Below are 55,965 nucleotides of genomic sequence, written 5' to 3' on the forward strand. Positions count from 1 at the left end.
GAGATGTTCTATAACCCTAAACGCCGACACAGCAGTGCTATGCAGCTGTCGCCAGTAGAGTATGAGAAACGCTATTTTCTGAGCTTGGAGAGTGTCTAGCAAACCAGGGGCGATTCACAGCGCTGCTGGATCAGTCTGCTGTCCTGGATGAATCAAGCGATTCATTGGCGAGTTTATTGGCAGAACTGGACGCCAATGAGGACCTGGCAGACAAACTCTTCGATCACACGACATGTGACCTACAGGCACTCACTGATGCACCGAAGCTCCTTTGGGCAAAGGCACTTGAGAGTGATCGTTTGGTGGCCAAAGCAGAGGCCGTATGGAGTTATTACGACAAAGTCATTGCACCAGACGGCCACGTTTCGGGCGATGAAAGCGGAGCGGAATCCGCAACGCTATTCACTGGCTTCATCGCTCGGAACGCATCATCTCTCAAGGGCAAGCTGTGGCAGTCATCGAGCGAAGATTGGACGCTGCAACAGTATCTTCTGAACTCCACCGATATCAGTAATGAAGTGCTCAAGGAATTGCTCGGTGGTGTGGTGCTCCAAGACCTATCAATGATCAAAGCAGCGTTACCTGCGGGGCGCTGGGTCATGCTGGTGGCCTCATCATTCCTTCCATATAGCTCGGAAGTCAGGGGCATCGTATTTAATACTTGCCCACACCTCGAAGGCCAGTACCTGGTTGAGCGGTGGGATCTAGCGAAGACAGAGATCGATATCGGCTCGCTCCAACTCGACTCGATGCTCACGCTGAGCAAAAGCAAAGCGTTGCTACTCACACAGAAAATTCAGATGTGGTCAGGGCTTAGCCTGGAGACGATTGAAAGCAACCCCGAAGCGGTTCCTGAGCTAGGCCGGGTATCGACGCTAGCCAACCAAGCTGGCGAAAGGTTTGCTGATTCGCTGATGCCTGTGCTGCGACATTTGGTTCGCAGCGCGAGCCTCAGCCCGGAGCATCGCTCTGCAATGCTGACACAATGTCTTCCAGGTATGAAATGGCCGGACGTTTCAGCAACTCTGGCTTTGCTCGACGATGAGGGCTTCAAAACCGTGAGCGCGAAGGTCAAAAAGATCAAGGTAAGAAACACTGAGTCAAACCAGAGATTGGTCGGCGCGATGAAAGCTGAGGGCTACTTGGGAACGCTGACGCCAGAGGATGACTTCATCATTGCGACCACCAGACCCTCATCCATGACGAGTGAGGGCGGATGGCTATAGTCGTTTTTGGCGAGCAGTGTGCGAATTCCCAAGTCACGAGTGGCGGTTTGGTGACCCGAATATCGATAGAGTACACATGTACTCCAAGGCCTCAGGATACGTCGCGCCGTGATGGCACACGCCACCCTTAACAAGGGGTTGCGGATGACGCTCAGCGACAAGAGTGTCCGCATTTCGTAGGATTGCAGGTGCTTCGCAGCAATCAAGAAGCCCTGGAGGGCATGTGGGTTGAGGGCTGCAGGGGATTCAGGGGATTCAGGGGATTCAGGGGATTCAGGGTCAAGAGTGTCCGCGATTCGCGACGGCTACAACGGGTTTTTTCGGAAAAGCGACTGGGGGCTAGTGGGGACCGGCGCAAGAGTTCTACCACTCCCACATACGATTTAACATAATATGCATTATCCGAACATTCGTATTTTATCACTGCGCCGTGGGTGGCCAGATTGTGAGCCTGCTCAAGGCCCTCATTCGTCGAAACCGGTAGATCCGTTGATCCAGGTTAAGGTTCGCTCAAACTGCCCAGATTAAAATGCGGGCTCCGCACCCTCACGGGGAATCTGGCATGACCATCATCGTAACCGGCGCTGCAGGATTTATCGGTAGCAATCTCGTTAAGGCGCTGAACCAGCGCAACGAAACCGAGATCATTGCCGTCGACGACCTGACCGATGGCGACAAATTCCGCAACCTGGCCGACAGTGAAATTGCCGACTACCTGGACAAGGACGATTTTCTCGATCGCTTTGCTCGTGGTGAGTTCGGCAAGGTGCATGCCGTGATGCACCAAGGTGCGTGTTCAAGCACCGTCGAAGCTGATGGTCGTTTCATGTTGGATAACAACTACCGGTTCAGCCGTGAATTGCTGGCGTCCACTCAGCGCCAAGGGATCCCGCTGTTGTATGCGTCATCGGCAGCTGTGTATGGCGCAGGACAAGAATTTCGCGAACTACGTGAATGTGAGCGCCCGCTAAACGTCTATGGCTATTCCAAGTACCTGTTCGATCAACAGGTGCGCCGGCAACTGACGACGGCGCGCAGCCAGGTCGTGGGCTTGCGTTATTTCAACGTCTACGGGCCCCATGAGCAGCACAAAGGTACGATGGCGTCAGTGGCCCTGCACTGCTTCAACCAGTACCAAGCCCATGGAAAAGTCAGCCTGTTCGGCAGCTATGGGGACTATCCCAACGGTGGACATCTGCGTGATTTCGTCTCTGTGGATGATGTGGTCAAGGTCAATATGTTCTTCCTTGAACGCCCACAATTGAGCGGCATTTTCAATGTCGGCAGTGGTCGCGCCCAGCCGTTCAACGACGTTGCTTTGGCTGTGATCAACAGGCTGCGTGAACAGCAGGACCAACCGCCCTTGTCCCTCGAGATGGCTTTGCTGGAGGGTGTGCTTGAGTACAGTGAATTTCCTGATCATTTGCGTGGCAAATACCAGTGCTACACCTGTGCCGACCTGGAGCGCTTGCGCGCTGCCGGTTACAAGGCACCTACATTGACAGTCCAGCAAGGCGTGGCCCGCTACTGCGACTGGTTGCAGGGTATCCAAAGCCCGCCGCCTGCTCCATTCAAGCAGACGGCGGCAGCTTGAGATTGCTTGAAAGTGCGCAGAAAGCGTGATTTTATCTCGGTATTGTTCATGATCTGGCTAAATATTGCTGATAACTACACTAAATAGTCATTTAGCGTAGTTATCAAATAAGCGCTCCTCTATTTCAGCATACGCGCAGAACTGGCCGCATCACAGGCCATGTCCAAGTCGCTCCCCGACAGGACTTTTGCGTAATGATCTTTCAATTCCTGCTCCCAGCTGGCCACCTGTTCAAGCAGATGTTCGGCCTCATCCCGTTCCAGTGCAAAATGTGTATGGTGGCTGAGCAGATTGCTTCGACTCACCTGGCTGCCCTCTCGACCAACCGCCATAGCCAAGGCCTTAGCGGGCCCCTCGTCAAGCATGGGCAAGACGTCGTACATCGGTGAAAGCCGCCACTCCCCGCCAACCCATATCACGGCATGATTGCGTGGATGATCATCAGAGTTCCCTACCAAGGCGTTGTAACACATGCGCTTGAACAGCTCCTGCAGGTCGCCCTGCGGCACGCCGCGCCGGCGCATCTCGTCTGCCACGGCGGCATAGCGCCAATCCCTGTGGTGCGGGCCATTCCACTCCGAATCAAGCAATGTCAGCGCGCTGAGCATCGGTAGGCGTCGGGCACCCTCGGCAATCGGAGTACGGTCAAAGCGTTCTACCAGCAAGGTGGAAGGATTTTCGGCATGCAGTGCGGTACGCGCCACATTCATGCCCTTCCCTGCCGCAAATGTCATGCAGGCATACTCGATCGTCGGTAAGTCGTAGTGGTCAAACCGATCACGTGGCTTGGCGAGAATAAGCATCCCGTTGTCTTGAAGGGTGCGTTTCGGCCGTGCGCCACCCAATGCGGAGCGTTGCTGACGTACATTCAGGGCGACGGTCGATTCGCTGTCGATTTGCCCGTCATACACTGCTTCGCAAGCGGCAACGAATTTTGCCAGCCCTTTCAGGCTTGGTACGGAACCCTCGCCGATGCCTTCGGCAGGCGTCGTGGCAGTGCCGGCCATCAGGTTGCCGATGCGGTCGTTGTTGGGTGACTTGAGCAAAAAGTCGATTGTGCCCAAGTCTTGGCCGTAGGCGCGGTGCAGCAGCCTCTCCCCCCAACCGTCGGGCATGGCGTCGTTGATGAAGCCAGGTACCCCGCGGTTTTTGGCAATGCCCGTGTAGGCTTCGGCCCGCAGGGGGTAGTTGATCGGGTCGGGTACCCAGCTGCCACGTGCCACCTGATCTGGGGCATACAGGAACTCGCCCACCTTGCCTTTTAGCGTGAGCCGGCCCAGGGTCATGACCTCGCCCGTTTCCGGGTGCTCCATATAGATGTAGGCGCGAGACATCAGAACTCCTCAGGCTTGGGTTTGGCCAAACGCACCCGCCTGGCCGCGATGCCTTGAAGCACATCGTCGCTCTGGGTAAACAGTGTGACCTGTGAGCTTTTTTCCAGGCCCTCCAGCGATGAGAACACCGTATCGCTGATACCCAACCGCCAAAGCACCAACATGAATGACCGCAGATCGACCAGCTCAGAGCCGCTCTCGATCTTGCGCAGCGTGTGCGCCGAAACGTCAATAGCTGCCTTGATGTCAGCCTGGCGCAGGCCGAGCGCGAGTCGGCGTGCCTTCACCAATAGCCCGATTTTGCTGAGTGTGTCGGCACATGCGACGGGAAAGTAACCCGACATAATGTCCACCATCATTAACATTAATATACTTAATGTTAACCATAGCACATATTAAGTCATGGTTTATTCAGGTTAATGCCTACAGTGGTGGGCCTTGTCAAGGATAAGGCCTATGGCTGCCAGCATTAATGGACTCAAGCCAGCCCACCAAAGCGCTTGTAAAAACTCTCGTTCACATCCGGCAATGGCCCGTCCGCCGTCTCCAGCGCCGCATTCAGCCACTCCTCTGCCTTGGCAAACACCAGCCGGTACAGGTTGCGGCACAACTGTCGCGCGGCCCTTCCCTCCCAGTCACCTGGCAGCAGCTCGTCTGGCAGTTGCGGGTCGCGCAGCAACAGCCGGCGGTACTCGTGAATCAGCAGCGTGCGCGCCAGAAAGCAATCTTGAGCATCGAGCAGTTGCTGCTCTTTCAAGCTTTGCCACAGCGGCCTGAACAGCTGGATGAACTCGCTGTACTGCTGCCCCAGCTCGTCGATACGCCAGCTCTCCCGCACCTGGGCGCGCATGGCCTTGGACGCGAGCACTTCCTGGGTGTGGGTTTCGAAAACGATGCTGTCGTCGCTGGCTTCCAGGTCACGCAGGGTTGCGGCCAGATCAGCGCGGTCTGCCCGTGGGCAGCCAAGCAGGTTCGGCGCCATGACGCCAAACCCCTGCCATTCCAGCTCTTCACGCAAGGCCTTGCGCTTGCCAGCCTCGAGCTGTGACAGCAACACCAGCGTCCAGGCGCCATCCCAGGCCGGTTGGCTCGGGCTGTAGACACGTTTGAAGGCTTTTTCGAAACGGCGGCGGCCAGTGCCCGTCAGGCTGTAGTAACTGCGCCGGCCAACCTTTTCAGCGGTGAGCCAACCCTCTTTGGTGAGTCGAAAGATCGACGTGCGGATCAGTCGTTCGTTGATGCCGATCGGTTCCAGCAGGTTGATCAGGCTACCCAGCCAGACGGTCCCCCCGTGGGGCTCGATGGCATCGCCGTACAAGGTGATGATCAGTGAGCTGGCGCGGATTGGCGTCTGCTCCTGAAAGCGAGTGATCAGGTTGTTCAGTGGGGCAAGATTGCTCATGGGCGAACTGTGCGCGGATAAAGCACCGACTATACCTGTGCGGCGGGCCGCCTGACCATTGCGTGACGCTACCAGGCTCATGCAGTCGCCTGGCCTTTGGGCCGGACACCGGTATCTTCCATGCGCGGGCGCCCTGGTTCGGCTTCGGCCAATGGCGGGCATTCGACCATGCCGTTCATGCAGCGCTGCGCCAGTTGCTGATACTCCGCAGTGCCGCGCTGCTTCCAGGCCAACTCCTGTTCGCTCAAGGGCCGTTTGACCTGGGCCGGCGACCCCATCACCAGGCTTTGCGCTTCACATGCGAAGCCGGCTTTGACGAACGCGGTCGCCGCGACGATGCAGCGTGGTGCGACATGGGCGCCATCCATCACCACTGCGTTCATGCCGATCAAGGCGTCCTCCCCCACTTTGCAGCCGTGCAGCACCGCGCCATGACCGACATGCCCGTTGCGCTCTACTACCGTGTCGCCGCCCGGAAAACCATGCATGACACAGGTGTCCTGCAAGTTGGCGCCCTCCTCCAGCACGATGCGGCCGAAATCGCCCCTGAGCGATGCCAAAGGGCCTATGTAGCAACGTGGGCCGACGATGACGTCGCCAATCAGTACTGCACTGGGGTGCACGTAGGCTGTCGGGTGAACCACAGGCGTCAGGCCGTCCAGTCGATAGCAAGGCATGGAAGCTCCAGAAATGATTTGAAATGGCACTTGATCTTGTATCACAAAATATTTTGTCGTCAATCAGCGTGGTCGTGTATCGCTTTCAACTCATTAGCATTTGCCTCCAAATCCAGCTTCAAGATCAGCGATATCGCCATGATAAGCGCCTAATTAGACATTTTAGGTAGGCGTAAGCTACACGACCATTTGCCGTAAGAGATACGCAAATCTATTTTCGATGTTGCATTCACGTATCACGTAATGCATATACTGGCCTCACCTGGTCGTGACCCAGCTTCACGACCCTGCAAACAATTCCAAGAAATGCCGGCCCCACGATGTGCCGTGCGTGCAGCCAGAGGAACCCGACATGCCGCGATATCTCGATGTGCAGGCGCCGGAAAACGGCGTTCAGCTCATTACCCTGCAACGGCCCGAGGCACTGAACGCCCTGTGCACCGAGTTACTGGCAGAGCTGGCCACTGCGTTGGACGCAGCCGCTCTGGACGACCAGATCGGCGCTGTGGTGCTAACCGGCAGCCGCAAGGCGTTCGCCGCAGGCGCTGACATCCGCGAAATGGCCGAGCGCGACCTGGTCGGCATCCTCAACGACCCTCGAGTAGCCCACTGGCAACGCATCGCCGCCTTTGCCAAGCCGCTGATTGCTGCCGTCAACGGCTACGCCTTGGGTGGCGGTTGCGAACTGGTGATGTGTGCCGACATCGTCATCGCCGGTACCGACGCCCGCTTCGGGCAGCCGGAGATCAACCTCGGCATCATCCCCGGTGCTGGCGGTACCCAGCGCCTGTTGCGGGCCGTAGGCAAGCCGCTGGCCATGCAGATGGTGCTGACGGGCGAAGCCATCACTGCCCGTCACGCCCAGCAAGCCGGCCTGGTCAGCGAAGTTACCCAGCCCGAATTCACCGTAGAACGCGCCATGCAGGTCGCCCGCAGCATCGCTGCCAAGGCGCCGCTGGCAGTGCGCCTGGCAAAAGAAGCGCTACTCAAGGCCGGTGATACCGACCTGGCCAGTGGCCTGCGCTTTGAACGCCATGCATTCACCCTGCTGGCCGGTACTGCCGACCGTGACGAAGGCATTCGGGCCTTTCAGGAAAAGCGCCCGGCGCGCTTCCAAGGCCGCTGATCATCTACCCCTCGACTGACGGAGCGAGTCTGTCATGACTTTCCAGCACATCCTGTTTTCCATCGAGGACGGCGTCGCCCTCCTCTCCTTGAACCGCCCCGAGCAGCTGAACAGCTTCAACACCGCCATGCACCTGGAAGTGCGCGAAGCACTCAAGCAAGTTCGCCAGAGCAGTGATGCACGGGTGCTGTTGCTGACGGCTGAGGGCCGGGGCTTTTGTGCCGGCCAGGACCTGTCCGACCGTAACGTCGCCCCAGGGGCCGAGGTGCCAGACCTGGGCGAATCGATCGACAAGTTCTACAACCCGCTGGTGCGCACCCTGCGCGACCTGCCGCTGCCGGTGATCTGTGCGGTAAACGGTGTGGCCGCCGGCGCCGGTGCCAACATCCCGCTGGCCTGCGACCTGGTGCTGGCCGCCCGCTCGGCAAGTTTTATCCAGGCCTTTTGCAAGATCGGCCTGGTGCCCGACTCAGGCGGTACCTGGCTGCTGCCGCGCCTGGTCGGCCTGGCGCGGGCCAAAGCACTGGCCATGCTGGGCGAGCGCCTTGGTGCCGAACAGGCCCAGCAATGGGGGCTGATCCACCGCGTGGTGGACGATGCCGCACTGCGTGACGAAGCCCTCACCCTCGCCCGCCAGCTCGCCACCCAGCCCACCTACGGCTTGGCGCTGATCAAGCGCAGCCTCAATGCCAGTTTCGACAACGGCTTCGATGAGCAACTGGAGCTTGAGCGCGACCTGCAACGCCTGGCCGGGCGCAGCGAGGACTACCGCGAAGGCGTGAGCGCCTTCATGAACAAGCGCACACCCGCATTCAAGGGGCGCTGAACATGGGCGCACTCGCAAGCAATGTGCAAGTAGCAGTGATCGGTGCCGGTGCCATGGGCGCCGGCATCGCCCAGGTCGCGGCCCAGGCCGGTCACCCGGTTAAGCTTTACGACAACCGCCCGGGGGCTGCCGCCCAGGCAGTGGCCGGTATTGAACGGCAACTCGGCCGGCTCGTGGAAAAAGGCAAGTTGCAGGCTGCCGAGCGCGAAAAGATCAGCCTTCGGCTATACCCGGTCGACACGCTCGAAGCATTGGCTGATGCCGGCCTGGTGATCGAGGCCATCGTCGAGAACCTGCAGGTCAAGCAGGCGCTGTTCAGCCAGCTCGAAGCCCTGTGCGCGGCTGATTGCATCATTGCCAGCAACACTTCTTCGCTGTCCATCACCAGCCTGGCTGCCGGCCTTGCACGCCCGCAGCAAGTGGTTGGCATGCACTTCTTCAACCCGGCACCGCTGATGGCGCTGGTCGAGGTGGTGTCGGGCCTGGCAACCGAACCGGCCGTGGCCGCGTGTATCTACGATACCGCCCAGGCCTGGGGCAAACAGCCAGTGCACACGCGCTCGACACCGGGCTTTATCGTCAACCGTGTGGCGCGGCCTTTCTATGCCGAAAGCCTGCGCCTGCTACAGGAAGGAGCAGCCGATTGCGCCAGCCTTGATGCACTGCTTCGCGATGCGGGTGGGTTCCGCATGGGGGCGTTCGAGTTGACCGACCTGATCGGCCACGACGTCAATTACGCCGTCACGTGCTCGGTGTTCGATGCTTTCTATGGGGACTTCCGCTTCCAGCCGTCACTGGTGCAAAAAGAGCTGGTGGATGCCGGCCGCCTCGGCCGCAAGACTGGGCAAGGCTTCTATAGCTACGCCGAAGGCGCCGAGCGCCCTGTTCCGGCCGAATTGCACAGCTCCAGCAGCGCCGAAGCCTGCATTATCGAGGGGCACCTCGGTGTGTTGCAGCCAGTGGTCGAACGCCTGCGCCAGAACGGCATCGTCGTAACCCAGCGTGCCGGTAGCGGCGTGATCCAGGTCGGTGATGCCACCCTGGCATTGTCCGATGGCCGCCTCGCCAGCCAGCGCGCCCGTGAAGATGGCCTGCGCAACCTGGTGCTGCTCGACCTCGCGCTGGACTATGGCACCGCCTCGCGGATTGCCATCAGCTGGTCGGCCGATACCACCGAAAGCGCCCGCGACCAAGCGGTGGCCCTGCTGCAGCGGGCCGGCCTCAAGGTCACTGCGGTCGCCGACCTGCCCGGCCTGGTGGTGCTGCGCACCGTGGCCATGCTCGCCAACGAGGCCGCCGATGCCGTGTTGCAGGGCGTCGGCAGCGCCGCCGACATCGACCTGGCCATGCGCGCCGGCGTCAATTACCCCTGTGGCCCGCTGGCCTGGGCTGCGGACATCGGTATTGCCCACACCCTGCGCGTGCTCGACAACCTGCAGCGCAGCTATGGCGAGAGCCGCTACCGCCCTTCCCTGCTGTTACGTCGCTGCGAGGCCAAAGGAGGCACCCTGCATGACTGAACTCGAACTGGCACAAGCTTGTGCCGACGCCATGTATGCCCGTGACCCGGCTACCCAGGGCCTGGGCATCAGCCTGCTGGATGCCGGCCCGGGCCGAGCCAGCCTGCGCATGCCGGTACGTGCCGACATGATCCAGGGCCATGGCACCTGCCATGGCGGCTTCCTGTTCGCCCTGGCCGACTCGGCGTTTGCCTTCGCCTGTAACAGCTATGACCAGGCCACCGTGGCGCTGGGCTGCAGCATTGACTACCTGGCCCCGGCGTTGCGCGACGACGTGCTCACCGCCCACGCCAGCGAGGTCAGCCGCAAAGGCCGCACCGGCCTGTACGACGTGCGCATCCACAACCAGCGCGGTGAGCTGGTGGCGATGTTCCATGGCAAATCCTACAAAGTGCGCGGCACCGTGCTGGCGCAGGAGACGCAAGATGACTGAACACACCCTCGCCGATGCCTTGATCATCGACGCCGTGCGCACCCCCATCGGCCGCTATGCCGGGGCCTTGAGTGGCGTACGTGCCGATGACCTCGCCGCCATCCCGCTGAAAGCCTTGATCCAGCGCCACCCCGAGCTGGACTGGAAAGCGGTCGACGACGTGATCCTCGGCTGTGCCAACCAGGCAGGCGAAGACAACCGCAACGTGGCACACATGGCCAGCCTGCTGGCCGGGCTGCCACTCGAAGTACCGGGGACCACGATCAACCGGCTGTGTGGTTCTGGCCTGGATGCCATCGGCAATGCGGCCCGCGCCTTGCGCTGTGGCGAAGCCGGGCTGATGCTGGCCGGCGGCGTGGAATCGATGTCGCGTGCGCCGTTCGTGATGGGCAAGTCGGAGCAGGCCTTTGGTCGCGCGGCCGAGCTGTTCGACACCACGATCGGCTGGCGTTTCGTCAACCCGCTGATGAAGGCTGCCTACGGCACCGATTCGATGCCGGAAACTGCCGAGAACGTGGCTGAGCAGTTTGGCATTTCCCGCGCCGATCAAGATGCCTTCGCCCTGCGCAGCCAGCACAAGGCGGCCGCCGCTCAGGCCCGCGGCCGCCTGGCGAAAGAAATCGTGCCGGTCGAGATCCCGCAACGCAAAGGCCCGGCCAAAGTGGTCGAGCACGACGAGCATCCGCGCGGCGACACTACGCTGGAGCAATTGGCCCGCCTTGGCACCCCGTTCCGTGAAGGTGGTAGCGTCACCGCCGGCAATGCCTCCGGCGTCAACGACGGCGCCTGCGCCCTGCTGCTGGCCAGCAGCGCCGCGGCCCGCCGCCATGGCCTGAAAGCCCGCGGCCGTATCGTCGGCATGGCGGTGGCCGGGGTTGAGGCGCGGTTGATGGGTATCGGCCCGGTGCCGGCAACCCGAAAGGTACTTGAGCTCACGGGGTTGTCGTTGTCTGACCTCGACGTCATCGAGCTCAACGAAGCCTTCGCCGCCCAGGGCCTGGCAGTGTTGCGCGAGCTGGGCCTGGCCGACGACGACCCCCGGGTCAACCGCAACGGCGGAGCCATCGCCCTCGGCCATCCGCTGGGCATGAGCGGCGCACGTCTGGTCACAACCGCCCTGCACGAGCTGGAAGAAACCACCGGCCGCTATGCCCTGTGCACCATGTGCATCGGGGTTGGCCAGGGCATCGCCATGGTCATCGAGCGCCTCTGAGCGGATCAGACCATCCGCCTGTTACCGAACCGAACGCAGCCGTATATGCTGCGCTCATGACACTCACCGCGTGGCCTGCAACCGCTGGCGCGCGGCGTACAAGAACAATTCGAGTGAAGCCATGAACATGTACCATGATGCCGACCGTGCCCTGCTGGACCCGATGGAAACCGCCAGTGTCGACGCCCTGCGCCAGCACCAGCTGGAACGCCTGCGCTGGAGCCTGAAGCACGCCTACGACAATGTGCCGCTGTACCGCCAGCGCTTTGCGGAATGCGGCGCCCACCCCGACGACCTCACGTGCCTCGAAGACCTGGCGAAGTTCCCCTTCACCGGCAAGAACGACCTGCGCGACAACTACCCCTACGGCATGTTTGCCGTGCCCCAGGAAGAGGTGGTGCGCCTGCACGCTTCCAGCGGCACCACCGGCAAGCCGACGGTGGTCGGTTACACCCAGAATGACATCAACACCTGGGCCAACGTCGTGGCACGCTCGATCCGTGCCGCTGGCGGGCGCAAAGGTGACAAGGTGCATGTTTCCTATGGCTATGGGCTTTTCACTGGCGGGCTTGGCGCGCACTACGGTGCCGAACGCCTCGGCTGCACGGTAATCCCGATGTCCGGTGGCCAGACCGAGAAGCAGGTGCAGCTGATCCGCGACTTCCAGCCCGACATCATCATGGTCACGCCTTCGTACATGCTGAACCTGGCCGACGAGATCGAGCGCCAGGGCATCGACCCGCACGATCTGAAACTGCGGCTAGGCATATTTGGCGCCGAACCCTGGACCGACGAGCTTCGCCGCTCGATCGAGCAACGCCTGGGTATCAATGCCCTCGACATCTATGGCCTGTCGGAAATCATGGGGCCCGGGGTGGCGATGGAGTGCATCGAGACCAAGGACGGCCCGACCATCTGGGAAGACCACTTCTACCCCGAGATCATCGACCCGGTCACCGGCGAGGTATTGCCAGACGGTCAGTTGGGCGAGCTGGTGTTCACCTCGCTAAGCAAAGAGGCGCTGCCAATGGTGCGCTACCGCACCCGCGACCTCACCCGCCTGCTGCCCGGCACCGCCAGGCCGATGCGACGGATTGGCAAGATCACCGGGCGCAGCGACGACATGCTGATCATTCGCGGGGTCAACGTGTTCCCGACCCAGATCGAGGAACAGGTGTTAAAAATAAAACAACTTTCCGAGATGTATGAGATTCATTTGTATCGTAACGGCAACCTGGACAGCGTAGAGGTGCATGTTGAGTTGCGCGCGGAGTGCCAGCACCTCGACGAAGGCCAGCGCAAGCTGGTTATCGGAGAGTTGAGCAAACAGATCAAGACCTACATCGGCATCAGCACCCAGGTGCACCTGCAGCCCTGCGGCACGCTCAAGCGCTCCGAGGGCAAGGCTTGCCACGTGTACGACAAACGGTTGGCCAGCTGATTAATCGGCTGCCTTTTCGGCCCCGGCATTGTCCGGGGCTTTTTTTTGCGTTTGTTTTACCCGCTCTAAAAGGTGCGCGCCCCCCTGTGGGAGCGGGTTTACCCGCGAAGAGGCCCAAAAGCGATACACAAATCTTATTTGATACACATAAAACTGTTTGACGTTATGTTTTGTATCGCTTACAAATGGCTCATGCCTTAGCAGGAGTCGCCGCACATGTACGCACAGCTAGTGGAAACCGGAGTCAAGCGCGTCAAGTCACTGGAAGAGATGTCGCCCGAAGAGCGCAACTTCCAGGAAAAGATCGACGCCGAAATCAAGATCGAAGCCAAGAACTGGATGCCCGAGGCCTACCGCCAGACCTTGATCCGGCAGATCTCCCAGCACGCCCATTCGGAAATCGTCGGCATGCTGCCCGAAGGCAACTGGGTTACCCGCGCCCCCAGCCTCAAGCGCAAGCTGCAGCTGATGGCCAAGATCCAGGACGAAGCCGGCCACGGCCTGTACCTGTACAGCGCCATGGAAACCCTGGGCGCCGACCGCGACGAAGAGATCGCCAAGCTGCACAGCGGCAAGGCCAAGTATTCGAGCATCTTCAACTACCCCACCCTCAGCTGGGCCGACATGGGCGCAGTGGGCTGGCTGGTGGATGGCGCCGCAATCGTCAACCAGGTGGTGCTGCAGCGCACCTCCTATGGCCCCTACTCCCGCGCGATGATCCGTATCTGCAAGGAAGAGAGCTTCCACCAGCGCCAGGGTTACGAAATTCTCCTGACCATGATGCGTCACGGCACCCAGGCCCAGCGCGACATGGTCCAGGACGCGATCAACCGCCTGTGGTGGCCATCGCTGATGATGTTCGGCCCCAGCGACGAACACTCCCCGAACAGCGCCCAGTCCATGGCCTGGAAAATCAAGCGCCAGACCAACGACGAACTGCGCCAGCGCTTTATCGACCAGACCGTGCCGCAGCTCGAACTGCTCGGCTGCACCGCCCCCGACCCTGAACTGAAGTGGAACGCCGAACGCGGTCACTACGACTTCGGCGAAATACAGTGGGACGAGTTCTACGAAGTGATCAAGGGCAACGGCCCTTGCAACCAGGAACGTGTCGCCACCCGCCGCCAGGCCATCGAGGACGGCGCCTGGGTACGCGAGGCCGCCGTGGCTTACGCGCGCAAGCAACAGAACAAGAACGCCGCCTGAGCGGCGATTGATGCGGAGATCGAAAATGTCTGTCTGGACCCTCTACGAAGTGTTCGTGCGCAGCAAGCACGGCCTTAACCACAAGCATGTAGGCAGCGTGCACGCCGCGGATGCCGCCATGGCCATCGAGAATGCCCGCGAGCTGTACACCCGTCGTAGCGAAGGCGTCAGCCTGTGGGTGGTGCCTTCGGCACTGATCACCGCCTCCTCTCCCGACGAGAAAGACCCGCTGTTCGTCCCTTCGGACGACAAGGTCTACCGCCATGCCAGCTTCTACGAGCTGCCCGATGAAGTCGGACACATGTGAGGTTGGCCATGCACAACGAAGCCCTGATCCCTTACCTGCTGCTGCTCGGCGACAGTGCCCTGGTCCAAGGCCAGCGCCTCTGCGAATGGTGTGGCCACGCCCCTGCCATCGAAGAAGAACTGGCCCTGATGAACGTTGGCCTCGACCTGGTCGGCCAGGCGCGCAACTGGCTGGAATATGCCGCCGAGCTGCTTGACGACGGCCGCGACGCCGATGCCTTGGCCTTCCGCCGGGACGAGCGCGCCTATCGCAACCTGCTGCTGGTCGAGCAACCCAACGGTGATTTCGCCGTGACCATGACCAAGCAGTTTCTCTACGACGCCTGGCATTACGCCGTGCTGCGGGGCCTGGCCGGGTCCAGCGATGAGCGTATTGCCGGCATCGCCGCCAAGGCACTGAAGGAAGTTACCTACCACCTGCGCCGCTCCAGCGAGTGGGTGCAGCGCCTGGGTGGCGGCACAGAAGAAAGCCGCCAACGCATGCTCGCCGCCATTCCGGCACTGTGGCGCTTTACCGTCGAACTGACGACCGCCAGCGACAACGAGGTGCAATTGGCCGAAGCGGGTATCGCTGCCGACCCGTCCACCGTGGCTGCCGCGTGGCTCAAACAGGTGAGCGACAGCTTCGCTTCGGTCGAGCTGCCGCTGCCCAAGGCTGCCAGCCATTTCTACCTGGACAGCCGCAAAGGCCTGCACACCGAGCACCTGGGCCTGCTGCTGGCCGAGATGCAGTTCCTGCCGAGGGCTTACCCCGATGCAACCTGGTGAGCTGATTGCGGGCGACCGTGGCGCGCGGGCACCACGCGGCGACGACCTGGCCCGGGCCTGGGAGGTGCTGGCCCAGGTCATGGACCCGGAAGTGCCAGTCGTCAGCGTGGTCGACCTGGGGATCGTCCGCGACCTCGACTGGCGCGCCGGCCACTTGCACCTGGTGGTCACGCCGACCTACTCCGGCTGCCCGGCCACCGAGGTGATCGAAGGCGATATCCGCCAGGCGCTGGAGCAGGCGGGTTTCCCCGCACCGGATCTTGAGCGCCGGCTGACCCCGGCCTGGAGCACCGACTGGATCAGCGAGCTGGGCCGCGAGCGCCTGCGCCTCTACGGCATCGCCCCGCCGCAAGGCAGCGCCAGCAAGCGCAGCCTGCTGGGTGAAGCGCCCCAGGTGTGCTGCCCGCAGTGCGGCAGCGCCCATACCGAATTGCTCAGCCAGTTCGGCTCTACCGCTTGCAAGGCGTTGTACCGCTGCCGCGAGTGCCTGGAGCCGTTCGACTATTTCAAATGCATTTGAGCCGTGGAGAACGCCATGAGCCAGTTTCACAGCCTGACCGTCAAGCAAGTGCGCAATGAGACCCGTGATGCGGTTTCGATTGCCTTCGACGTGCCCGAGCACCTGCAGGCGCAGTTCCGTTTCACCCAGGGCCAGTACCTGGTCATGCGTACCCAGCTGGACAACGAAGAGGTCCGCCGCTCTTACTCGATCTGCAGCGCCGTGCAGGACGGTGAGCTGCGCGTGGCCGTCAAGCGCGTGCCAGGCGGGCGTTTCTCGGCGTTTGCCAATGAAGTGCTCAAAGCCGGCCAGCTACTGGACGTGATGCCGCCATCGGGCAGTTTCTTCGTACCGCTGGACCCTGCCCGCCAGGGCAATTACCTGGGCGTGGCTGCTGGCAGCGGCATTACCCCGATCCTGTCGATCATTGGCACCACCCTGGACAGTGAGCCGCACAGCCGCTTCACCTTGCTGTACGGCAACCGTTCCAGCTCTGGCGCGCTGTTCCGCGACAAGCTCGAAGACCTGAAAAACCGCTACCTCGACCGCCTGAACCTGATTTTCGTGTTCAGCCGCGAGCAGCAGGATGTCGACCTGTACAACGGCCGCATCGACGCCGACAAGTGCGGCCAGCTGTTCTCGCGCTGGCTGGATGTTCCAGGCCTGGACGCGGCCTTCATCTGCGGCCCCCAGGCGATGACCGAAACCGTGCGTGACAGCCTGCAGGCCAATGGCCTGGGCAAGGAGCGCATTCATTTCGAGCTGTTCGCCGCCGCCGGTAGCGAAACCCGCCGCGAGGCCCGTGAGGCCGCGCGCCAGGTGGATTCGGCGCTTAGCCACATCACCGTGATCAGCGACGGCCGCGCCCTCACCTTCGATTTGCCACGCAACACCCAGAACGTGCTGGACGCCGGCAATGCAATCGGCGCCGAGCTGCCTTACTCGTGCAAGGCCGGCGTGTGCTCCACCTGTAAATGCCGGGTGATCGAAGGCGAAGTGGAAATGGACAGCAACCATGCCCTGGAAGACTACGAAGTGGCGGCCGGGTACGTGCTGTCGTGCCAGACCTACCCGGTAAGCGACAAGGTGGTCCTCGACTTCGACCAGCTCTGACACCGAGTCGCCTGTTTCGCGGGCGTGCCCGCTCCCACAGGGATCGCACAAAGGCGAAGAGCAACGCCTTACCTGTGGGAGCGGGCAAGCCCGCGAAGAGGCCATCAGCAACACCGCAACACCCGCGTGACCTCAACAAAACAATTACAAAACCAAGAGATCGCTTGCCATGACACCCGAACGCATAGAAAGCATCGCCAACCACCCCGACTTCCAGCACCTGGTGCGGCGTAAACGCCGCCTCAACGGCAGCCTGACCCTGGCCATGCTGGTGATCTACTACGGCTTCGTCCTGCTGGTGGCGTTCTCTCCCAGCACCCTTGGCCAGTCCCTCAGCGGCGGCGTGACCACCGTCGGCATGCTGGTGGGCGTGCTGATGGTGCTGCTGTCCTTTGCCCTGACCGGCATCTACGTGCACCGCGCCAACAATGTGCTCGACCCGCTCAATGAGAAGGTCAAGCAGGAGTGCGCACAATGAACTGGACCGCCATCTCGATGTTCATGGTGTTCGTCTGCTTCACCTTGTTGGTCACCCGCTGGGCTGCCCTGCGCACCCGCTCGGCCAGCGACTTCTACACTGCCGGCGGGGGGCTGACCGGCATGCAGAACGGCCTGGCAATCGCGGGCGACATGATCAGTGCCGCCTCTTTCCTGGGCATTTCCGCGATGATGTTCATGAACGGCTATGACGGCCTGCTGTATGCCCTGGGCGTGCTGGCCGGCTGGCCGATCATTCTGTTCCTGATCGCCGAACGCCTGCGCAACCTGGGCAAGTACACCTTTGCCGACGTCGTCAGCTACCGCCTGGCACAAACCCCGGTGCGTCTGACTTCGGCCTTCGGCACCCTGGTAGTGGCGTTGATGTACCTGGTGGCGCAGATGGTCGGCGCCGGCAAGCTGATCGAGCTGCTATTCGGCATCAGCTACCTGTACGCGGTGATGCTGGTCGGTGTGCTGATGGTTGCCTATGTCACCTTCGGCGGCATGCTCGCCACTACCTGGGTGCAGATCATCAAGGCGGTGATGCTACTGTCGGGCACCAGCTTCATGGCCTTCATGGTGCTCAAGCACTTCGGTTTCAGCACCGAGGCCATGTTCGCCAGCGCCGTGGCCGTGCATGCCAAGGGCCAGGCGATCATGGCCCCGGGTGGTTTGCTATCCAATCCGGTGGACGCGATTTCCCTCGGCTTGGGCATGATGTTCGGCACCGCTGGCCTGCCGCATATCCTGATGCGCTTCTTTACCGTCAGTGACGCCAAGGAAGCTCGCAAGAGCGTGTTCTATGCCACTGGCTTCATCGGTTACTTCTACCTGCTGCTGATCATTGTCGGTTTCGGCGCCATCGTCATGGTCGGCACCGAGCCGTCCTACCGTGACGCGACCGGTGCAATCATTGGCGGCGGCAACATGATCGCCGTGCACCTGGCACAGGCTGTAGGCGGCAACTTGTTCCTTGGTTTCATCTCTGCCGTAGCCTTCGCCACCATCCTGGCCGTGGTCGCCGGCCTGGCGCTGTCCGGCGCATCGGCGGTCTCCCACGACCTGTATGCCTGCGTGATCCGCCAAGGCAAGGCCACCGAACAGGAGGAAATGCGCGTATCGCGCATCGCCACCCTGCTGATCGGCCTGCTGGCGGTGCTGCTTGGCCTGATGTTCGAGTCGCAGAACATCGCCTTCCTCTCCGGCCTGGTGCTGGCGGTGGCCGCCTCGGTCAACTTCCCGGTGCTGCTGCTTTCGATGTTCTGGAAAGGCCTGACCACCCGCGGCGCAGTGTGCGGCAGCATGGCCGGCCTGGCCTCGGCGGTGCTGCTGGTGGTACTGGGCCCGGCAGTGTGGGTCAACGTGCTGCATCACGAAAAAGCGCTGTTCCCCTACAGCAACCCGGCGTTGTTCTCCATGAGCCTGGCATTCCTGAGTGCCTGGGTGTTCTCGGTTACCGACAGTTCCGAGCGTGCCAGTGAAGAGCGTGGCCGCTACCTGGCCCAGTTCATCCGCTCCATGACCGGTATCGGCGCCGCCGGCGCCAGCAAGCACTGACTTCAAGGAAGAACAAACATGTCGGGTAAAACAACAACAATGAACCGCACACACTTCATGTCAGCTGCCTGCCTGGCCACCCTCGCGTTGCCAGTGCCGGCGATGGCCGACTTCATCGGCGACAGCCACGCACGCCTGGAGCTGCGCAACCACTACATCAACCGCGACTTCCGCCAGAGCAACGCCCCGCAGGCCAAGGCAGAGGAATGGGGCCAGGGTTTTACCGCCAAGCTGGAATCGGGCTTCACGGAGGGCCCGGTCGGCTTTGGCGTCGACGCCATGGGCCAGTTGGGCATCAAGCTCGACTCCAGCCGCGACCGCCGCAATACCGGGCTGCTGCCTTTCGGCCCGAACAGCCACGAACCGGTCGATGACTACAGCGAACTGGGCCTGACCGGCAAGGTTCGAGTGTCCAAGAGCACCCTGCGCCTGGGCACGCTGCAACCGATCCTGCCGGTGGTGGTCTACAACGACACCCGCCTGCTGGCGTCCACCTTCCAGGGCGGCCTGCTGACCAGCCAGGATGTGAATGGCCTAACCTTCAACGCCGGCCGCCTGACCAAGGCCAACCTGCGCGATTCTTCGGGCCGCGACGATATCGGCTACGGCGCCGCTACCAGCGACCACCTGGACTTCGGCGGTGGCAGCTACGCCATTACCCCGCAAACCAGCGTCAGCTACTACTACGCCAAGCTCGAGGACATCTATCGCCAGCAGTTTGTCGGCCTGATCGATACCCGCCCCTTGAGCGAAGGCGTGAGCCTGCGCAGCGACCTGCGCTACTTCGACAGCCGCAACGACGGCGCCGAACGTGCCGGCAACATCGACAACCGCAACTTCAACGCCATGTTCACCCTCGGCGTGCGGGCGCACAAATTCACGGCCACCTGGCAACAGATGTCGGGCGACAGTGCCTTCCCGTTCGTCAACGGCGGCGACCCGTTCACCGTCAACCTGGTGACCTACAACACCTTCACCCGCGCCGGGCTGGACTCCTGGCAAGTGCGCTATGACTACGACTTTGTCGCCATGGGCATCCCCGGCCTGAGCTTCATGACCCGCTACACCGACGGCCGCCACGCCGAAACCGCCACCGTCAGCAATGGCCGCGAGCGCGAACGCGACACCGACCTCACCTACGTCATCCAGAGCGGCCCGTTCAAGGACGTCAGCCTGCGCTGGCGCAACGTCACCTTCCGTTCCGGCAATGGCCTGACCAATGCCGTGGACGAAAACCGCCTGATCATCGGCTACACCCTGGCGCTGTGGTAACAGCGCCCCCCCCTACATTTGAACAGCATGGAGAACAGCATGTCTGCCGCCCCTACCCTGCAAAGCTTCATCGCCGGCCGCTGGCTCGGCCAGCACGGCGCCCAGGCCCTGCGCAGCGCCCTCGACGGCCACGTACTGGCCTACAGCCACGAAGAGCGCCCGGACTTCGCCGAAGCCGTGGACTTCGCCCGTGCTCGCGGCCTGGCCAGCCTGATGGCCATGGACTTCCAGCAACGCGCTGCACGCCTTAAAGCGCTGGCCCTGTACCTGGCCGAGCGCAAGGAACAGCTGTACGCCCTGTCGCACCATAGCGGCGCCACCCGCGCCGACAGCTGGATCGACATCGAAGGCGGCAACGCCACGTTGTTCGCCTATGCCGGCATCGGCAGCCGCGAGCTGCCGTCGGGCAACCTGGTGCACGAGGGCCCGGCCATTGCGCTGGGCAAGCAAGGTCACTTCGCCGGCAGCCACATCCTGGTGCCGCGCGCAGGGGTGGCGGTGCACATCAACGCCTTCAACTTCCCCATCTGGGGCATGCTGGAAAAGTTCGCGCCGACCTTCCTGGCGGGCATGCCGTGCATCGTCAAACCGGCAACGTCCACCAGCTATCTGACCGAAGCCGTGGTACGCCTGATGAACGCCTCCGGCTTGCTGCCAGAGGGCAGCCTGCAACTGGTGATCGGTAGCACCGGCGACCTGCTCGACCGCCTGCAAGGCCAGGACGTAGTGACTTTCACCGGTTCCGCCGATACCGCTGCCAAATTGCGCGTCACCCCTAACCTGATACGTAATTCGGTACCGTTCACCGCCGAAGCCGACTCGCTGAACTGCGCCATCCTCGGCCCGGACGTCACGCCAGACAGCGAAGAGTTCGACCTGTACATCAAGGAGGTGGTGCGTGAAATGACCACCAAGGCCGGGCAGAAATGCACCGCCATCCGCCGCGCCATCGTGCCGGCCAAGCACATCGACGCCGTTGCCACGAGCTTGCGCGAGCGGCTGAGCAAGGTGGTGGTTGGTGACCCGTCGCTGGAAGGCGTGCGCATGGGCGCCCTGGCCTCTCACGATCAGCAACGCGACGTGGCCGAGCGGGTGCGCAGCCTGCTACAGAGCTGTGACCAGCTGTTCGGCGCCAGCGATGGCTTTGCTCCGCGTGGCGAGGGCGTGGCCGAGGGCGCATTCTTTGCCCCGACCCTGCTGCAGGCCCGCGACCCGCATGCCGAAGGCGGCGCCCACGATATCGAAGCGTTCGGCCCCGTCAGCACGCTGATGGCCTATGACGATCTCGACGAAGCCCTGGCGCTGGCCGCCCGAGGCAAAGGCAGCCTGGTGGCAACCCTGGTCACCGCCGACCGCAGCATCGCTGCCAAGGCCATCCCGGTGGCCGCTGCCTGGCATGGCCGCCTGCTGGTACTCGACAGCGAAGCCGCCAAGGAATCCACCGGCCACGGCTCGCCGCTGCCGCAGCTCAAGCATGGCGGCCCGGGCCGGGCTGGTGGCGGTGAAGAGCTGGGAGGCTTGCGCGCGGTCAAACACTACCTGCAACGCGCCGCCGTACAGGGCTCGCCAAGCATGCTTACGGCAGTGACTGGCGAATACGTGCGCGGTGCTGAAGTGATCGAGACCGAAGTGCACCCGTTCCGGCGCTACTTCGAGCAACTGCGCATCGGTGAATCGCTGCTCACCCACCGCCGCACCGTGACCGAAGCGGACCTGGTCAACTTCGGCTGCCTGTCGGGTGACCACTTCTACATGCACTTCGACGAAATCGCCGCCAAGGAGTCGCAGTTCGGTAAACGCATTGCCCATGGCTACTTCGTGCTATCGGCGGCGGCTGGCCTGTTCGTGTCGCCGGGCGCAGGGCCGGTACTGGCCAACTATGGCCTGGACACCCTGCGTTTCATCAACCCGGTGGGCATCGGCGATACCATTCAGGCGCGCCTGACCTGCAAGCGCAAGATCGACCAGGGCAAGACCAGCCCGCTGGGGCAGCCGCAGGGTGTGGTGGCGTGGGATGTGGAGGTGACCAACCAGCTGGGTGAGCTGGTGGCCAGCTATGACATTTTGACTTTGGTATTGAAGCAGCCAAATTAATGTACTGATGCTACTGGCCTCTTCGCGGGCGCGCCCGCTCCCACAGGTATTGTGCATGCAATGAAGGCTGTGCAGCCCCTGTGGGAGCGGGCAAGCCCGCGAAAGGGCCGGCAAGGTGTACATAAAGGCCAAGGGCCACCTCGTACATCTGCCCTAATCGCCCACCCCGCCCCTCGGCGTTATAGTCCAGCGATAACAACGCCAAGGAAGCCCCATCATGCACGCCCTCAAGCTCGTCCTCAGTGCCGCCCTCCTGGCCGGCGTCGCCGGCTGCCAGACCATCAAGCCCTCCGAAGACACGCTCAAGCAGCGCACCGAGTTCATACTCAACACCAAGGTTTCGAACGTCGCCGACGTGCGCAGTGACAGCACCATCACCTACTACACCGCCACCACCGCCAAAGGCCGGTACGAGTGCCAGATGCCCAGCGGTGGCATCGTCGCGGTGGCCGGCATGGGCCTGTACGAGCCCACGCCGTCCTGCATGAAGGAAGGCCAGGCGGTCATCCTGCAATAACCCACGCACAGCCCCTGCGCCCTTGCGCCGGTCTAAAGGGCCGGCGCCGCAGGTTCCTCGCGCAAAGCGCGCAGGGCCGCACGCAGTTCAGCTGGGCGTACCGGTTTGGAAAGCACGGCGATATTGCGCTCATGCACCACTGCCTGAATCTTCTCCGGGTCATGGCCGGTCATGATCAACGCGGGTACGTCCCAGCCGCGCTGGGCCCGCAACCTGTCAATGCAGTCGACCCCGGTTGCCTCCTGCCCCAAGTCATAATCGGCAACGATCACTTCACAATCACTGCTCAAACCAGCAGGCGAACTGTGCGCCTCCACCTCGCAACCCCAGCGCTGCAGCAGCGCCGAGGTCGCCTGCAGCACATTGTGGTCGTCTTCCACCAGGCACACCCGCAAGCCGCCAAGCAGGCCGGCCGCAGCCGGCGAGCGCTCGCCCACAACCAGGGCTGGCTGAGCGGCCAGGCGCGGCAAGCCTTGCACGCTGACCGCCGTGCCGTGGCCTGGCCGCGAACGCAGCTTTACGTTCAGGCCCATCAGAAGCCCCAACCGCCGCACAATCGACAAACCCAGGCCCACACCCTCGACATCGTTGTCGCGCACCTGGCGCACCCGGTAGAACTCTTCGAACACCAGCCGCTGATGCGCTTCGTCTATGCCCCGCCCCTGGTCATAAACGACGATGGCAAGGCCTTCGCCGCAGCGCCGTACCGCCAGCAGCAGCGGGCGATGCGCCGCATACTTGAAGCAGTTGGACAGTACGTTCTGCACCATGGTCGTCAGCATGCCGCGGTCGGTGCACGTCCAGTACGCGCAGGGCCGCAAGCGTATCTCCACCCCTGCCCAGCGGGCGGCCTCGGTGTTCTGGCGCACCAGGTCAGTCAGAAAACCAGCCAGGGCAAACGTTTCGCTGCGCGGTTGCACGCGCCCGTTGTCCAGGGTGTACAGGTCGAGAATCGAGCGGAACAGCTGCGAAACGTTGAGCAGCGAGCGGTCGATGCTGTCCACCAGTCGCCGCTCCTCTTCGCCCAGCTGCGCCTCGCGCAGGCAGGCCGTGAACAGGCCGATGGAATGAATAGGTTGGCGCAGGTCGTGGCTGGCCTGGGCCAGGAAGCGGGATTTCTCGCGGTTGGCCGCCGCGGCCTGCTCCGAGGCCTTGCGCGTACGCTCCAGCAGCAGGTGCGCATACACCGGGATGACCGTGCTGGTGGTCAGCAGCATCAACACCATGAACGGGTTGGCCTGCCAGTAAGGTGTGATCTGGTACACCACCAGCAACGCCGCCAGCGCCAGCACCGTGGCAATCGCCAGGTAGCGCGAGCCGAAACGCATGCCGTTGCCCAGGTTCACCCATACCATCACCGCGTAAATCGGCAGTGCCGCCTCGCCGCCGACCACCAGGCCGAAGCAGGTACCGGTGTAGTCATGCACCATGCCCAGCACACGCCGCCAAGGGTAATTCCCGGGCCAACGGGCGATGGCCTGGCGCAAACCGATGGACACCAGCACAAAGGCGACGATGTAGTAGATGACCGGCAGGTAAGGCGCAGGCGAGTTGCCCGGCAGAAAGCCCAGCACGGTCATGTAGACCAGCGCACAGCAGGCGACGATCACGCGCAGGTTGGCTTGATCGAGTTCGTTGTTCTTGTCCAGGTCCATGGCCAGCCTCCCTGTGCACGGGGTCGCATTGCTGCCATCCGTGGGCAGCACCCTTTATCCGAGGCTGCTAAATTAGCATGGTCTTCTACACCCACGGCTACAGGGAGTTGCCAGGCGTGACGTGTCGCATCATCGTGGCGGATGACCATCCGCTGTTCAGGGAAGCCCTGGCGCGCACCGTAAAGCGCGTGGTTGCGGCTGCCTGCATAGAAGAGGCCGGCAACCTGGATGAAGTGATGGCCTTGGGTGATTGCGGGGAGGTACCTGATACCCTGATCCTCGACCTGCGTTTCCCTGGGCTGGTGGACATCCAGTGCCTTGCGCGTTTGCGTCAGCAGTTTCGACGCACCACGCTGATCATCGTGTCGATGGTCGACGACCCCGCCATTGTCGAGCAGGTGATGGCAACGGGGGTCGATGGGTTTATTGGCAAAAGCATCGCCGCAGACGAGATCGGTGCTGCAATCCTCGCCATTCGCAATGGCGAGGTGCTGGTCAGGTATGCGCCCTCAGGCTTGCTGCCCAACCTCGCTGGCGACTGTGCAGTGGAGCAGCTTACCCACCGTCAGCAAGAAGTATTGCGGTTGATTGCCCAGGGCAAAACCAACAAGGAAATTGCCAAGGCCCTGGATATATCGCCGTTTACCGTGCGCATTCATGTTTCGTCGCTGCTCAAGGTGCTTGGGGTCAGTTCGCGTACGGCGGCTGCGGTGAAATACACGGGTAGCTGACACCATTGGTCAGCGAGTGCCCGCACTCAAAGGACTTATGAGGCACGCGTGTCGCTCTTAATCCATGAGGATCAGACACGAGGATTGCGCGATGGATTACTTACTGCAAATGGGCGGCGGCAATGTGCAGGATGACTGGCCGGAGCTTGAGCCCGAGCGCCGCAATGACCGGGTAGATGAACCCGATGCCGACCCCGATGTGACGGATGACGAGGAAAATCGCCCCGGCGTCCCGGCCAGTGACCCGGAGTCCGGCGCCTGACAAAGCGTCTACCTACGCACCCTGTGGCAGCGGGAGCCCCGCTCCCACAGGGCTTTGATCCAGGCTGGGCGGGGTATTACACCATCGCCGCCGGGTCTCCCACCGACTGGTTCGGCTTGCTCCCCGAAATCCGCCAGCTCACGGCGGTTATCCCGTAGCGCTCGGCCATTGGCCGGCTGATCTTCCTGATCTTCTCACGCCCGAACTTGGGAATGATGCCGATGCCCGCATCGCAACTTGCCCAATGCCAGGCCTCGGCATTGTCCAGGCGCTCAAGGCGAATAATGAAACTGCGCGGTTGGCCATGCAGTTGGTAATCGATGATGTAAAGCTGTGGGCTAGGCATCGCAGGGGGCCTCCTCTTCTCCATGGATGACTTCCTGATTGATCGGGCCACGGCCAGAAGATTCAAAATTTTGTCGAACAATTGGCATCAGCGGGCATTACAGGGTGCTAAAGCAGGCCAGCTCAGGGATTCGGCGGCCCTGTGGGAGCGGGTTTACCCGCGAAGAGGCAGGTACAGGCAACCCCTAGGCGTGCACGCTCCACTGAACCGCCTCTGCCTCGATCGGCATCTCGTCAATGGCATGAATCATTCCGTTCTCCAGGGCCTCGCTTGGGCTCAGAATCCGCGGGTGGGCCATCAGGTATCGCGGCACATCCAGCACCTGCGCTGCCCCCTCGGTCCGTTCGGCAACAATCTGCGCATACAACTCCAGATCGTAATCCAGGCTCATCGCGTACTCGGCCATCCGCGCATGGTCCACCGAGCCATGCAAGGTCCAGTGAAACGGGTGGAACAGGAACTTGCTGAAGCTGCACGCCGTGCGTCGCTCCCCGGCCAGGAACAGGATATTGCCCATGGACTCCACCGTGCCCAGGTTGTGGGTATGGACCGCTACCGGCAACGATCGCAGGAAGTTGTACAGGGTAAAGCCATAACTGCACTCGCCGCCCATGGTGGCGATGTTCAGTTGCAGGGTCTCGGCGCCCTGTTGCAACGCCCGCGAGCAGGTGTTGATCAGGTTGCCACAGGTCGACGAATTGATCGGCCCGGTGAAGTGAATGATATGTCTGGCCATGCTCGCCTCCGGGGTTGGCAGGTCACTCCTTGTTCTGCTGTGGATCGTCACCCTGCCCGGCCATCTGACGGTACTGCTTGCGCAGGGCATGCAGTTCGGCCGGGTCCATGTCTTCCAGGTCCAGCAGCGCCTTGTGCGCCCGGCGCGTGGTGCGCAGCAGTTCGTCGATCTTGATGTGCAGTTCGTCGTTGTCGCGGTTCTGGGTGTTCTGGATCAGGAATACCATCAGGAACGTGATGATGGTGGTCGAAGTGTTGATCACCAGCTGCCAGGTGTCGTTGTAGTCAAACAGCGGGCCGGTCACGGCCCAGGTCAGGATCAACAGGCAGGCGATAGCGAAGCTTAGCGGGCGGCCGGCCCGATTGGCCAGCCAGTGGGCGAAACGGTCGAACTTCATACTGGCACCCTTCCACAAAGCGGGTATGCGGTGGAAACGCCCAGCGCCGCAAAGTTCAACCCGGCATCAGTCTTTCCCGTTGGTCAAGCGCGCTGAACCCTGGCCGGTCTTCACCAGTCGACCTAATCAGAACCGGAAAAGAGGATGGCACGAGATCAATGGCTCCTTCTACAGCCTGCAAACCTCGCCCGGACCTGACGAGGGCCCTGTGCCCTGGAGGTGGCAAATGCGCTTTTCTGTCCTGATGTTGATGGTTGCCAGCCTGGCCAGCGGCCAAGCCTTGGCCGAAGCTTGTAATGTGCTGACCCGCTCCTCCAGCGATGCGATAACGCCGGTGGACCGACACACCTGCTACAGCTACAGCAATCTGCCTGCCGAAGCGATCAACTGGTCGTGTAGCAACGAGAGCAAGGACATGCTCAACAGCGAGAAAAGCAAGGTGGCGCGCTGTGCGGATGGCAGCGTTGGCAGCTGTATCGCGCCCTTGACGCAGGAAGCGCTGGCCAATCCCAAAGCCGTCGGTGGCGACAAGCCGGCTTTGCCCGAAGAGGCGCGAGTGATCACCTACTACTACGACACCCCTAGCCTTGGGCAGGCACGAACCGACTGCGAGCGTAACAACGGGGTCTGGCAGACCCATTGAGTCTGCGAACCTGTGCCTTTGTCGGCCCTTGCGGGCAAAGGCAACAGGCACTCCCGGCGGTCAGGCCTGGCTGAACAGCACCCGCTTGAACGCCTCGGCCGCCAGGTGCACCTGCACCGCCCAATCCCCGGCGGCATCGCTGCCTGCATCATCTGAAATGTACTTCAGGCACACGAACGGGATGCCTTCGCTGCGCGCGATCAGCGCCAGTACATAGGCTTCCATGTCGACGACGTCATAAGGCGCGTGGCCATGATTGATTTCGAAGCTGTCGCCGCTGCCACAGGTTTCAAGGGCGAGGCCGGGGATTGCAGCCCCATGCTCCAGTACGACCGGAATATCCGACAAGGGTGTTTCGTAACGGGCGAAGCCCAGTGGTGTCACATCCATGTCGCGTTGTACGAAACGGTTGCAGCACACCACCTCGCCCTTGCCATGGCGCTGGCTGCCAGCCGAGCCAAGGTTGACGATAAGCCTGGGCCTGCGCGTTGCGATCGCTTTGGTAAGGGCGATCGCCGCATTGACCTTGCCAATACCGGTGAAAACGGCGTTCACCTCGGTGAATACATCGCCGGCCTCGGCCTCGAGGGCGAACACAAACAGTGTGTCATCCAGGGAAATGTCGGGGAATTGCTTGATCAGCATCATGGAGCAGGTGTTTCCGCGTGGCTGCAAAGGGCGCGGCCATTGTCGGCCAACCCCGGCTAATTGCAAGCGCTGGCGGCCACTACAGCTTGGCGCGCCTGCACCTTGCCGAGCCCGTTCGCCGTGATCTGTGGCAGACAATACAACTGCTGGTCGGCATGTGTACCGTCGGGCAGCAGGTGACGGGCGTGGAGGAAGATCGCCGTCACGCCGTGCTCCTGGTGTGCTTACTGGCTCGGTTTCTGGCCCGGCATCGGTTCCGGGTCGGGCGCAGGCTGCGGTGCCGGCTTGGAATCGGGTTGCTGCATTTGCAGCGATGGCTTGCTGGGGTCGGCATCCTTGCCCGGGTGGTCATTGTCGCGGTCAAAGCAGCCGCCGACCAAGGTCAGCGAGCCGATGAGGATGATCAGTGGAGTCAGTCGCATGGGTACTCCCCTTTTGGCTGATTGCAGTGCCAGGTCGCCCCGGCACTGCGCGTCGGTCAGTTACGAGCGGCCGCCCTTGCGGCCCGAGTCTTGCGGCATGTCTTTGCCAGAGGACTGGCCGCCCTTGCGTCCGGCTTCGGAAGCCTTTTCTTTATCATTGGCGAAGTTGCCTGGGTTCTTGTTACCGCCTTGGCTGCCTTGTTGGTTGCCGGTACGGCTGTTGTCTTTAGTGGCCATGGTGTTCAAGCCTCGTATGACTTCGGAATGCACGGCAAGCTGCCGTACACAGGTTGGGAGTTCGGCGATATCGCGGGATTCGTTTTATTGCGAAGGGTTCGGACCGGTGGCGTTAAATAAGCAGCAACGCCATATTTGGTGCGCCTGTCAGTCGTGCGGCGGGTTATCCAGATGGGCCTGGCGGCGGCCCAGCCAGCCACCGGTGGCTGCCCAGCCAAGGGCAATCAGCGCACCGATCAGCATCGCCAGTTGCGGGTGCTCACCCATCACGTCCAGCGCGCGCTTGACCCAGCCGCTAAGGGCATCGCCACCCCGGTAGACCACCGTATCGATGAAGTTCTTGGCCTTGTACTTGTCCTCGGCGGGCAGCACGGTGAACAGCATCTCGCGCCCTGGCCGCACCAAGGCGTACTCGCCGGCCCGGCGCACCACCATCACCACCACAAATACCGCGAACACCGGGGCCAGTGCCAGCCACAGGAACCCTGCGGCCATTATTAGCGGCACCGCCACCAGCAACACCCCCACGCCCAAGCGCCGGGCCAGGCGCCCGGTGAGGAATACCTGGGTAAGGATGGCCAGGGCCTGCACCACCGTGTCGATCAGGCCGAAGACCTGGGTTTGCCGGGTGCGATCGGTGAAGGTTTCACTGACGATGCGCGCCTGCTCGAAATACAGGAAGGTGCTGACGCTGGCCAGCAACACCACGAACAGGGCAATGCCCAGCAGGTACGGAGAGCGCAACACGGCGGTAGCGCCGGCAAAAGGGTTGCCGCCCAAGGGCCGCGAACCCGCGCGCTCGGCCTGTTCTGGTAGCGGGTTGCGCACTCGCCAGCGTTGCAGGAACAGGGCCGCACCGCTGCTGCCCAGCAGAAACGCCGCCGCCAGCACCAGCAGCCCGGAATGGCCCAACGGCGCCACCAGCAAGGTGCCGAGAATGGGGCCGCTAAGCCCGCCCAAGCTGGCCCCGGCTGCCAGCAGGCCGAACAGCCGCTTGCCCTGCGCGGTGGAAAACAGGTCGGCGAGCACGCTCCAGGCCAGCGAGATCGTTAGCAAATTGAACACCGACAGCCAGATGTAGAAAGCCCGGGCAGTCCACAAGTCGTCAGGGTTGGCGGCAAACAGCAAGGCAAACAGCAGCAGGTTGCTGGTGAAGAAGCCGTAGGTCCACGGCAGGATGTGCCTGCGTTGCACCCTGGACGCCAGCCAGCCGAACAGCGGCAGGCACGCCAGTGTGGCGATGAAGGTGCCGGTGAACAGCCATTGCAGGTTGTCCACACCCCCGGCGACACCCATGGTTTCGCGCACCGGGCGCAGCATGAAGTAGCCGGTGAACAGCAGGTAGAACAGCAGCAGGCCGGCGATTACCGCCGGCCCCTCGCCGGGCTGAATGTTCAGCCCTTGGTCCAGACGCCGCCGCCAGCCTGGCATGATGTCAGGCAAACTGCTTGATCAGCGCCTGTTGCTGCGCCTGGGTGAGCATGGGTTCATGCCCGGCCTTGAGCTGGTCGAGCTGGCGATCGGGCCGGCCAGTGGCGGGGATGACCGTGGTCACTGCCGGGTGGCTGATGGCGAACTTGAGAAACAGCTGCGCCCAACTGCCAATGCTTGCCTCTGCGGCCCAGCCGGGTAACGGCAGGTCCTTGACCTTGGCGAACAGGCGACCATCGTCGAACGCCCGGTTGATGAGCACCGCAACGCCCTTGTCGTGGCACAGCGGCAGTAGATCGCGAGCGGCGTCGGGGGCATTGACCGAATAGTTGATCTGGATGAAGTCCAGGGGCTCGCTGCGCACGATACGGGCGACTTCGTCTTGGCCACTGTTCAGGTAATGGGTGATGCCGACATAGCGGGTCTTGCCCTGTTGCTTCAGCTCGCGGGCATAGGGCAGTTGGGTCTGCCAGTCGCGCAGGTTGTGGATCTGCAGCAAGTCGACCTTGTCGGTGCGCAGGCTCTTCAGGCTGCCGGCCCATTGCGCTTCGGCGTCGGCCCGGCTGTCGGCGGCGATCTTGGTGGCAATGAAGCACTGTCGGTGCCAGCCGCCCTCTTCCAGCAACTGGCCGAGAATGCTGTCGGCACCGCTGTAGTTGGGCGAGGTGTCGATCACTCGGCCACCTCCTTCGAAAAACGCCTTGAGCACCGCTTTGAGCTGCTGATACTGGGCCGAGCCGGCTTCTACTTCAAAACTGCCGGAAGTACCTGCACCGATCACCGGCAACGCTTCACCGGTGGACGGTATTTTGCGGGTCAGCAAGCCCGCCGGGGTGGCGGCATGCAGCCAGGGGCTGGCGGCAGCCAGCAACCCCAGTGTGGCACCTGCGCGTAGGACATCACGACGTGCGTACATGGAAAAGCTCCCGTCATGAATCGGAAACTTTCAAGGCTAGCCGCTCTATCCCGTGCCGGCAGGTGTTTCTGTATCTGGATGTTTAGTGATCAGGCCAGCAGCAGGCTCAGGTCAACACCCGTCGCGCCCATCGGGGGGCACCAGTAGTAGCCACCGGTCAGTGGCCGGCTGAAGCGGTACAAGCCGTCGATGATGCCGTCCTCCAGGCCGCTCATGCGTCGCAGCTGTACTTCGAACGCATCGAAGCTGTGGCCCAGGGCGACGAAGGCCAGGCCGGCGCCACGCTGATCTGCCCAGGCCACCGAACGACGGACCATGAACGCCTCGGGTTCGAAGCTTTCCTGCGCGGTGCGTTTGACGTGTGCAGACTCGGGCGCATCGTCCAGCTCTTCGTTGTCGCTCAGGCGGCGGCCGATGATGTTGTCCTGGTCAGCCTGGGGCAGCGACTTGAAGTACTCCAGGTCGTGCTTCCACAGCTGGAACGCGGCAAAGCTGGAACCATCGGCAGCAATGGCCGCCTGCACGGCATCTTCGTCCACCGGGTTCTCGGTGCCATCTTCATAGCCGGTCAAGTCATGGCCGCCACGGTGCAGGAAGCCATCAACGCTGTCAGTCAGGCGCAGGGCTGGTGCCAGCGCGTGCTCCAGGGCCTGGGCGCGCAGCAGCAGGTCGCCGCGCTCGTTACCGCGCAGCCACAGCCACAGGGCGTGCTGGGTGCTTGGGTTCTCTACGGCGGCGTCCAGCAGCGGGAAAGCGCGCAGGCCTGGTACTGCACGGCCCAGGGCCTTGGCCAGCGGCGCACCGATACCCAGGATCAGCTGGTCGCCATCGACCAGTGGCAGCAAGGCATCCAGAGCGGCAGGCAGCGCCTCGGGCGATTGCAGGGTGAAAAACAGGTGACGGGCATGGGCCGGCACCGGGGTGGCAAGCAGCCCTTTCTGGAACGGCATGACAGGCTAATCCTCGGTAAAAGCCGGAATGCTACTGCGCCTGCAGCCCTACTGCAACGCGGCATTCAGCCTCGTCATTCGCTGCACTTGGTAACAAATGGTTACCAAGTGCTGGCCCTTTGCGATTAGCTATCAATCAACGTCGACCTACACTCCTCGAGATCCTTCGTCCGAGAGACCTCCCATGACCGCCTCGCCCCTGCTAACCGCCTTCCTGCCGCTTGCGCTGGGTATCATCATGCTCGGCCTGGGGTTGTCGCTGACCCTGACCGATTTCGCTCGCGTGGTGAAATACCCCAAACCGGTGATGGTGGGCCTGGCCTGCCAGATCTTGCTGCTGCCGCTGGTGTGCTTCCTGATCGCCAACGGTTTTGGCCTGGAGTCGGCCCTGGCGGTCGGGCTGATGCTGCTGGCTGCCTCGCCGGGCGGCACCACGGCCAACCTGTTCAGCCATCTGGCCCATGGCGATGTAGCGTTGAACATCACCCTGACGGCCGTCAATTCGCTGATCGCGATCCTGACCATGCCATTACTGGTGAACTTGTCGCTGAGCTGGTTCATGGCCTCGGACCAGGCCATACCGCTGCAGTTTGCCAAGGTGCTGCAGGTATTTGCCATTGTCCTGCTGCCGGTCGCACTGGGTATGCTGATTCGTCGTTACACCCCCGCTTTTGCCGCACGCATGCAGAAGCCGATGAAGCTGGTGGCGGTGCTGTTTCTGGCCTTCACCATTGTCCTGGCACTGGCCAAGGATTGGCAGACCGTGGTCGAGTACGCACCGGTGGTGGGCCTGGCTGCGCTGTCGTTCAACCTGCTGAGCCTGGCCGTGGGCTACTGCGTGCCGCGCCTGTTGAACATCCCCAAACGTCAGGCAATTGCCATCGGCATGGAAATCGGCATTCACAACGGCACGCTGGCGATTGCCTTGGCGCTGAGCCCGTCGTTGCTGAACAACCCGACCATGGCGGTGCCGGCGGCGCTGTACAGCCTGATCATGTTCTTCACGGCGGCAGGGTTTGGCTGGTGGGTGAGCCGCGGGCATGTGGCCGCGCAGCCCGAAGTTGAAACCACACATTGAACGCCAGCATGTGACCTGTGGGAGCGGGCATGCCCGCGAACACCGGCAAAGCCGGTGCCATCCATCGCGTGTGCTGCTTCGCGGGCACGCCCGCTCCCACAGGTCAGGTACAGACCAATCATTGCCGGTTGCGCTTGCTGCGCAACTGGTGCTTCAACGTCTTCAACGGTGGCGCATAGAAAAACCCGAACGACACACTCCCCGTGCGCCCCTTCACCGCGTGGTGCAACTGGTGCGCACGGTGCAGGCGCTTGAGGTAGCGGTTGACCGGGCGTGGCGTGCGCGGCCAATGCCGGTGAAAGAACCCGTCGTGAGCCACGACATACAACATGCCGTACCCCGCCACACCGCCGCCAATCCACTGCAACGGTGCATAACCACTCTTGCCCAAGGCGACCAGCGCTGTGGCGACCAGCCCCAGGGCCACCAGGTACAGGTCGTTGGTTTCGAGCATGCCCAGGTGTGGCTCATGGTGCGAGCGGTGCAGCCACCAGCCCCAGCCATGCATGATGTACTTGTGAGCCAGCGTGCCAACGCCCTCCATGGCCACCAGGGTGCCGAACAATACGGCGAGATTGAACAGCATGGAACGGTCCGGTGGATGGCAAAGGGAGGCGCAAGGGTACCGGCTGCCCAGGTTTTTTTCCATGTGGGCGTGACCGGCTGCCGGCCACTCACGGATGAATCCATTGTCATGTTTTTGCCCTTGACCTGCTCTGCCACGCGGCGTATGGTCCGCGACGCAATTTTGCCTTCCTGAACAGGAGACCTGCCTTGGACAGTAGCCCCAGTCGCTTGCGACAGGCCCGCGTGGCGCGGTAGCCCGGCAGTGTCCTGCACTGTCTGGCCGCTCTGGCAAGACGGTGGTTTCTTGTAACCCCCGCATCTCCCCTCCCTCCTCGTGGTCCTGCGCATTTTTCTGGTTTTTCAACCGCGCCAACTGATGGCGTTCATGCAGGCGTGTGCCTGCGGAAGAGGTTTGCTATGGATTGGAAAGTATTTCTGCTGCGCGTCAGCATTGCCCTGCTGCTGGGGGCACTGATCGGTGCCGAACGGCAATTGCGCCAACGCCTGACCGGGCTGCGCACCAATGCGCTGGTGAGTACTGGTGCCTGCCTGTTCGTGCTGATGACCCAGGCGGTACCAGGCATGGCGCCTGCCGATGCGTCACGCGTCGCCGCCTATGTCGTGTCGGGCATCGGCTTTCTCGGTGGCGGTGTGATCATGCGCGATGGTTTCAACGTGCGTGGCCTGAACACCGCGGCCACGCTGTGGTGCACGGCTGCGGTCGGCGTGCTGTGCAGCCTGGGGCTGCTGCTGGAGGCGGCACTGGGTAGCCTGGTGGTGCTATGCGCCAATATCCTGTTGCGTGACATCGCCCAGCGCCTGGACCGTCAGGACGTGTTGCCGGCCACCGAGGTGGAACAACACTTCGAAGTGCGCATCGTCTGCCGCGCCGAGGACGAGATCCAGGTGCGCAGCCTGATGCTGCATAGCCTGGGCGATCCGCAGCTGCGCTTGCAGTCACTGCAGAGCGAAGACCTGGACAGCCCGGCGCGCCTGGAAGTGCGCGCCGAACTGTTGGGCACCGCGCAGGCACCGGCGCAACTGGAGCGGCTGGTCAGCCGGGTAAGCCTGGAGAAAGGTGTAAGCTCGGTGCGCTGGCAATTACAGTCGCAGGAATTGGCGGCGGACTAGAACGACAGGAGTGCTTCATGGTTATCCGCCCTACCCTTGAACGCGATGTTCAATCCCTGCCGGACGTCGAGCGTTCGGCAGCCCAGGCTTTTGTCGGCTGGCCGGCACTGGCCTGGCTGGCGCAGGGTGATGTGATGGATTGCGCCGCACACAGGGCTTTCGTCGAGGCAGGTGGGAGCTGGGTGGCTGAGGATCGTGCTGGGCGTATTGTGGGATTTGCATGCGCCCGGCTTGAGGAGCAGGCACTGCACCTTCATGAGATATCCGTGCGCCAGGAGGCCCAAGGGCAAGGTGTCGGGCGCCGATTGCTGCAGCATGTAGTAAATGCCGCGCGCTGCGCCGGTGTTCGCGAGCTGACGTTGACGACCTTTGGCGATGTGCCCTGGAATGCGCCGTTTTATGCACGGTTCGGGTTTGAGGTGATCGATGAGGGGCTGCTAGGCGAACGGCTTCAGGGCATTCTTGCCAGCGAGCACGCTCACGGCCTGAAAGGGCGTTGTGCAATGCGCCTGCGCATTACTCCTTAACCTTTGGGGCTGCTTCGCAGCCCATCGCGACGCAAGGCCGCTCCCACAGGTACTGCATAATCCCGCAGCCTGCGCGGCCCCTGTGGGAGCGGGCATGCCCGCGAAGAACCCAGCGCGGTGGATGGCACCGGCTTCGCCGGTATTCGCGGCTAAAGCCGCTCCCACAGGTACTGCATAAGCCCGCAGCCTGGGCGGTCCTTGTGGGAGCGGGTTCACCCGCGAAGAATCCTGCGCGGTGGATGGTACCGGCTTCGCCGGTGTTCGCGGGCCTGCCCGCTCCCACAGTGATCGCGCAAACGCTTAGAGTTTGAACAAGACAGTTGCTCCCACAGAGGAGGCAAAAGCGCCCCGGCTATGCCAGCACCACACTCCCCGCCACGCAATACCCATCCCGCCCCTGCTGTTTGGCCTGGTACAACGCCCGATCTGCCGCCGCGACCAGCGCCTCGGTGGTCACCCCTTCCCGCGCCAGGTCGCCCACCGCGATCCCCGCACTGAACGACACCCGCCCCAACGGGCTCCCCGCATGTTCCAGCATCTGACGGCGCAACAGCTGCTGCAGCTCCTGCACCAGCACTTCAGCCCCGCGGCTATCGGTATCGGGCAGCAACAGGGTAAATTCCTCACCACCATAACGCACAGCCAGGTCGGCAGGCCGTTTCAAGGCCTGTTGCAGCACCTCGGCAAAACGCCGCAGGCACTGGTCGCCTGCCGGGTGACCGTAGCGGTCGTTATAGGCTTTGAAGTAGTCCAGGTCGAGCATCACCAGCGCCAGCGGGTAGCCCTGCCGGCGTGCCCGGCGCAGCTCTGATTCGAATACCGCATCCAGCCGCCGACGGTTGCCCAGCCCGGTCAGGCTGTCGGTCAAGGCCAGTGCCTTGAGCGTCTGGTGCGCCTGGAGCAGCGCCCGCTCGATAACGATGCGCTCGCGCAACTGGCGCAGCACCACGCCGCCAAACGCTGCCAGCCCGACCAGCAACAGCAGCATGACGGCCATTGATTTGATTGCATCATGCCGCCAGGGCGCGACGATCGACTCGCGCGACAGGCCTGCCTCCACTACCAGCGGGTAGCTGGTCAACGCGCGATAGCCATACAGCCGCGGTGTACCATCGATCACCGCCACTGCCTCGGCTACCCCTTCTGCAGCATACGGCAAGTGGTTGCGGAAGATCTCGCTGTTGGCCAGGCTGCGGCCAACCACCTGTGCCACAAACGGGCGCCGTACCAGTATGGTGCCGTCACGTTTTGCCAGCACCAGTGCGCCGCGCTCGTCGATCTTGAAGTCGCCGTAATAACGCACGAACCACTCCACTTTGATGGTGCCCAGCAATACGCCGGCGAAGCTGCCATCGGGATGGTCCAGGCGCCTGGAAATGGGAATGATCAGATCGCCGGTCGAGCGGCTGCGTACCACTGAACCGATGCGTACGCCCCGGTCGGTGTGGTTGCGGTGGTAGGTAAAGTAGTCGCGGTCGGCGTTATTGGCGTTGGCCGGGATTGCCGCCTGATCAGTGACGATCCAGCTACCGTCCGGGCCGTAAACGAACAACCCGTGCAACTGCGGCATGATGCTTTTCTGTTGCGCCAGCAAGGCATGCAGGCGCGGCCGGTCGATGTGGTCGAAACCGTCGCCTTCCAGGCGCTCGGCCAGGGCAGCGGTAATGGCGTCGACCTGGCGGATGGCATCCTCGGCATGCTGCGCCGTGGCCCGGGCCAGGTTGCTGACCATGTTCTCGGCATTGCTGTAAGCGTTTCGGTAGTCACGCCAGATGCGCCAGCCTTCCACCAGTACAAACGCCAGCATCACCACCAGCATGAACGCCAGTACCAGGCGAAACAGCGCCACGGCGCGGCCCTCGCCGGTTACCGCGAAAAGTCCGTCGTCATCGTGTTTCCTGGCTGCGCACATTGGAGTCCCTGGCCATACCGCGTTCGCCGCTTTTACTATAGTTCAGCGCTGCACGGTAGAAACCGGCGGTGAAAAAGATTAAACCTTTGCCCCAACCTCACCCTCAACTGTACGCGACACTGAGGTCGCGCCACGGTTTAAGGAGTGAAGCATGAGCAATCTCTTCATCAAGCGCGTTGGTTTCTCCATGGTGTTGGGCCTGGCATCGGTGCACGCACTGGCGGCGAGCTCCGATGACTTCGTCGATGCGGCCACCGAGGCTGGCATTGCCGAAGTGGTCACCGGCAACCTGGCCAAGGAAAAAAGCCAGAATACCGATATCAAGGCATTCGCCCAGCAAATGGTCACTGATCACACCCAGGCCAACCAGAAACTCGGCGACATCGCCCGCAAGCTGGATATATCCGTTCCGGATGAGGCGGCCATGACCGACAAGGTCAAGAAAATGATCCTGGAATGGCGTGACGAATCATTCGACAAGTCGTACCTCAACAACCAGGTCGACGCTCACGAAAAAGCAGTGGAACTGTTCAAGAAAGAGGCGGCATCGTCCGACAAGGCCGAGCTGAAAGCCTTCGCCAGCGAAACCCTGCCCAAACTCGAACAGCATCTGGAGCATGCCAAGGCGCTTCAGGCCAAACACGCCAAGTGAGGTTCGAAATGAGTAACGATGCATTGAAAACCGAAGTCCTTACCCGCCTGCTGCATTCGCACCCTGAAGGCTTGGGCAAGGAAGTGCTGGATAACTACCGCGGCGAGAAGGCGGTGGCCGGCGTGCTAAAGACGCTGCAGGAAGCCGGCTTGATCCACGACGGCAGCGTGGTGGTGGGAAGTGACCACCAGATCAGCGTGCACTACCCCATCAAGCTGTCGGCGGCAGGTGTCGAAGCGGCGCGACAAGCCGAATCCTGAGTCCTCGCCCTTTGTAGGAGCGGCCTTGTGTCGCGATCGGGTCGCAAAGCGGCCCCAGCAATTCATGCGTTAGAGCAGATGCCGTGGGGCCGCTTTGCGGCCCGATCGCGACACAAGGCCGCCCCTACACTAACCGCCTTCATTTTCTGCCAATACAGCCAACTGCGTCCGACACTGCGTCAAGGCCTCATCACGTTCCTTTAGCTGCTCCTCAAAGCGCTGCAATTGCCGCGCTTGTTCGGCGCACAAGTCCCGCCTGTCTTCCAGGCTCTGCGCCTGCACATCCAGCTGCCGGCGCATTTCCTCGCTGGCGCCTTGGGCCTGGGCGAGGATCGTGCGCAAGCCCTGGATCTGTGCATCGCGTTGTTCCAGCAACTCGTCCTGCGCCCGGCACTCGCTGGCAGCCTGGCGGTGCTCACCCAGCAAGCGCTCGTTATCGCGGTGCAGGCGGGTCAGTTCGTCCTGCTTGACGATCATGCCCTGCTGCAACTGGCGCACTTCCACCTGCATCTGCTGCAACTGCGCTTCGTGGCGGCGCTGTTCCTGCTCACGCTGTTCACGGCTGGCATTGCGATAGTGCTCCAGGGCATCGCGGGCATGGCGGTGCTTGTCTTCCAGCGACTTGACCTGTTCGTCCTTGTCAGCCAGGCGCACCTGCAATTCACCCAGCGACTGGTTGAGGCTGGCACTGCGTAGCTGTTCGGCCTGCAGGGTGCTTTGTGTGGACAGCAGCTTTTCTGTCTCGGCGGCCAATGCCGCTGCATCGATCTTGTGTTGCTGATGCGCTGCAGCCAGCGCCTGCTGGGCGATTTCCAGCTGCGCTTCAAGCGTTTCGCGCTGTTGAGTGAAGGTGCTCTCGGCCTGCTCGATCGTGAGGTCGGCCTCGTCCTGCAGCTGGGTTGCCAGTTGGCCGACCAGGCGGCTCAAGACATCGCTAAGCGCGGCGCCGCCTTCGGAAGCCACCGGTTGCTGGCCGTTCAGCTCCTTCAGGTAGCGGTGAATCGTGGTCTTGGAGCCGGTATTACCCAGTTCGATACGTATGGCATCGATGCTGGGGTTCTCGCCCCGGGCAATCAGCGCCTGACGCGCCTGCTGCACTACCACCTTGTTGATACCGCCCCGGGCCATGCTTGCTCCTACGATTTTGTACTGTGTTATGTAATATGTAATTACGTACTAATTATGACGAAATCTCCCAAGCCCTGCAAACCTTTCCTCACATGGAATAATCACGGCTTATCGCATGTGAGAGGCAAAAGGGTGTTGTTTTCGACGCTGACAACCGTACGCAAGCTGCAGGCGCACGACCTTGTGCCGGTTACGCTTTGCCGCCACCATGGGCGTCCAGCACTGATCACCGACAGAAAATGACCCTGGAAAACTACAAGGCAATCGCCGACAGCATCGCCCTGCTGCTGTACCCGCACGCTGAAGTCATCGTCCACGAACTGCGCAGCCAGACAGTCGTGCACATCGCCAACAACTTCTCCCAGCGCAAGCTGGGCGACGATTCGGCAATCGATCACGAATTGGGCGATGTGCTTGACGGCGCCAACCTGGGCCCGTACGAGAAGCTCAACTGGAATGGGCAGAAGGTCCGTTCCATCAGTACCGTGCTGCGCAACGCAGATGGCGAAGCCGAGCACCTGATGTGCATCAATCTGAACGTGTCGGTACTGGAGCAAGCCCGTGTGGCGCTCGATGCGTTCTTCCAGATGGGCCGGCTGGTACCGCAACCTGACGCGTTGTTCCGCAACGACTGGCAGGAACGTATCAACACCTTCCTCCATGCGTGGCTGCAAGCGCGCAACCTGTCGCTGCAGACGCTGCAGATGAAGGACAAGCGCAGCCTGGTGCAGGCACTGCACGCCGAAGGCGCGTTCGAAGGCAGAAGTGGTGCTGACTATGTCGCCAACGTGCTGAGCATGGGCCGGGCCACTGTGTACAAATACCTGAAAGAGCTGAAGGCCTAGCAGCGGGCTGGTCCGACAGGAGGTTGCCAGCAGCTGTGCTCGCGCACTTGTCTCCCATGGATAATTATTCTACTGTGGATAAATATTCCATATGGAGCACAGCATGCCAGCCTCTACGACTTCACCGACCGTTGCCGATGCCCTTTACCTCGATGCGCTGTACGCATCCATCAAGGAAGCCCACAGCGCGCTGCGCCCTGCCGTCAGCATCACACCGCTCACTTACAGCGCCCGGTTGTCGGCATTGACCGGCTGTGAAGTCTTGCTCAAATGTGAACACCTGCAGCACACCGGTTCGTTCAAATTCCGCGGCGCCAGCAACAAGATCCGCCTGCTGCCGATTGAGGTGCGCAAGCATGGGGTCATTGCTGCTTCTTCCGGCAACCATGGGCAGGCACTGGCACTGGCCGGTAAAACGGCTGGCGTGCCAGTGACTGTCTACACCGCCACTTCCGCCTCGCCCTACAAACTGGAGGCGATGCGCGCGCTGGGCGCCGAAGTGCTTTGCCTGCCCACGGACCCGCTAAGTGCAGAACTGGAAGCAGCCCGGCAAGCCAAGGCTCAGGGTGTACCGTTCGTGTCCCCCTACAACGACCTGCAAGTCATTGCCGGCCAGGGCACCATCGGCATGGAGTTGTTCGAGCAGGCACCAGACCTGGACGCGGTGTTTGTCGCCGTCGGCGGTGGCGGGATGATTGCCGGCATCGGCGCCGCCCTGCGTGTGCTCAAGCCGGGCACCGAAATCATTGGCTGCTGGCCGGCGAATGACCCTGCACTGGAGCAATCACTCAAGGCCGGCAAAATTGTCGAGGTGGACGCCCGCGAAACGCTGTCGGACGGCACAGCTGGCGGCGTCGAGCCCGGCGCCATCACCTTGCCGCTGTGCCAGGCACTGATTACCGATACCGTGCTGGTCAGCGAAGACGAAATCCGCGCTGCCATGCGCGATGTCGCCAGCAATGAACGCTGGATCATCGAAGGCGCTGCAGCGGTTGCGGTCGCCGGCATGCAAAAGCTTGCCGAGCGCTACCGGGGCAAGCGTGTTGCTGTAATCCTGTGCGGCCGTAACATCGTGCTGGAAAAGTTCCTCGAGGCCGTGCAATGAAGGTCTTCAGCAAGGCGCAGATTGTCGCCAGCTTCAACCCGGAGCTGGCGGTTAGCCTGCAGGAAGAAGGCTTCATCGCCTACTCCGAAGGCAAGGTGCAGGTGCCGCCCGTGCAGGGCTTCGCATTTGAAGGGGCGAACGGTGACTGCTGCGTGAAATCGGCGTACATCGAGGGCAGCCCTACCTTCACCGTCAAGCTTTCAACCGGTTTTTATGACAACCCTTCCAAGGGCCTGCCGAGCAACGATGGCCTGATGCTGGTGCTGTCTGCGCTCACCGGGCAGCCCCTGGCGCTGCTGCAAGACCAAGGCTGGCTGACCGCCATGCGCACCGCGCTGGCCGGGCGTATCGCTGCCCGACTGCTGGCACCGGCCGAGGTCAAGGCCATTGGTATTCTCGGCACCGGCATGCAGGCGCAGATGCAGCTTGAACAGCTGCGCGCCGTTACCGATTGCCGCCAGGTCATTGTCTGGGGCCGGCATGAAAGCGGGCTTGCGGCCTATGCAACATTTGCCCGTGAACTGGGCTTCGAGGTTCGCAGCACGCGGGATGCCGCAGAGGTCGCGGGCGCTGCAAACCTGATTGTCTGCACCACCCCTTCCCGCCAGGCGCTGCTACACAGCGAGTGGGTCCAGCCGGGCACGCATATCACTGCCGTCGGCGCCGATGCGCCCGGCAAGCAGGAGCTGGACCCGGCACTGGTGGCCAGGGCAGACCGCATCATCGTCGACTCGGTCGCCCAGTGCAGCCAGTACGGCGAAGTGGCCCACGCGCTCAAGAGCGGTCAGCTACACGCCAACCAGCTGATCGAGTTGGGCGCGTTGCTGGCCGGCCGCGCCAAAGGGCGCGAGCACGACGGCCAGATCACCGTGGCAGACCTGACCGGCGTGGCAGTGCAGGATGCGCAAGTCGCAAGCTACGCCCTGGCTGCACTGAGCGCCTGAGGCCATAGCGAAGTCAGAGCAAACGCTGCACCTGCGCCGGCGTACGCTGCATCAGCACCTTGCCATTGCGTACCGACACTAGCGCATGCCCCTGGGTACGGACCATTTCGTAATCGTCAGGCGCCGACAACAGCAACAGGTTCGCCGGCCGCCCCACCTCGATGCCGTAGCGCTCGCCCAGGTTCAGGGTGCGGGCGCTGTTATCGGTGATCAGGTCAAGGCAACGCTGCAGGTCTTCGTAGCCGAGCATGTGGCAGATGTGCAGGCCGGCTTCAAGAATGCGCAGGATGTTGCCATTGCCCAGCGGGTACCACGGGTCGACGATGGAATCCTGGCCAAAGCACACGTTCATCCCCGCACGGTCGATCTCTGCCACACGGGTCACGCCACGGCGCTTGGGGTAGTTGTCGAAGCGCCCTTGCAGGTGAATGCTCTCGGTCGGGCACGACACGAAGTTGATGCCCGACAGCTTGAGCAGGCGGAACAGCTTGTAGCAGTAGGCATTGTCATACGAGCCCATGGCCACGGTGTGGCTGGCCGTCACCCGGGCACCCATGCCGCGCACCCGGGCCTCCTCGGCCAGCACTTCCAGGAAGCGTGATTGCGGGTCGTCGGTCTCGTCGCAGTGCACGTCCACCAGGCAACCGGTACGCTCGGCCAGGTCCATCAGGAACTTCACCGACGACACGCCCTGGTCGCGGGTGTTCTCGAAATGCGGAATACCGCCGACCACATCGGCGCCAATCGCCACCGCTTCGGTCATCAGCGCCCGGCCGTTGGCGTACGACTCGATACCCTCCTGCGGGAAGGCGACAATCTGCAAGTCGACCAGCTCGCGTACTTCATCACGTACCTCGACCATGGCCTTGAGTGCGGTGAGTTTCGGGTCGGTCACATCGACGTGGGTGCGCACATGCTGGATGCCGTGGTCCACCAGCATGCCGATGGTCTTTTTTGCGCGCGACTTGATGTCTTCATGGGTGGTGATTTCCTTGCGCTCGGCCCAGCATTCGATGCCTTCGAACAGGGTGCCGCTCATGTTCCACCGGGGTTCGCCGGCAGTCAGTGTGGCGTCGAGGTGGATATGCGGTTCGACAAAGGGCGCCACCACCAGGTTTTGCCCTGCGTCCAGGTCATGGGCAGCAGCGGGCGCCACCCCCTCGGTCTGCGGCACGATGGCGGCAATGCGCTCGCCGTTCAGTTCGATGCGGAACAGGCCAGGCTTGCCGCGCAGGCGTGCGTTGAGGATGTTCATGCTGTTACTCCTTGCCGTGGGCTTCGCTCATGCGCCATACCAGCATGGCGACCGAAGCATTCATGCGAAAAAGCGGGTCATCGATGGACTGCCCGCTCAGTTGTTCGATGCGCTGGATGCGCTGATTGATGGTGTTGCGGTGCAGCCCTAGCCGCTGTGCGGCCTTGAGCCCGTTGCCGTTTTCCATGAGCAAGGCGTCGAGGGTGTGCACCAGGGCATTGGCCTGCTTGCGCCCAGGGGCGATCAACGGGCCGAGCGTACGGCTGACAAAGTCGTCGATCAGCGAGCGGTCGACGATGCCTTGCAGCAGGCGCAGCACGCCCAGTTCGCTGAAGTTGCAATAGCCGTTGGCCGGTCGCAGGTGCTGCGCTACGTCCAAAGCCTGACGTGCCTCGTTGAGGGCCTGGCGATAATGCGCACAATCGTCGGCGAGGCTCGACAAACCCATGTGTAAACTCAGCTCACCCGTCGCGGCCTGCAACTGCCGGTAAAGCGCAGCCAACGTTTCGGGCAGGTCGTGTGTATCGGCCAGCAGCACCACGAACAGATCGCCCGGCAGCTGCGCCGTAACGCTGCCTGGCCGTTGGCGGCACCAGGCTTCGAGCTGGTCTTCCAGGGCCTGCCGGGTAGCTTGCCAGGTACGCTCGCCGTGGGCCAGCCCATGGTGCTCGAACAAGCCATCCACACCCGCCAGGCGCAAAGCCAGCAAGCGCCGCGGCGCGTCCAGTGCCAGTTGCAGGTGCGTTGCCCGCTGTCGGGCAATCGCCAGGCTCGGGTAGTCGCCGGTGAGCAACTGGCCAAGGATGTCGTGGCGCGAGCGGCGTACCTGGCTCATCTGCACCAGCGCCGTGCCAATCAGGTGGGTGACCACCACCATTTTCAATGCATACGGCTGCTCGATCAGCGGCAGGCCAAGTTGCTCGGCTCGCGCGATGACAGATGCAGGGACGCTCTGGATAAAGCTGCCGCCGGTGAGGATCACCATGCCGGCGATGCCCACGGCGTCGCCGTCTTCCACCAGGCTCAGCAGGTTGGCCTCGCCGCGCGGGTGGTTGATGCCAGTGACAAACACCAACTCACCGCCCATCACCCATTCGGCGATGCCTTCGTTTTCCGCCACATACGGCCAGCGCACCCGCCGCTGAAGGTTGCGTGCCCCGGCCAGCACACGCATCTCGTGCAGGCCAGGCAAATGCAGGATCTCGTCCAGCGCCAGGCTCACGGTTCGACACCCGCCTGGCCCGGCGCCCGGCGGCGTGCGCCCAGTTCGAGCATGACGATGTAACACAGGGCCGAGGCGCCGATACCCACCAGCGGAGCGACCCACGGCGAGGCGTACGCCAGGACCGCGCCCACGGCATAGGCAAACAGCCCGGTGAGGTTGTAGCGTGGCAGGCTTGCCGTGCCCAGTGCCGGGTACTGGCCGCGGTGGCGATACCAGAAGTCAGCCATGATCACCCCGCCCACCGGTGGAATGATCGAGCCCAGCAGCACCAGGAACGGGATCAGCATTTCGTACATGCCACCAATCGCCAGCACAATGCCAACCCCGGCCGCCACCAGCGTTGCCGTGCGCCGGCGCTCACTGCGCAACAAATGGCAGGCGGCCGCCGACACGTTGTAGATGGTCGGCCCCTGGATGGTCCACAGGTTCAGGCACAGCATCACCACAGCCGCGAACGACAGGCCCTGCAGCATCATTACTTCGACAATATCGGCCTGCTGGTAAACCATCGCGCACCAGGCACCGGCCACTACCATCAGGCCGTTGCCAAGCAGGAATGCCACCACGCTGGCGATCACCGCCACCCGGCCGCTACGCGACAGCCGTGTCCAGTTGGTGGCTTGGGTGGCACCACTGGCGAAGGTGCCGAACACCATGGTCACTGCTGCCGAAAAGGTCATGGTCTCGTGCGGCACTACTGCAGCCAGGCCGGCAAAGCCACCGGCATCGCGGGTGGCGATGTACATCGACACCAGCAGCAGCACGAACATCAATGGCACCGACACGCGCGACAGCACGTCCAGCCCCTTGAAGCCGATGATGGCAGTAATGCTGAAACCCAGCCCGAACAGCACCATCAACGGTACGCCGAAACCTTCCGCCAAGCCCAGTAGCTTGACCAGCACGATGGCCACCGTGGCCGTACCCCAGGCGTACCAGCCCAGTTCAGCGAAACCCAGCAGGAAATCCGAGAGCCGGCTACCTGCCTCACCGAAACAGAAGCGCCCCATCAACACGGTATTCAGCCCGCTGCGCGAAGCGATGAATGCCAACGCTGCGGCATACATCGCCAGCAGGCTGTTGCCGACGGTGGCCACCCACAACATGTCGACAAAGTTGAAAGCCATGCCCAGCTTGCCGCCGGCGAACATCGTGCCGGTGAAAAAGGTAAAGCTGAACAAGACCATGGCAATCGGCAGCAGGCCCTTGCGGGCGGACTGCGGGGCTTCGCTGAGGGGGAATTCGCTGGGTGAGCTCATTGCACGGGGCTCCGGGTGGTAGTTGGGAGCTGGAAGAGCAATATGCGGGCCGCTTTTTCGAGGGCCGAAACCCGGAATCAAATCGGGCAGGCAGCCCAGAAGGGGATGTGCACTGTGAACATTAAAGTCGCATTTCAGCGTTATGAAGGTGTGCTGAACGACTTATTTTGAGGCATTCATGCACCAAAGCGGGCTTGGGCTGGGTAGGATTCACCCAGCCAAGCTTGCGCGGTCAGTGTGGGGGCAACTGTATTGCTGCCCATTCTAAAATTCCGCACGATTACTGTGGGAGCGGGCGCGCCCGCGAACACCGGCGAAGCCGGTGCCATCCACCGCGCTGGATTCTTCGCGGGCTAGCCCGCTCCCACAGTGGCCCCGGTGGCCTATGCCGCCCCGTCCAGGCCCATCTGCCAGAAGTCCGCCTCCAGGCTGGACGCCTGGCCGAAAATCCCCACCAGCTCGGCAAAGCGCTGCTCGGTCATGCTCCGCGCTGCCAGTTCATCCAGGTGTTTGCGCGCTGCCGCCGCCACACTTTGGTAGCCCTCCCCGGCATACTCACCAATCCACTCGCGATACGGGTGGTTGCTCAAGTCGCCGATGCGCTCGGCCAGAGCCCGGCCGATTTCGGCATAGCCGATCACACAAGGCGCCAGTGCCACGTGCAGTTCCAACAGGTCACCGGCGGCGCCGCAGTCCAGCACGTACCGGGTGTATGCCACCGTGGCCTGGTGCTCTGGCGCGGCCTCGATATCTGCCTGGGTCAGCCCCCAACGCGCGCACAGGCGCACGTGCAGATCGGTTTCATCCAAAATCGCCGCCAGGCCGGCCTGCGCCGCGCGGATATCTGCCGGGCGACGGCTCTTGTAGGCCGCCAGTGCCCAGGCGCGGGCGAACTGGATGAGGAACAGGTAATCCTGTACCAGGTAAGTCCGGAACGCTTCCTCGCTCAGCGTGCCCTCGCCCATCTGCCGCACAAAGTCATGGTCTACATAGCTGTGCCACTGTTGGGTGGCTGCGGCCTTGAGGCGCTCGAAGATATCCATGCTCATTTGCCCTCCGGGTAGACGGCATCGAAGAAGGCCAGCTCCAGCGCAACGGTGCGCTGGTAGAAGTCACTTGCCAGTGCAGCTTCCTGCGGGCCGACGCGGTCCAGTTCAGACTGCAGGAAAGCAACAAAGGCCTGGAATGCCGGGTTGTCGTGCAGGGTGATCCACTCGGCATGGACGAAGTTGCCCGGCATCGGTTTTGGCGCCTTCAGCGCCCAGTCCAGGTACAGGCCTTCGGCAACGTTGAGCACTGCCAGCGCCGCTGCATACGAGCGGGTCGCTGCCGCTTCGCGCATGATCGCCTTGAAGCCTGCGGTTGGCACGGTATCGGTCGGTTCACTGCGTTGAGCCGGGCTTACATCCAGTGCCTCGAAGGCACGCAGGAAGTAGGTGTTCTCATCGCTGGAAATCATCCCGGCAAAGCGGCCGAAGCGCAGACGCGCCTCGAACGTATCGGCGGTGGCGATGGCCGCACCCAGCAAGGTCAGGAAACTGTCGAGAAAGCGATGGTCCTGCACCAGGTAGTCGACCATGATCGGGTCCGGCAGGCTGCCGTCGCACAATTGGGTCACGAAACGGTGGCCAACGGCCGCCGACCAGGTCGGCTCGCTTTGGCGGCGCAGGGACTGGCTGAAACGTTCGGTCATGTTGCTGTCCTTGATGAAGGTGACAGCGAGACCTTGGCAGTTGACATGGACGGGCCTCGCAGTGAGGCCGGCAAAAAGGCAGGTTACAAGCCCCATCCCTTCGCCGGCATGATCCGGATCAGGTTCGAAGGGTCACCGCGCTGCTGCTTGCAGCGGTTTCTCAGCCCTTTGCCGGGCTCCCCTTGGTGGCGAACAGGTATACCCCAGCGCGCCGGGGGTGTCACGCCCCAATGCACCCAATCAGTGGGCATTGGGTCACCCGCTTGTGGGGACTTGTACCCATTTTTGACGCCCCGCCGCTGGGTGCACATCAGGCGCCACAACGATTTGTTTAACAAAGCATTACTGAAATATCAGTTGGCACATCCGTTGCTGAAGGCCTTTTAACGGGCAAAACGCCATTGATGGCTAGAAGCCATACAGCCGCGAGCGAGGCACAAGGCAATGAAAACACCTGCCGTGATCCACCCTACCAGGCACGCATTCCAGCTATCTTCGGTCACCGCGCTGATGGTCAGCCTCGGACTGATCACGGCCATGGCCTCCCCCCTGGACGACAACAGCCAGCCGTCGCCGACCGACCCCTCGGCCTATACCGACCAGCCGGCCGACCCGACCCCGGCCTTGCTCAACCTGAACACCTTGCCAGACGCCAACCAAGGCTCGCTGGAGCTGATCAATGGTGTGTACGGCGACCGCAATACGGTGCGCATCGACAACGTGCTGCCGCCCGCCCTGCAAACCTCGGACCGATACCCCACAAACGGCAAACCCAGCCCGTTGTTCGGTGCGCAACCCTTCACTCAGCAACTGTTGTTGTTCGAAGAGTTCGGGCCAGAAAAACTGGACCCGACAGTGCCGCGGCCCGACCTGACCTTCCCAGTGCCCACCCTGGGCGCGGCCCCCGCGCAAGACCCCAACGTGGTTGCACGCAGCGGGCCAAGTGGCACGGCACTGGAAGCGTTCCTCAAGCAACCCGGGCTGTACCCGTTCCCGACCCAGTACGCCAATGTGCTGGACCGCAACCCATGGAAGGCGCAGATCGAGATGTTCCTCAACCGCCAGCCGGTCGGTTCGCCTGCTGAAGGCCGGCCACCAGGAAAAGGCTGGTCGCACCAGCGCTGGAACGAGTTCTACCCGCAGGCGGCATTCAAGACTGCGCAAGCCGGTGCGCGCATCAACCTCGGCCTGCGTGACCGCAAACAGCTGCACAACTATGCGGTTGGCGAGTTCGCACCCGGCGGCCTGTATTACCAGACCTCCGACATTCCGACCACGCTGGGCACCACCAAGGGCATCGACACCCGCTTCCACCCGAACATGCCCTTGCAGAACCACAAGTCGCTGTGGACATTCGACGGCACCTTCCCGGCCAAGGTGTTGATGGTGCGCTACGGCCAGCCGATCGTGATGCGCCATTACAATGCCCTGCCGATCGACCCCTCGGCCAACGGCGGCTTTGGCCTGCACACCATTTCCACCCACGAGCACAACGGCCACTCCCCGGCCGAGAGCGATGGCTTTGCCAACGCCTACTTCTTCCCGGGCCAGTACTATGACTACCGTTGGCCGGTGCAACTGGCCGGCTACGACACCATCAACACGCGCGCCCAGGACCCGCGTGCGGCCTTCCCCTGCGCACCGGGTGAAACCCTGTTCGTCAACGACGGCACGCCAGGCCTTAAAACTTGCCAGAACGGCAGCATCAAGATCCGCGGTGACTGGCGTGAAACCATGAGTACCCACTGGTTCCACGACCACATGATGGATTTCACGGCGCAGAACGTCTACAAGGGCAACGCCGTGATGATGAACTACTACAGCGCCCTGGACCGCGGTAACGAAGCCCTGCAGGACGGCGTCAACCTGCGTTTCCCCAGCGGCTCGGGCATGCCATGGGGTAACCGTGACTATGACGTCAACCTGATGATTGCCGACAAGGCCTGGGATGCCAACGGCCAGCTGTGGTTCAACCCGTTCAACACCGATGGCTTCCTCGGTGACCAGATCCTGGTCAACTGGCAGTACCAGCCCAGGCTCAAGGTGCGTGCGCGTAGCTACCGTTTCCGCATCCTCAATGGTTCGGTGTCGCGCTACTTCAAGTTTGCCGTGGTGCGGGAAATTGCCGGTACCAGCGGCGAGTTCAAAGGCCCGGCCGGCTCCAACCTGTCCTATGCCCGCGTGCCTTTCCACATGATTGCCAACGACGGCAACATCATGGAGCACGCCGTGCCATTCGACGGCACCCTGGACCTCAACGGTGACGGCAACCTGCAGGACAACAACGGCATCCTGCCGCTGCAGGGTATCGCCGAGCGCTACGACATCATCATCAATTTCGCCAAAAACGGCATCAAGGCGGGCGACAAGCTGTACTTCGTCAACCTCGAGGAGCACCGCACCGGCAAGGGCCCGGAAGTTGCCATTTCGCTGGCTGATGTGCTGTCCGGTAAATACAAGGCGGTGATCAAACAGACCAGCAAGGGCCCGCAGTGGGATAACGGCGACCCGGCGGTCGGCAAGTTCCTGCAACTGCTGGTGCAGCCATACACCGGCCAGGACCTGAGCATGGACCCGGTGGCCTATGAGCCCGCCAAGCCAGGAAAGGCCGCAGGCCTGAAAATGCTGCCGCTGCCAATTGACCGCGACTCGGCCACCGACCAGGCCAAGATAAAGAACGCCCGCCACCGCGAGTTCATCTTTGGCCGCTCCGACGGTACCGACACCGCCCCCTGGACCATCAAGACCGATGGCGGCTTTGGCTACAGCATGGACCCACGACGCATCAGTGCAGCGCCACAACTGGCCAACCAGTCCACCGACGGTGGTTTCAGCGGCGACGGCACCCTGGAAGTGTGGAAGATCGTCAACGGCGGTAATGGCTGGAGCCACCCGGTGCACGTGCACTTCGAGGAGGGCGTGATTCTTAGCCGCGACGGCAAGGCCCCGCCAGAGTGGGAAAAATGGGCACGCAAGGACGTGTATCGCATCGGGCCGGAGGTAGATTCTTCGGAAGAAGTGGAAATGGCCATCCGCTTCCGCGAGTTCGCCGGTACCTACATGGAGCACTGCCACAACACCCAGCATGAGGACTCGTCGATGCTGCTGCGCTGGGACATTGAGCACCCGGGGCAGTTCCAGGTGATGCCGACCCCGCTGCCAGGGTGGGATGGCGTGCAATACGTGGCTTCGGTGGGCCTGCCGACCTTCCGTACCAAAGGCCATGACGACGACGACCCGGCCAACAAACCACCCGTCGCGGCCAATGACAGTGCAGCCACTACCGCTGGCAAGCCGATCACCCTGAATGTGCTGGCCAACGACACCGACCCGGACGGCAACGTACCGCTGACAGTGACCGGCCTCAGCCAGCCAGACTCCGGCCAGGGTAGTGTCAGCACCAACGGCACCACAGTGACCTACACCCCACCCGCGACGGTCGCCACGCCGTTCACTGCCAGCTTCAACTACACGGCGCGGGATGCCAAGGGTGCCGAGTCGGTGAACCCGGCCACGGTCAGCATCGCCGTAAGCGCGGCGGCAGCGGTCGACCAGATCCAGGTCACCAGTGCCACGGTGCAGGTGCGCAGCGGCAACCGCTTCACCTGGGATGTGCAAGGGACCACCACGGTGGCCACGGGCAACAGCATCAGCGTGACTGCGGCAACCACCGGAGGCCCGGTAAGCCTGGGGAATGCCACGCTGACTGCCGCTACAACGGGAGCCCGCTGGCGGGTGTCTGTGACCACTACCGGCTTCGGCCCGGCCACGCCAGCAACGGTCACCGTGAAATCGACGCTGGGGCAGACGGTGACAGCGCCAGTCAGATATCAGTAAGTGCAATGCGGGGGCCGCCGTGCGGCCCCTTTCACCCAACAACGAGGATCGCATCATGCCCGGCTCATGGCGTTTCCTGCTGGTACTTGCGGTATTTGCCGCCAGCATCCCCTACTGGCCACTGCAGCCGAAGCAACCGGTGGCCGAGGAAACCGCAAGCCCTTGGGGCGCCAACTACTTCCCCAACATCCCCCTGCTCACCCAGGACGGCGAAAAGGTGCATTTCTTCGACGACCTGATCAAAGACAAAGTGGTCGCCATCAACTTCATCTTCACCGGCTGCTCCGACTCCTGCCCCGTGGAAACCGCGCGCTTGCGCCAGGTGCAGAAGATTCTGGGGGACCGGGTCGGCAAGGACATATTCCTCTATTCCATCAGCATCGACCCCTACAACGACACCCCCGCCACCCTCAAGCGCTATGCCGAAAAGTTCGGCATCGGCCCTGGCTGGACGCTGCTCACCGGCGAGCCCGACGACATCGAGCAACTGCGCCGTAGCCTGGGGCTGTGGATTGAAGGCCTGGAAAACGGCCGCTCCAAAGACCACAACCTGAGCCTTATCATCGGCAACCAGGCCACCGGCCGCTGGATGAAGGCCTCGCCCTTCGAAAGCCCGTACATCCTCGCCGACCGGCTGGGCAACAGCCTGCACAACTGGAAGCAGGCCAGCGCCATGAGCAACGACTATGCCCAAGCCCCCGAGATACGTTCGCCCAGCAGTGGCGAGCAGATTTTCCGCACGCGTTGCTCGTCCTGCCACACCTTGGGCAATACCGAGCCAGGCCAGCCAGCTATCGGCCCGGACCTGCTGGGCGTAACCCGTCAGCGTGACGCCAACTGGCTGACCCGCTGGCTGAAGGAGCCCGACCAGATGCTGGCCGAGAAAGACCCACTGGCCATGCTGCTGTATGAGCAATACAACCGCCTGGCCATGCCCAACATGCGCCTGGGCGATGCCGAAGTCAGCGCATTGATGAGCTATATCGAGGAAGAAACCACACGCCTGCAAACACCCGTCGCGAATCGGGAAAACCCTTAGAGGCGATTGGCCATTAGTCATCAGCCTGTCATCTCCTTGTCGTATTTTTTGAGCATCACCCAGGGTCGGGAACTATCAGCAGTGATACGCCGTTCGCTTTCCTCCGCCAGCCTCCTGCGGCTGCTGATCCTGATGCTGTGTGCAGCCACCCTGGCCTTTCTCTGGGGGCTGCACATCACGCAGAAAGCCGCCGCCCGCCAGGACGCGCTGTCGGCCAAGGCCGCCGAGCACCTGAACCTGGCCAGCATCGTCGGCGAAAGCCTGCGCCAACTGGTGGACCGCGCCCAGGCCGTGGGCCGGGTCACCCAGGACGACATGAAGGTGCTGCGCCAGGGCAACTTCAGCCTGGCGCGGATACTGGCCGAAGACCCGGTGTTCAAGCGCATGAGCCTGTACGACCGGCAAGGCCGGCTGTTGTCAGCCAGCCATACCGACGAGGCCACCGCACTGCCCGAGGACTGGTTACGCCAGCTGCAACGGCACGTCGCCCGCTATGGCTTCAAACCCTTTCTGCCCAGCGTGCAGGCGCCTGACCAGCAGGCCACCCTGCCCAACTGGCGCCTCCCCTTTCTGCTGCCATTGACCGACCTGCCAGGGCGCGAAATCGAAAACATCCTGGTGGTACAACTGGACATCGGCTACCTGGCGGTGCTGTTTCAGCATATCGACCTGGGCAGCAGCGGGCTGGTGCGCCTGCTGCAGGATGACGGCCTGGAGCGGCTGCGCATAGACACCAGCGGCGTGGTGGTGGCCGGCGATGGGTTGCAGCCAGAACTGCCGGATACCGGCAGCGACGCGGGCATGCTGACCCAATACGCGGCCGGCGACGCGTACCAGAGCCTGTACCGGCATGTGCCAGAGCGCGGGTTCAGCGTCGTGGTCAGCCAGCGCCAGGACGAAATCCTCGCGCCTTCGACCCTGGCCTATTCCCGACAATTCTGGTTGAACCTGAGCATGACGCTGATGATCATTGCCAGCCTGCTGTGGACCTTGCGCCTGTTGCGCAAGCGGCAAGAGGCCTTCTGTGCACTGGAACATGCCCAGCAAGTCAACCAGCAGCTTATCGGCCGCCTTGAGGACGAACACCGGCGCAGCAGCCATGCCGCCGCCACCGACCACCTCAGCGGGCTGCACAACCGCCGCCAGTTTGTCGAGGTGGCCGGCCAGGCGCTGACCCGCCAGCGTGGCAAGCGCCGGTTGATGGCAATCCTGTTCATCGACATGGACCGCTTCAAGTCGATCAACGATTCGCTCGGGCACAAGATCGGCGACCTGCTGTTGCAGGCCGTGGCCGGACGCATCCAGCGCTTGCTGGAGCCCGGTGACGAGGCTTCGCGCTTTGGCGGCGACGAATTCGTGGTGTTGCTGGCGGGCGAGCGCAGCGAAGACCAGATCAATGCCTGGGTCCGTGAATTGGTCCAGCGCTTGTCAGCCACCTATGCCCTTGACGGCCAGGAGGTCAACACCAGCCCGAGCGTGGGCGTCAGCATCTGCCCACGCGACGGCCAGGACATCGACAGCCTGATCCGCAGTGCCGATGCCGCAATGTATTCGGCCAAGCAGGCCGGGCGGGCCCAGTACCGCTTCTTCGACCCCTCGCTGAACCTGGCCGACATCCAGGCCTTTACCCTTGAGCAGGCGTTCGGCAGCGCCTTGGCCGAGCGCCAGTTCGTGCTGCACTACCAGCCGCAGATCCGCCTCGACACCCAGCAGGTACTGGGCTACGAAGCGCTGGTGCGTTGGGACCACCCCGAATTCGGCCTGCTGTACCCGGACCGCTTCATCGACCTGGCAGAGCGCAGCGGCTTTATTGTCGACCTGGGCTGGGAGGTGTTGCGCCTGGCCTGCGAGGCCCTGGCAGACTGGGACGCCCACGGCCGGGGAACACGGCTGGCCGTCAATGTATCGGCCCTGCAACTGCGCCAGGGCGACTTCGCCATGCGGCTGCTGAGCGAACTGCAACGGTATGCCATTGCCCCGCAGCGGCTGGAGCTGGAAATTACCGAAACCACCATCCTCGACCCCGAAGGTACGGCCGTGGAGCACCTGCATACCCTGCGCGGCGCCGGCCTGGGCATCAGCCTGGATGATTTCGGCCGCGGCTACGCCGGCTTCGCCCATCTGCATTCGCTGCCATTGAGCAAACTGAAGATCGACCGTTCGCTGATCGCCCCGCTGTCCAACAGCCCTGATGACAGCCCGATCGTGTCCTCCACCATCATCCTGGCCAAGCGCCTGGGCCTTGAAGTGGTCGCCGAAGGCGTGGAAACCCGCGAACAGGTGGTGTGCCTGAAGCTCGCCGGTTGTGATATCGCCCAGGGCTACCACTTCAGTCGGCCACTGTCGCCGGCGCAGTTGCGCGAGTACCCGCCGTTCAATGGTGTCGAGGAAAAGGCATGCGTGTAATGAGAGCGCTGGCAGGGTTGATGGCGGTCAGCGTGTCCATCAACGTGGCACTGGCCGATTGCACGCCACACAGCTTGCGCCTTGCGGTGATCCCGATCAAAAGTGCCATCGACATGGCCCGTGAGCACCAACCGCTGCTGCAACGCCTGAGCCAGGCGGCCGGGGTACCGGTGGAGCTGGTGATTGCGACCTCTTACGAAAGCGTGGTGGACGCGATTGTTTCTGGTGGTGCGGACATCGCCCGCCTTGGCCCTGCCTCGTATGTACTGGCCCATCGTCGCGATCCGCGTATCGAGCCGTTTGCCACCTTTACCTTGAGTGCCGGCCCTTACACCCCGGCAGGCAATCATTACCAGGCGCTGCTGCTGACCCGCGGCGAAAGCCCTGACAATATCGAAGCTTTGCGCGGCAGGCGCGTGGCCCTGACCGACCCGGCCAGCACCTCGGGCAGCCTGGTGCCCAGTGTCGAATTTGCCGCCCGGGTGGGCATGCCGCTGTCGCAGTTCTTTGGTGCGCTGGTGTATGCCGGCAACCACGACAAGGCGCTGGAGGCGTTGCTGGAGGGCCGGGTCGATGCCGCGTTCGTCGCCAGCGAGCGCACCGATGCCTATGTGGCCCAGCATGCCATCGCCCCAACGCGGCTCAAGGCGCAGTGGCGCTCGCAACCGATCTACTACGACCCGTATGTGTTCAGTGCCAGCCTGTGCCCGGCGCTGAAAAGCCGTATTCGCAAAGCCATGCTCGATGACCCGCAGGCACTGGCGGCATTCGTTGCCTCACAGGATGCCAGCGGGCTGGTGCCGGTCAGCCAGGCCGACTATGAACCGCTGCAGCAGATGATGAATGCGGCGTTGCCCCTCCAGTAGCAGCAGATATCTTCCGGGCTGGCGCGATTTTTGTGGGAGCGGGCGTGCCCGCGAACACCGGCGCAGCCGGTGCCATCCACCGCGTTGAATTCTTCGCGGGCACGCCCGCTCCCACAGGGAAACCAGTGGGTGTGCCATCACCTACAGTGGGTGAGGTACACGACAGACAACCCATTTCGGTTTATCGTGTACCCATCACCCGCCGACACCCGCACCATGACCGATATCGAGCGCTACCTTCGCGCCGCCACCCGTGAC

56 protein-coding genes, 1 pseudogene and 1 riboswitch (1 of these 58 only partly in view) are annotated in these 55,965 nt (G+C 62.5%); of the genes and pseudogenes, 34 read left to right on the forward strand and 23 right to left on the reverse strand.

Annotated elements, in window-relative coordinates; all coding sequences use genetic code 11:
- Window positions 1-176: 176 nt before the first annotated feature.
- Window positions 177-1,226: a hypothetical protein gene (locus AK81_RS18525; protein ID WP_060529667.1), complete on the forward strand. Its 1,050-nt coding sequence runs from the start codon at window positions 177-179 to the stop codon at window positions 1,224-1,226.
- 562 nt (window positions 1,227-1,788) lie between these two features.
- Window positions 1,789-2,820, forward strand: a complete 1,032-nt coding sequence (gene rfaD, locus AK81_RS18530; protein WP_043201152.1) for an ADP-glyceromanno-heptose 6-epimerase — start codon at window positions 1,789-1,791, stop codon at window positions 2,818-2,820.
- A gap of 119 nt (window positions 2,821-2,939) precedes the next feature.
- Here rfaD and AK81_RS18535 read toward each other — a convergent pair whose 3' ends face one another.
- The 4 genes from AK81_RS18535 to paaY all read right to left on the reverse strand — a co-directional run bounded on the left by AK81_RS18535 (window position 2,940) and on the right by paaY (window position 6,233).
- Window positions 2,940-4,154 carry a type II toxin-antitoxin system HipA family toxin gene (locus AK81_RS18535; protein ID WP_043201154.1) on the reverse strand — a complete coding sequence of 405 codons (1,215 nt, stop codon included), beginning with the start codon at window positions 4,152-4,154 and terminating at the stop codon, window positions 2,940-2,942.
- Complete coding sequence (locus AK81_RS18540) at window positions 4,154-4,498, reverse strand: helix-turn-helix domain-containing protein (protein WP_043201291.1); 345 nt, start codon at window positions 4,496-4,498, stop codon at window positions 4,154-4,156. The genes AK81_RS18535 and AK81_RS18540 overlap by 1 nt, the downstream gene beginning before the upstream one ends.
- A gap of 134 nt (window positions 4,499-4,632) precedes the next feature.
- The gene (gene paaX, locus AK81_RS18545) at window positions 4,633-5,556 is read right to left on the reverse strand and encodes a phenylacetic acid degradation operon negative regulatory protein PaaX (RefSeq protein WP_193393772.1); all 924 of its coding nucleotides are present in this window, start codon (window positions 5,554-5,556) and stop codon (window positions 4,633-4,635) included.
- 77 nt (window positions 5,557-5,633) lie between these two features.
- Complete coding sequence (paaY, locus tag AK81_RS18550) at window positions 5,634-6,233, reverse strand: phenylacetic acid degradation protein PaaY (RefSeq protein ID WP_043201158.1); 600 nt, start codon at window positions 6,231-6,233, stop codon at window positions 5,634-5,636.
- A 352-nt stretch (window positions 6,234-6,585) separates the two neighbouring features.
- On the opposite strand from paaY, the gene paaF reads away from it, so the two are divergent.
- The 16 genes and pseudogenes from paaF to AK81_RS18630 all read left to right on the forward strand — a co-directional run bounded on the left by paaF (window position 6,586) and on the right by AK81_RS18630 (window position 22,604).
- Window positions 6,586-7,359: a 2,3-dehydroadipyl-CoA hydratase PaaF gene (paaF, locus tag AK81_RS18555; protein WP_043201160.1), complete on the forward strand. Its 774-nt coding sequence runs from the start codon at window positions 6,586-6,588 to the stop codon at window positions 7,357-7,359.
- A gap of 34 nt (window positions 7,360-7,393) precedes the next feature.
- The gene (gene paaG, locus AK81_RS18560; protein ID WP_043201163.1) at window positions 7,394-8,185 is read left to right on the forward strand and encodes a 2-(1,2-epoxy-1,2-dihydrophenyl)acetyl-CoA isomerase PaaG; all 792 of its coding nucleotides are present in this window, start codon (window positions 7,394-7,396) and stop codon (window positions 8,183-8,185) included.
- A gap of 2 nt (window positions 8,186-8,187) precedes the next feature.
- The gene (paaH, locus tag AK81_RS18565; RefSeq protein WP_043201165.1) at window positions 8,188-9,705 is read left to right on the forward strand and encodes a 3-hydroxyacyl-CoA dehydrogenase PaaH; all 1,518 of its coding nucleotides are present in this window, start codon (window positions 8,188-8,190) and stop codon (window positions 9,703-9,705) included.
- On the forward strand, window positions 9,698-10,138 hold the full coding sequence (paaI, locus tag AK81_RS18570; protein ID WP_043201167.1) for a hydroxyphenylacetyl-CoA thioesterase PaaI: 441 nt from the start codon (window positions 9,698-9,700) through the stop codon (window positions 10,136-10,138). The genes paaH and paaI overlap by 8 nt, the downstream gene beginning before the upstream one ends.
- On the forward strand, window positions 10,131-11,351 hold the full coding sequence (gene pcaF, locus AK81_RS18575; RefSeq protein ID WP_043201170.1) for a 3-oxoadipyl-CoA thiolase: 1,221 nt from the start codon (window positions 10,131-10,133) through the stop codon (window positions 11,349-11,351). Before paaI ends, pcaF begins: the two co-directional genes overlap by 8 nt.
- Window positions 11,352-11,472: 121 nt before the next feature.
- A complete protein-coding gene (gene paaK / locus AK81_RS18580) occupies window positions 11,473-12,792 on the forward strand; it encodes a phenylacetate--CoA ligase PaaK (protein WP_016499676.1) in 1,320 nt (439 codons plus the stop codon).
- Between the two features lie 216 nt (window positions 12,793-13,008).
- Window positions 13,009-13,998 (forward strand): 1,2-phenylacetyl-CoA epoxidase subunit PaaA, encoded by a 990-nt coding sequence (gene paaA, locus AK81_RS18585; protein WP_043201172.1) that lies wholly within the window; start codon window positions 13,009-13,011, stop codon window positions 13,996-13,998.
- Between the two features lie 25 nt (window positions 13,999-14,023).
- Complete coding sequence (paaB, locus tag AK81_RS18590; protein ID WP_008096376.1) at window positions 14,024-14,305, forward strand: 1,2-phenylacetyl-CoA epoxidase subunit PaaB; 282 nt, start codon at window positions 14,024-14,026, stop codon at window positions 14,303-14,305.
- Window positions 14,306-14,313: 8 nt separating this feature from the next.
- Window positions 14,314-15,072, forward strand: coding sequence for a 1,2-phenylacetyl-CoA epoxidase subunit PaaC (gene paaC, locus AK81_RS18595; protein WP_043201176.1), 759 nt, complete (start codon window positions 14,314-14,316; stop codon window positions 15,070-15,072).
- Complete coding sequence (gene paaD / locus AK81_RS18600; RefSeq protein WP_043201178.1) at window positions 15,059-15,592, forward strand: 1,2-phenylacetyl-CoA epoxidase subunit PaaD; 534 nt, start codon at window positions 15,059-15,061, stop codon at window positions 15,590-15,592. Before paaC ends, paaD begins: the two co-directional genes overlap by 14 nt.
- A 15-nt stretch (window positions 15,593-15,607) precedes the next feature.
- A complete protein-coding gene (paaE, locus tag AK81_RS18605; protein ID WP_043201180.1) occupies window positions 15,608-16,684 on the forward strand; it encodes a 1,2-phenylacetyl-CoA epoxidase subunit PaaE in 1,077 nt (358 codons plus the stop codon).
- A gap of 169 nt (window positions 16,685-16,853) precedes the next feature.
- Window positions 16,854-17,162 carry a DUF485 domain-containing protein gene (locus AK81_RS18610; protein WP_016499671.1) on the forward strand — a complete coding sequence of 103 codons (309 nt, stop codon included), beginning with the start codon at window positions 16,854-16,856 and terminating at the stop codon, window positions 17,160-17,162.
- Window positions 17,153-18,721: pseudogene (locus AK81_RS18615) on the forward strand (cation acetate symporter); the annotation flags it as partial. The gene AK81_RS18610 and the pseudogene AK81_RS18615, both read left to right, overlap by 10 nt.
- A gap of 39 nt (window positions 18,722-18,760) precedes the next feature.
- Window positions 18,761-19,993: an OprD family porin gene (locus AK81_RS18620; RefSeq protein ID WP_043201185.1), complete on the forward strand. Its 1,233-nt coding sequence runs from the start codon at window positions 18,761-18,763 to the stop codon at window positions 19,991-19,993.
- A gap of 39 nt (window positions 19,994-20,032) precedes the next feature.
- On the forward strand, window positions 20,033-22,087 hold the full coding sequence (paaZ, locus tag AK81_RS18625) for a phenylacetic acid degradation bifunctional protein PaaZ (protein WP_043201188.1): 2,055 nt from the start codon (window positions 20,033-20,035) through the stop codon (window positions 22,085-22,087).
- A 217-nt stretch (window positions 22,088-22,304) separates the two neighbouring features.
- Window positions 22,305-22,604 (forward strand): hypothetical protein, encoded by a 300-nt coding sequence (locus AK81_RS18630; RefSeq protein ID WP_043201192.1) that lies wholly within the window; start codon window positions 22,305-22,307, stop codon window positions 22,602-22,604.
- 32 nt (window positions 22,605-22,636) lie between these two features.
- On the opposite strand, the gene AK81_RS18635 is transcribed toward AK81_RS18630, so the two are convergent.
- Window positions 22,637-24,259, reverse strand: a complete 1,623-nt coding sequence (locus AK81_RS18635) for an ATP-binding response regulator (protein WP_043201194.1) — start codon at window positions 24,257-24,259, stop codon at window positions 22,637-22,639.
- Window positions 24,260-24,375: 116 nt separating this feature from the next.
- Here AK81_RS18635 and AK81_RS18640 point away from each other — a divergent pair, with 116 nt between their 5' ends.
- Window positions 24,376-24,990: a LuxR C-terminal-related transcriptional regulator gene (locus AK81_RS18640; protein WP_043201295.1), complete on the forward strand. Its 615-nt coding sequence runs from the start codon at window positions 24,376-24,378 to the stop codon at window positions 24,988-24,990.
- 91 nt (window positions 24,991-25,081) lie between these two features.
- Window positions 25,082-25,252, forward strand: coding sequence for a hypothetical protein (locus AK81_RS30145; protein WP_160325561.1), 171 nt, complete (start codon window positions 25,082-25,084; stop codon window positions 25,250-25,252).
- Window positions 25,253-25,328: 76 nt separating this feature from the next.
- Here the strand turns inward: AK81_RS30145 and AK81_RS18645 are convergent, their stop codons facing one another.
- The 3 genes from AK81_RS18645 to AK81_RS18655 form a co-directional block, all read right to left on the reverse strand.
- Window positions 25,329-25,598, reverse strand: coding sequence for a DUF6555 family protein (locus AK81_RS18645; protein ID WP_043201297.1), 270 nt, complete (start codon window positions 25,596-25,598; stop codon window positions 25,329-25,331).
- 184 nt (window positions 25,599-25,782) lie between these two features.
- Window positions 25,783-26,334, reverse strand: a complete 552-nt coding sequence (locus AK81_RS18650; protein WP_043201195.1) for an ATP-dependent Clp protease proteolytic subunit — start codon at window positions 26,332-26,334, stop codon at window positions 25,783-25,785.
- 22 nt (window positions 26,335-26,356) lie between these two features.
- Window positions 26,357-26,731: a low affinity iron permease family protein gene (locus AK81_RS18655; RefSeq protein WP_043201197.1), complete on the reverse strand. Its 375-nt coding sequence runs from the start codon at window positions 26,729-26,731 to the stop codon at window positions 26,357-26,359.
- Between the two features lie 226 nt (window positions 26,732-26,957).
- Between AK81_RS18655 and AK81_RS18660 the strand changes: the two genes are divergently transcribed.
- Window positions 26,958-27,374 carry a hypothetical protein gene (locus AK81_RS18660; RefSeq protein WP_043201199.1) on the forward strand — a complete coding sequence of 139 codons (417 nt, stop codon included), beginning with the start codon at window positions 26,958-26,960 and terminating at the stop codon, window positions 27,372-27,374.
- 60 nt (window positions 27,375-27,434) lie between these two features.
- Here the strand turns inward: AK81_RS18660 and AK81_RS18665 are convergent, their stop codons facing one another.
- The 7 genes from AK81_RS18665 to AK81_RS18690 all read right to left on the reverse strand — a co-directional run bounded on the left by AK81_RS18665 (window position 27,435) and on the right by AK81_RS18690 (window position 31,978).
- The gene (locus AK81_RS18665) at window positions 27,435-28,022 is read right to left on the reverse strand and encodes a nucleosidase (RefSeq protein WP_043201201.1); all 588 of its coding nucleotides are present in this window, start codon (window positions 28,020-28,022) and stop codon (window positions 27,435-27,437) included.
- Window positions 28,023-28,078: 56 nt separating this feature from the next.
- Window positions 28,079-28,228 carry a hypothetical protein gene (locus AK81_RS29705; protein WP_241496093.1) on the reverse strand — a complete coding sequence of 50 codons (150 nt, stop codon included), beginning with the start codon at window positions 28,226-28,228 and terminating at the stop codon, window positions 28,079-28,081.
- Window positions 28,229-28,246: 18 nt separating this feature from the next.
- Window positions 28,247-28,444 carry a hypothetical protein gene (locus AK81_RS18670; protein ID WP_043201203.1) on the reverse strand — a complete coding sequence of 66 codons (198 nt, stop codon included), beginning with the start codon at window positions 28,442-28,444 and terminating at the stop codon, window positions 28,247-28,249.
- A 60-nt stretch (window positions 28,445-28,504) separates the two neighbouring features.
- On the reverse strand, window positions 28,505-28,681 hold the full coding sequence (locus AK81_RS18675) for a general stress protein (protein ID WP_043201205.1): 177 nt from the start codon (window positions 28,679-28,681) through the stop codon (window positions 28,505-28,507).
- A 147-nt stretch (window positions 28,682-28,828) separates the two neighbouring features.
- Window positions 28,829-30,112 (reverse strand): NTP/NDP exchange transporter, encoded by a 1,284-nt coding sequence (locus tag AK81_RS18680; RefSeq protein ID WP_043201207.1) that lies wholly within the window; start codon window positions 30,110-30,112, stop codon window positions 28,829-28,831.
- 4 nt (window positions 30,113-30,116) lie between these two features.
- Window positions 30,117-31,028: an aldo/keto reductase gene (locus AK81_RS18685; RefSeq protein WP_043201209.1), complete on the reverse strand. Its 912-nt coding sequence runs from the start codon at window positions 31,026-31,028 to the stop codon at window positions 30,117-30,119.
- Between the two features lie 89 nt (window positions 31,029-31,117).
- Complete coding sequence (locus tag AK81_RS18690; protein ID WP_043201211.1) at window positions 31,118-31,978, reverse strand: Dyp-type peroxidase; 861 nt, start codon at window positions 31,976-31,978, stop codon at window positions 31,118-31,120.
- A gap of 184 nt (window positions 31,979-32,162) precedes the next feature.
- Between AK81_RS18690 and AK81_RS18695 the strand changes: the two genes are divergently transcribed.
- Complete coding sequence (locus tag AK81_RS18695; RefSeq protein WP_043201214.1) at window positions 32,163-33,056, forward strand: bile acid:sodium symporter family protein; 894 nt, start codon at window positions 32,163-32,165, stop codon at window positions 33,054-33,056.
- A 118-nt stretch (window positions 33,057-33,174) separates the two neighbouring features.
- On the opposite strand, the gene AK81_RS18700 is transcribed toward AK81_RS18695, so the two are convergent.
- Window positions 33,175-33,642 (reverse strand): sterol desaturase family protein, encoded by a 468-nt coding sequence (locus tag AK81_RS18700; protein WP_043201217.1) that lies wholly within the window; start codon window positions 33,640-33,642, stop codon window positions 33,175-33,177.
- 398 nt (window positions 33,643-34,040) lie between these two features.
- On the opposite strand from AK81_RS18700, the gene AK81_RS18705 reads away from it, so the two are divergent.
- Together AK81_RS18705 and AK81_RS18710 are read left to right on the forward strand one after the other, a co-directional pair.
- Window positions 34,041-34,754, forward strand: coding sequence for an MgtC/SapB family protein (locus AK81_RS18705; protein WP_043201219.1), 714 nt, complete (start codon window positions 34,041-34,043; stop codon window positions 34,752-34,754).
- Between the two features lie 17 nt (window positions 34,755-34,771).
- The gene (locus tag AK81_RS18710) at window positions 34,772-35,281 is read left to right on the forward strand and encodes a GNAT family N-acetyltransferase (protein ID WP_043201222.1); all 510 of its coding nucleotides are present in this window, start codon (window positions 34,772-34,774) and stop codon (window positions 35,279-35,281) included.
- Window positions 35,282-35,633: 352 nt separating this feature from the next.
- Here AK81_RS18710 and AK81_RS18715 read toward each other — a convergent pair whose 3' ends face one another.
- Window positions 35,634-37,193, reverse strand: a complete 1,560-nt coding sequence (locus AK81_RS18715; RefSeq protein ID WP_043201223.1) for a sensor domain-containing diguanylate cyclase — start codon at window positions 37,191-37,193, stop codon at window positions 35,634-35,636.
- Between the two features lie 151 nt (window positions 37,194-37,344).
- On the opposite strand from AK81_RS18715, the gene AK81_RS18720 reads away from it, so the two are divergent.
- Both AK81_RS18720 and AK81_RS18725 read left to right on the forward strand, forming a co-directional pair.
- Window positions 37,345-37,845, forward strand: a complete 501-nt coding sequence (locus AK81_RS18720) for a DUF4142 domain-containing protein (protein ID WP_043201224.1) — start codon at window positions 37,345-37,347, stop codon at window positions 37,843-37,845.
- Between the two features lie 8 nt (window positions 37,846-37,853).
- A complete protein-coding gene (locus AK81_RS18725) occupies window positions 37,854-38,105 on the forward strand; it encodes a hypothetical protein (protein ID WP_043201225.1) in 252 nt (83 codons plus the stop codon).
- Between the two features lie 129 nt (window positions 38,106-38,234).
- Here the strand turns inward: AK81_RS18725 and AK81_RS18730 are convergent, their stop codons facing one another.
- The gene (locus AK81_RS18730; RefSeq protein WP_043201226.1) at window positions 38,235-39,233 is read right to left on the reverse strand and encodes a DNA-binding protein; all 999 of its coding nucleotides are present in this window, start codon (window positions 39,231-39,233) and stop codon (window positions 38,235-38,237) included.
- 239 nt (window positions 39,234-39,472) lie between these two features.
- Here AK81_RS18730 and AK81_RS18735 point away from each other — a divergent pair, with 239 nt between their 5' ends.
- From AK81_RS18735 to AK81_RS18745, 3 genes are all read left to right on the forward strand, one after another.
- Window positions 39,473-40,078: a helix-turn-helix transcriptional regulator gene (locus tag AK81_RS18735; protein WP_043201228.1), complete on the forward strand. Its 606-nt coding sequence runs from the start codon at window positions 39,473-39,475 to the stop codon at window positions 40,076-40,078.
- A gap of 103 nt (window positions 40,079-40,181) precedes the next feature.
- Window positions 40,182-41,183, forward strand: coding sequence for a threonine/serine dehydratase (locus AK81_RS18740; protein ID WP_043201229.1), 1,002 nt, complete (start codon window positions 40,182-40,184; stop codon window positions 41,181-41,183).
- The gene (locus AK81_RS18745) at window positions 41,180-42,127 is read left to right on the forward strand and encodes an ornithine cyclodeaminase family protein (RefSeq protein WP_043201231.1); all 948 of its coding nucleotides are present in this window, start codon (window positions 41,180-41,182) and stop codon (window positions 42,125-42,127) included. The genes AK81_RS18740 and AK81_RS18745 overlap by 4 nt, the downstream gene beginning before the upstream one ends.
- 13 nt (window positions 42,128-42,140) lie before the next feature.
- Here AK81_RS18745 and codA read toward each other — a convergent pair whose 3' ends face one another.
- The 5 genes from codA to AK81_RS18770 form a co-directional block, all read right to left on the reverse strand.
- The gene (gene codA, locus AK81_RS18750) at window positions 42,141-43,382 is read right to left on the reverse strand and encodes a cytosine deaminase (protein ID WP_043201232.1); all 1,242 of its coding nucleotides are present in this window, start codon (window positions 43,380-43,382) and stop codon (window positions 42,141-42,143) included.
- Between the two features lie 4 nt (window positions 43,383-43,386).
- Complete coding sequence (locus tag AK81_RS18755; RefSeq protein WP_043201234.1) at window positions 43,387-44,604, reverse strand: PucR family transcriptional regulator; 1,218 nt, start codon at window positions 44,602-44,604, stop codon at window positions 43,387-43,389.
- Window positions 44,601-45,866 (reverse strand): cytosine permease, encoded by a 1,266-nt coding sequence (gene codB / locus AK81_RS18760; protein WP_043201241.1) that lies wholly within the window; start codon window positions 45,864-45,866, stop codon window positions 44,601-44,603. Before codB ends, AK81_RS18755 begins: the two co-directional genes overlap by 4 nt.
- Before the next feature lie 383 nt (window positions 45,867-46,249).
- On the reverse strand, window positions 46,250-46,915 hold the full coding sequence (gene tenA / locus AK81_RS18765; protein ID WP_043201242.1) for a thiaminase II: 666 nt from the start codon (window positions 46,913-46,915) through the stop codon (window positions 46,250-46,252).
- Window positions 46,912-47,559, reverse strand: a complete 648-nt coding sequence (locus AK81_RS18770) for a TenA family protein (RefSeq protein WP_043201243.1) — start codon at window positions 47,557-47,559, stop codon at window positions 46,912-46,914. The genes tenA and AK81_RS18770 overlap by 4 nt, the downstream gene beginning before the upstream one ends.
- A 78-nt stretch (window positions 47,560-47,637) precedes the next feature.
- Window positions 47,638-47,752: riboswitch (TPP riboswitch) on the reverse strand.
- A gap of 251 nt (window positions 47,753-48,003) precedes the next feature.
- Here AK81_RS18770 and AK81_RS18775 point away from each other — a divergent pair.
- The 5 genes from AK81_RS18775 to AK81_RS18795 form a co-directional block, all read left to right on the forward strand.
- The gene (locus AK81_RS18775; protein WP_043201244.1) at window positions 48,004-51,396 is read left to right on the forward strand and encodes an Ig-like domain-containing protein; all 3,393 of its coding nucleotides are present in this window, start codon (window positions 48,004-48,006) and stop codon (window positions 51,394-51,396) included.
- A gap of 55 nt (window positions 51,397-51,451) precedes the next feature.
- Window positions 51,452-52,435 carry an SCO family protein gene (locus AK81_RS18780; protein WP_043201246.1) on the forward strand — a complete coding sequence of 328 codons (984 nt, stop codon included), beginning with the start codon at window positions 51,452-51,454 and terminating at the stop codon, window positions 52,433-52,435.
- Window positions 52,436-52,516: 81 nt separating this feature from the next.
- On the forward strand, window positions 52,517-54,841 hold the full coding sequence (locus AK81_RS18785; RefSeq protein ID WP_043201247.1) for a putative bifunctional diguanylate cyclase/phosphodiesterase: 2,325 nt from the start codon (window positions 52,517-52,519) through the stop codon (window positions 54,839-54,841).
- On the forward strand, window positions 54,832-55,707 hold the full coding sequence (locus tag AK81_RS18790) for a phosphate/phosphite/phosphonate ABC transporter substrate-binding protein (RefSeq protein ID WP_043201248.1): 876 nt from the start codon (window positions 54,832-54,834) through the stop codon (window positions 55,705-55,707). Before AK81_RS18785 ends, AK81_RS18790 begins: the two co-directional genes overlap by 10 nt.
- Window positions 55,708-55,893: 186 nt before the next feature.
- Window positions 55,894-55,965: the 5' portion of a site-specific integrase gene (locus AK81_RS18795; protein WP_160325562.1), read on the forward strand. The gene runs 909 nt beyond the window's last position; 72 of the gene's 981 nt are visible here — the first part of the coding sequence; the start codon lies at window positions 55,894-55,896; its stop codon lies beyond the right edge, outside the window.

Origin of the sequence: Pseudomonas putida W15Oct28 (genome assembly GCF_000708715.2) — a bacterium.
Taxonomy (GTDB): domain Bacteria; phylum Pseudomonadota; class Gammaproteobacteria; order Pseudomonadales; family Pseudomonadaceae; genus Aquipseudomonas; species Aquipseudomonas putida_R.

Coding starts and splice junctions, on each gene's coding strand:
- rfaD (WP_043201152.1), top strand. CDS start 1,789: ATGACCATCATCGTAACCGGCGCTGCAGGATTTATCGGTAGCAATCTC.
- AK81_RS18535 (WP_043201154.1), bottom strand. CDS start 4,154: ATGTCTCGCGCCTACATCTATATGGAGCACCCGGAAACGGGCGAGGTC.
- AK81_RS18540 (WP_043201291.1), bottom strand. CDS start 4,498: ATGTCGGGTTACTTTCCCGTCGCATGTGCCGACACACTCAGCAAAATC.
- paaX (WP_193393772.1), bottom strand. CDS start 5,556: ATGAGCAATCTTGCCCCACTGAACAACCTGATCACTCGCTTTCAGGAG.
- paaY (WP_043201158.1), bottom strand. CDS start 6,233: ATGCCTTGCTATCGACTGGACGGCCTGACGCCTGTGGTTCACCCGACA.
- paaF (WP_043201160.1), top strand. CDS start 6,586: ATGCCGCGATATCTCGATGTGCAGGCGCCGGAAAACGGCGTTCAGCTC.
- paaG (WP_043201163.1), top strand. CDS start 7,394: ATGACTTTCCAGCACATCCTGTTTTCCATCGAGGACGGCGTCGCCCTC.
- paaH (WP_043201165.1), top strand. CDS start 8,188: ATGGGCGCACTCGCAAGCAATGTGCAAGTAGCAGTGATCGGTGCCGGT.
- paaI (WP_043201167.1), top strand. CDS start 9,698: ATGACTGAACTCGAACTGGCACAAGCTTGTGCCGACGCCATGTATGCC.
- pcaF (WP_043201170.1), top strand. CDS start 10,131: ATGACTGAACACACCCTCGCCGATGCCTTGATCATCGACGCCGTGCGC.
- paaK (WP_016499676.1), top strand. CDS start 11,473: ATGAACATGTACCATGATGCCGACCGTGCCCTGCTGGACCCGATGGAA.
- paaA (WP_043201172.1), top strand. CDS start 13,009: ATGTACGCACAGCTAGTGGAAACCGGAGTCAAGCGCGTCAAGTCACTG.
- paaB (WP_008096376.1), top strand. CDS start 14,024: ATGTCTGTCTGGACCCTCTACGAAGTGTTCGTGCGCAGCAAGCACGGC.
- paaC (WP_043201176.1), top strand. CDS start 14,314: ATGCACAACGAAGCCCTGATCCCTTACCTGCTGCTGCTCGGCGACAGT.
- paaD (WP_043201178.1), top strand. CDS start 15,059: ATGCAACCTGGTGAGCTGATTGCGGGCGACCGTGGCGCGCGGGCACCA.
- paaE (WP_043201180.1), top strand. CDS start 15,608: ATGAGCCAGTTTCACAGCCTGACCGTCAAGCAAGTGCGCAATGAGACC.
- AK81_RS18610 (WP_016499671.1), top strand. CDS start 16,854: ATGACACCCGAACGCATAGAAAGCATCGCCAACCACCCCGACTTCCAG.
- AK81_RS18620 (WP_043201185.1), top strand. CDS start 18,761: ATGAACCGCACACACTTCATGTCAGCTGCCTGCCTGGCCACCCTCGCG.
- paaZ (WP_043201188.1), top strand. CDS start 20,033: ATGTCTGCCGCCCCTACCCTGCAAAGCTTCATCGCCGGCCGCTGGCTC.
- AK81_RS18630 (WP_043201192.1), top strand. CDS start 22,305: ATGCACGCCCTCAAGCTCGTCCTCAGTGCCGCCCTCCTGGCCGGCGTC.
- AK81_RS18635 (WP_043201194.1), bottom strand. CDS start 24,259: ATGGACCTGGACAAGAACAACGAACTCGATCAAGCCAACCTGCGCGTG.
- AK81_RS30145 (WP_160325561.1), top strand. CDS start 25,082: ATGGATTACTTACTGCAAATGGGCGGCGGCAATGTGCAGGATGACTGG.
- AK81_RS18645 (WP_043201297.1), bottom strand. CDS start 25,598: ATGCCTAGCCCACAGCTTTACATCATCGATTACCAACTGCATGGCCAA.
- AK81_RS18650 (WP_043201195.1), bottom strand. CDS start 26,334: ATGGCCAGACATATCATTCACTTCACCGGGCCGATCAATTCGTCGACC.
- AK81_RS18655 (WP_043201197.1), bottom strand. CDS start 26,731: ATGAAGTTCGACCGTTTCGCCCACTGGCTGGCCAATCGGGCCGGCCGC.
- AK81_RS18660 (WP_043201199.1), top strand. CDS start 26,958: ATGCGCTTTTCTGTCCTGATGTTGATGGTTGCCAGCCTGGCCAGCGGC.
- AK81_RS18665 (WP_043201201.1), bottom strand. CDS start 28,022: ATGATGCTGATCAAGCAATTCCCCGACATTTCCCTGGATGACACACTG.
- AK81_RS18670 (WP_043201203.1), bottom strand. CDS start 28,444: ATGCGACTGACTCCACTGATCATCCTCATCGGCTCGCTGACCTTGGTC.
- AK81_RS18675 (WP_043201205.1), bottom strand. CDS start 28,681: ATGGCCACTAAAGACAACAGCCGTACCGGCAACCAACAAGGCAGCCAA.
- AK81_RS18680 (WP_043201207.1), bottom strand. CDS start 30,112: ATGCCAGGCTGGCGGCGGCGTCTGGACCAAGGGCTGAACATTCAGCCC.
- AK81_RS18685 (WP_043201209.1), bottom strand. CDS start 31,028: ATGTACGCACGTCGTGATGTCCTACGCGCAGGTGCCACACTGGGGTTG.
- AK81_RS18690 (WP_043201211.1), bottom strand. CDS start 31,978: ATGCCGTTCCAGAAAGGGCTGCTTGCCACCCCGGTGCCGGCCCATGCC.
- AK81_RS18695 (WP_043201214.1), top strand. CDS start 32,163: ATGACCGCCTCGCCCCTGCTAACCGCCTTCCTGCCGCTTGCGCTGGGT.
- AK81_RS18700 (WP_043201217.1), bottom strand. CDS start 33,642: ATGCTGTTCAATCTCGCCGTATTGTTCGGCACCCTGGTGGCCATGGAG.
- AK81_RS18705 (WP_043201219.1), top strand. CDS start 34,041: ATGGATTGGAAAGTATTTCTGCTGCGCGTCAGCATTGCCCTGCTGCTG.
- AK81_RS18710 (WP_043201222.1), top strand. CDS start 34,772: ATGGTTATCCGCCCTACCCTTGAACGCGATGTTCAATCCCTGCCGGAC.
- AK81_RS18715 (WP_043201223.1), bottom strand. CDS start 37,193: ATGTGCGCAGCCAGGAAACACGATGACGACGGACTTTTCGCGGTAACC.
- AK81_RS18720 (WP_043201224.1), top strand. CDS start 37,345: ATGAGCAATCTCTTCATCAAGCGCGTTGGTTTCTCCATGGTGTTGGGC.
- AK81_RS18725 (WP_043201225.1), top strand. CDS start 37,854: ATGAGTAACGATGCATTGAAAACCGAAGTCCTTACCCGCCTGCTGCAT.
- AK81_RS18730 (WP_043201226.1), bottom strand. CDS start 39,233: ATGGCCCGGGGCGGTATCAACAAGGTGGTAGTGCAGCAGGCGCGTCAG.
- AK81_RS18735 (WP_043201228.1), top strand. CDS start 39,473: ATGACCCTGGAAAACTACAAGGCAATCGCCGACAGCATCGCCCTGCTG.
- AK81_RS18740 (WP_043201229.1), top strand. CDS start 40,182: ATGCCAGCCTCTACGACTTCACCGACCGTTGCCGATGCCCTTTACCTC.
- AK81_RS18745 (WP_043201231.1), top strand. CDS start 41,180: ATGAAGGTCTTCAGCAAGGCGCAGATTGTCGCCAGCTTCAACCCGGAG.
- codA (WP_043201232.1), bottom strand. CDS start 43,382: ATGAACATCCTCAACGCACGCCTGCGCGGCAAGCCTGGCCTGTTCCGC.
- codB (WP_043201241.1), bottom strand. CDS start 45,866: ATGAGCTCACCCAGCGAATTCCCCCTCAGCGAAGCCCCGCAGTCCGCC.
- tenA (WP_043201242.1), bottom strand. CDS start 46,915: ATGAGCATGGATATCTTCGAGCGCCTCAAGGCCGCAGCCACCCAACAG.
- AK81_RS18770 (WP_043201243.1), bottom strand. CDS start 47,559: ATGACCGAACGTTTCAGCCAGTCCCTGCGCCGCCAAAGCGAGCCGACC.
- AK81_RS18775 (WP_043201244.1), top strand. CDS start 48,004: ATGAAAACACCTGCCGTGATCCACCCTACCAGGCACGCATTCCAGCTA.
- AK81_RS18780 (WP_043201246.1), top strand. CDS start 51,452: ATGCCCGGCTCATGGCGTTTCCTGCTGGTACTTGCGGTATTTGCCGCC.
- AK81_RS18790 (WP_043201248.1), top strand. CDS start 54,832: ATGCGTGTAATGAGAGCGCTGGCAGGGTTGATGGCGGTCAGCGTGTCC.